Origin of the sequence: Paenibacillus sp. NPDC056722, assembly GCF_042790635.1 — a bacterium.
Lineage (GTDB): Bacteria > Bacillota > Bacilli > Paenibacillales > Paenibacillaceae > Paenibacillus_AQ > Paenibacillus_AQ agri.
Genome location: NZ_JBHTYV010000004.1, coordinates 403,148 through 460,818, shown reverse-complemented (window position 1 = coordinate 460,818; position 57,671 = coordinate 403,148). Strand labels below are relative to the sequence as shown.

The 57,671-nt window shown below is 48.1% G+C and carries 55 protein-coding genes, 1 tRNA gene and 1 pseudogene (1 of these 57 cut by a window edge); 41 read left to right on the top strand and 16 right to left on the bottom strand.

What is annotated here, in order from left to right:
• The 4 genes from ACFRAM_RS13565 to ACFRAM_RS13550 form a co-directional block, all read left to right on the top strand.
• Positions 1-68, top strand: the 3' portion of a protein-coding gene (locus tag ACFRAM_RS13565; RefSeq protein WP_379466289.1) for a sensor histidine kinase. The gene continues 751 nt to the left of window position 1, outside the view; 68 of the gene's 819 nt are visible here — the last part of the coding sequence; its start codon lies off the left edge, out of view; it ends in the stop codon at positions 66-68.
• On the top strand, positions 65-733 hold the full coding sequence (locus tag ACFRAM_RS13560; RefSeq protein ID WP_175374482.1) for a response regulator: 669 nt from the start codon (positions 65-67) through the stop codon (positions 731-733). The genes ACFRAM_RS13565 and ACFRAM_RS13560 overlap by 4 nt, the downstream gene beginning before the upstream one ends.
• A 29-nt stretch (positions 734-762) precedes the next feature.
• The gene (locus tag ACFRAM_RS13555; protein ID WP_379466288.1) at positions 763-1,383 is read left to right on the top strand and encodes a YcnI family copper-binding membrane protein; all 621 of its coding nucleotides are present in this window, start codon (positions 763-765) and stop codon (positions 1,381-1,383) included.
• A gap of 189 nt (positions 1,384-1,572) precedes the next feature.
• The gene (locus ACFRAM_RS13550) at positions 1,573-3,630 is read left to right on the top strand and encodes a methyl-accepting chemotaxis protein (protein ID WP_379466287.1); all 2,058 of its coding nucleotides are present in this window, start codon (positions 1,573-1,575) and stop codon (positions 3,628-3,630) included.
• Between the two features lie 101 nt (positions 3,631-3,731).
• Here the strand turns inward: ACFRAM_RS13550 and ACFRAM_RS13545 are convergent, their stop codons facing one another.
• Complete coding sequence (locus ACFRAM_RS13545) at positions 3,732-4,793, bottom strand: endonuclease/exonuclease/phosphatase family protein (RefSeq protein ID WP_379466286.1); 1,062 nt, start codon at positions 4,791-4,793, stop codon at positions 3,732-3,734.
• Positions 4,794-4,858: 65 nt separating this feature from the next.
• The gene (locus ACFRAM_RS13540; RefSeq protein WP_379466285.1) at positions 4,859-5,599 is read right to left on the bottom strand and encodes an SDR family NAD(P)-dependent oxidoreductase; all 741 of its coding nucleotides are present in this window, start codon (positions 5,597-5,599) and stop codon (positions 4,859-4,861) included.
• Between the two features lie 134 nt (positions 5,600-5,733).
• Here ACFRAM_RS13540 and ACFRAM_RS13535 point away from each other — a divergent pair, with 134 nt between their 5' ends.
• From ACFRAM_RS13535 to ACFRAM_RS13515, 5 genes are all read left to right on the top strand, one after another.
• Complete coding sequence (locus ACFRAM_RS13535) at positions 5,734-6,630, top strand: LysR family transcriptional regulator (RefSeq protein ID WP_379466284.1); 897 nt, start codon at positions 5,734-5,736, stop codon at positions 6,628-6,630.
• A 75-nt stretch (positions 6,631-6,705) separates the two neighbouring features.
• Positions 6,706-7,032 carry a hypothetical protein gene (locus ACFRAM_RS13530; RefSeq protein ID WP_379466283.1) on the top strand — a complete coding sequence of 109 codons (327 nt, stop codon included), beginning with the start codon at positions 6,706-6,708 and terminating at the stop codon, positions 7,030-7,032.
• A gap of 49 nt (positions 7,033-7,081) precedes the next feature.
• Positions 7,082-7,696 carry a hypothetical protein gene (locus ACFRAM_RS13525; RefSeq protein ID WP_379466282.1) on the top strand — a complete coding sequence of 205 codons (615 nt, stop codon included), beginning with the start codon at positions 7,082-7,084 and terminating at the stop codon, positions 7,694-7,696.
• An 83-nt stretch (positions 7,697-7,779) separates the two neighbouring features.
• Positions 7,780-9,975, top strand: coding sequence for an alpha-galactosidase (locus ACFRAM_RS13520; RefSeq protein ID WP_379466281.1), 2,196 nt, complete (start codon positions 7,780-7,782; stop codon positions 9,973-9,975).
• Between the two features lie 296 nt (positions 9,976-10,271).
• Positions 10,272-10,832 carry a TetR/AcrR family transcriptional regulator gene (locus tag ACFRAM_RS13515; RefSeq protein ID WP_379466280.1) on the top strand — a complete coding sequence of 187 codons (561 nt, stop codon included), beginning with the start codon at positions 10,272-10,274 and terminating at the stop codon, positions 10,830-10,832.
• A gap of 214 nt (positions 10,833-11,046) precedes the next feature.
• On the opposite strand, the gene ACFRAM_RS13510 is transcribed toward ACFRAM_RS13515, so the two are convergent.
• Complete coding sequence (locus tag ACFRAM_RS13510; RefSeq protein ID WP_379466279.1) at positions 11,047-11,664, bottom strand: nitroreductase family protein; 618 nt, start codon at positions 11,662-11,664, stop codon at positions 11,047-11,049.
• Between the two features lie 312 nt (positions 11,665-11,976).
• Here ACFRAM_RS13510 and ACFRAM_RS13505 point away from each other — a divergent pair, with 312 nt between their 5' ends.
• The 8 genes and pseudogenes from ACFRAM_RS13505 (at position 11,977) to ACFRAM_RS13470 (ending at position 17,773) form a co-directional block, all read left to right on the top strand.
• Positions 11,977-12,603 (top strand): SGNH/GDSL hydrolase family protein, encoded by a 627-nt coding sequence (locus ACFRAM_RS13505; RefSeq protein ID WP_379466278.1) that lies wholly within the window; start codon positions 11,977-11,979, stop codon positions 12,601-12,603.
• Positions 12,604-12,825: 222 nt separating this feature from the next.
• The gene (locus ACFRAM_RS13500) at positions 12,826-13,230 is read left to right on the top strand and encodes a YhfM domain-containing protein (RefSeq protein ID WP_379466277.1); all 405 of its coding nucleotides are present in this window, start codon (positions 12,826-12,828) and stop codon (positions 13,228-13,230) included.
• A gap of 228 nt (positions 13,231-13,458) precedes the next feature.
• Complete coding sequence (gene map / locus ACFRAM_RS13495; RefSeq protein WP_379466276.1) at positions 13,459-14,205, top strand: type I methionyl aminopeptidase; 747 nt, start codon at positions 13,459-13,461, stop codon at positions 14,203-14,205.
• Positions 14,206-14,317: 112 nt separating this feature from the next.
• Positions 14,318-14,740 carry an Rrf2 family transcriptional regulator gene (locus tag ACFRAM_RS13490; protein WP_066371018.1) on the top strand — a complete coding sequence of 141 codons (423 nt, stop codon included), beginning with the start codon at positions 14,318-14,320 and terminating at the stop codon, positions 14,738-14,740.
• A 135-nt stretch (positions 14,741-14,875) separates the two neighbouring features.
• A pseudogene (locus ACFRAM_RS13485) lies at positions 14,876-15,040 on the top strand (VOC family protein); the annotation flags it as partial.
• Positions 15,041-15,061: 21 nt separating this feature from the next.
• On the top strand, positions 15,062-15,919 hold the full coding sequence (locus ACFRAM_RS13480; RefSeq protein WP_379466275.1) for a GNAT family N-acetyltransferase: 858 nt from the start codon (positions 15,062-15,064) through the stop codon (positions 15,917-15,919).
• Positions 15,920-16,034: 115 nt separating this feature from the next.
• Entirely contained in the window at positions 16,035-16,565 is a 531-nt protein-coding gene (locus tag ACFRAM_RS13475) for a GNAT family N-acetyltransferase (RefSeq protein WP_379466274.1), read from the top strand.
• A 341-nt stretch (positions 16,566-16,906) separates the two neighbouring features.
• Entirely contained in the window at positions 16,907-17,773 is an 867-nt protein-coding gene (locus tag ACFRAM_RS13470; RefSeq protein ID WP_379466273.1) for a VOC family protein, read from the top strand.
• Positions 17,774-17,861: 88 nt separating this feature from the next.
• Here the strand turns inward: ACFRAM_RS13470 and ACFRAM_RS13465 are convergent, their stop codons facing one another.
• Positions 17,862-18,617, bottom strand: coding sequence for an MBL fold metallo-hydrolase (locus tag ACFRAM_RS13465; protein WP_379466272.1), 756 nt, complete (start codon positions 18,615-18,617; stop codon positions 17,862-17,864).
• A 310-nt stretch (positions 18,618-18,927) separates the two neighbouring features.
• Between ACFRAM_RS13465 and ACFRAM_RS13460 the strand changes: the two genes are divergently transcribed.
• Entirely contained in the window at positions 18,928-20,958 is a 2,031-nt protein-coding gene (locus tag ACFRAM_RS13460) for a Na+/H+ antiporter (protein ID WP_483875009.1), read from the top strand.
• A 57-nt stretch (positions 20,959-21,015) separates the two neighbouring features.
• On the opposite strand, the gene ACFRAM_RS13455 is transcribed toward ACFRAM_RS13460, so the two are convergent.
• On the bottom strand, positions 21,016-21,447 hold the full coding sequence (locus ACFRAM_RS13455) for a threonine/serine exporter family protein (RefSeq protein ID WP_379466270.1): 432 nt from the start codon (positions 21,445-21,447) through the stop codon (positions 21,016-21,018).
• Positions 21,448-21,474: 27 nt separating this feature from the next.
• Entirely contained in the window at positions 21,475-22,242 is a 768-nt protein-coding gene (locus ACFRAM_RS13450; RefSeq protein ID WP_175374500.1) for a threonine/serine exporter family protein, read from the bottom strand.
• Between the two features lie 237 nt (positions 22,243-22,479).
• Here ACFRAM_RS13450 and ACFRAM_RS13445 point away from each other — a divergent pair, with 237 nt between their 5' ends.
• Positions 22,480-23,835 carry an arsenic transporter gene (locus tag ACFRAM_RS13445; RefSeq protein WP_379466269.1) on the top strand — a complete coding sequence of 452 codons (1,356 nt, stop codon included), beginning with the start codon at positions 22,480-22,482 and terminating at the stop codon, positions 23,833-23,835.
• Between the two features lie 135 nt (positions 23,836-23,970).
• Here ACFRAM_RS13445 and ACFRAM_RS13440 read toward each other — a convergent pair whose 3' ends face one another.
• Positions 23,971-24,645: a hypothetical protein gene (locus ACFRAM_RS13440; protein WP_379466268.1), complete on the bottom strand. Its 675-nt coding sequence runs from the start codon at positions 24,643-24,645 to the stop codon at positions 23,971-23,973.
• Between the two features lie 167 nt (positions 24,646-24,812).
• On the opposite strand from ACFRAM_RS13440, the gene ACFRAM_RS13435 reads away from it, so the two are divergent.
• Entirely contained in the window at positions 24,813-25,124 is a 312-nt protein-coding gene (locus tag ACFRAM_RS13435) for a hypothetical protein (RefSeq protein ID WP_379466267.1), read from the top strand.
• A gap of 110 nt (positions 25,125-25,234) precedes the next feature.
• On the opposite strand, the gene ACFRAM_RS13430 is transcribed toward ACFRAM_RS13435, so the two are convergent.
• The 3 genes from ACFRAM_RS13430 to ACFRAM_RS13420 all read right to left on the bottom strand — a co-directional run bounded on the left by ACFRAM_RS13430 (position 25,235) and on the right by ACFRAM_RS13420 (position 27,904).
• Positions 25,235-26,497: a DNA polymerase IV gene (locus ACFRAM_RS13430; protein WP_379466266.1), complete on the bottom strand. Its 1,263-nt coding sequence runs from the start codon at positions 26,495-26,497 to the stop codon at positions 25,235-25,237.
• Positions 26,498-26,626: 129 nt separating this feature from the next.
• Complete coding sequence (locus ACFRAM_RS13425; protein WP_379466265.1) at positions 26,627-27,208, bottom strand: YitT family protein; 582 nt, start codon at positions 27,206-27,208, stop codon at positions 26,627-26,629.
• Positions 27,209-27,385: 177 nt separating this feature from the next.
• Complete coding sequence (locus ACFRAM_RS13420; RefSeq protein ID WP_175374503.1) at positions 27,386-27,904, bottom strand: DUF3231 family protein; 519 nt, start codon at positions 27,902-27,904, stop codon at positions 27,386-27,388.
• 185 nt (positions 27,905-28,089) lie between these two features.
• On the opposite strand from ACFRAM_RS13420, the gene ACFRAM_RS13415 reads away from it, so the two are divergent.
• The 6 genes from ACFRAM_RS13415 to ACFRAM_RS13390 all read left to right on the top strand — a co-directional run bounded on the left by ACFRAM_RS13415 (position 28,090) and on the right by ACFRAM_RS13390 (position 32,699).
• Positions 28,090-28,305 carry a hypothetical protein gene (locus ACFRAM_RS13415; protein WP_379466264.1) on the top strand — a complete coding sequence of 72 codons (216 nt, stop codon included), beginning with the start codon at positions 28,090-28,092 and terminating at the stop codon, positions 28,303-28,305.
• A gap of 186 nt (positions 28,306-28,491) precedes the next feature.
• Positions 28,492-29,514 (top strand): ABC transporter substrate-binding protein, encoded by a 1,023-nt coding sequence (locus ACFRAM_RS13410; RefSeq protein WP_379466263.1) that lies wholly within the window; start codon positions 28,492-28,494, stop codon positions 29,512-29,514.
• Between the two features lie 152 nt (positions 29,515-29,666).
• Positions 29,667-31,223, top strand: coding sequence for a helix-turn-helix domain-containing protein (locus tag ACFRAM_RS13405; protein ID WP_379466262.1), 1,557 nt, complete (start codon positions 29,667-29,669; stop codon positions 31,221-31,223).
• 156 nt (positions 31,224-31,379) lie between these two features.
• Positions 31,380-31,811, top strand: a complete 432-nt coding sequence (locus ACFRAM_RS13400) for a VOC family protein (RefSeq protein ID WP_379466261.1) — start codon at positions 31,380-31,382, stop codon at positions 31,809-31,811.
• 96 nt (positions 31,812-31,907) lie between these two features.
• Positions 31,908-32,495 (top strand): CDP-diacylglycerol--glycerol-3-phosphate 3-phosphatidyltransferase, encoded by a 588-nt coding sequence (pgsA, locus tag ACFRAM_RS13395; protein ID WP_379466260.1) that lies wholly within the window; start codon positions 31,908-31,910, stop codon positions 32,493-32,495.
• Positions 32,496-32,627: 132 nt separating this feature from the next.
• Positions 32,628-32,699, top strand: a tRNA-Val gene (locus tag ACFRAM_RS13390).
• A 292-nt stretch (positions 32,700-32,991) separates the two neighbouring features.
• Here ACFRAM_RS13390 and ACFRAM_RS13385 read toward each other — a convergent pair.
• The 3 genes from ACFRAM_RS13385 to ACFRAM_RS13375 form a co-directional block, all read right to left on the bottom strand.
• Positions 32,992-36,906, bottom strand: a complete 3,915-nt coding sequence (locus ACFRAM_RS13385; RefSeq protein WP_379466259.1) for an Ig-like domain-containing protein — start codon at positions 36,904-36,906, stop codon at positions 32,992-32,994.
• Positions 36,907-37,023: 117 nt separating this feature from the next.
• Entirely contained in the window at positions 37,024-38,121 is a 1,098-nt protein-coding gene (locus ACFRAM_RS13380; protein WP_379466258.1) for a HupE/UreJ family protein, read from the bottom strand.
• A gap of 426 nt (positions 38,122-38,547) precedes the next feature.
• Positions 38,548-38,739, bottom strand: a complete 192-nt coding sequence (locus ACFRAM_RS13375; protein WP_379466257.1) for a hypothetical protein — start codon at positions 38,737-38,739, stop codon at positions 38,548-38,550.
• A 245-nt stretch (positions 38,740-38,984) separates the two neighbouring features.
• On the opposite strand from ACFRAM_RS13375, the gene ACFRAM_RS13370 reads away from it, so the two are divergent.
• The 5 genes from ACFRAM_RS13370 (at position 38,985) to ACFRAM_RS13350 (ending at position 42,578) form a co-directional block, all read left to right on the top strand.
• Positions 38,985-40,061, top strand: coding sequence for a site-2 protease family protein (locus tag ACFRAM_RS13370; protein WP_379466256.1), 1,077 nt, complete (start codon positions 38,985-38,987; stop codon positions 40,059-40,061).
• 92 nt (positions 40,062-40,153) lie between these two features.
• Positions 40,154-40,795 carry a stalk domain-containing protein gene (locus ACFRAM_RS13365; RefSeq protein ID WP_379466255.1) on the top strand — a complete coding sequence of 214 codons (642 nt, stop codon included), beginning with the start codon at positions 40,154-40,156 and terminating at the stop codon, positions 40,793-40,795.
• A gap of 663 nt (positions 40,796-41,458) precedes the next feature.
• A complete protein-coding gene (locus tag ACFRAM_RS13360; RefSeq protein ID WP_379466254.1) occupies positions 41,459-41,692 on the top strand; it encodes a hypothetical protein in 234 nt (77 codons plus the stop codon).
• A 108-nt stretch (positions 41,693-41,800) separates the two neighbouring features.
• Positions 41,801-42,244, top strand: a complete 444-nt coding sequence (locus ACFRAM_RS13355) for a GNAT family N-acetyltransferase (protein ID WP_379466253.1) — start codon at positions 41,801-41,803, stop codon at positions 42,242-42,244.
• A gap of 100 nt (positions 42,245-42,344) precedes the next feature.
• Entirely contained in the window at positions 42,345-42,578 is a 234-nt protein-coding gene (locus ACFRAM_RS13350) for a DUF3892 domain-containing protein (protein ID WP_175374823.1), read from the top strand.
• A 78-nt stretch (positions 42,579-42,656) separates the two neighbouring features.
• Here ACFRAM_RS13350 and ACFRAM_RS13345 read toward each other — a convergent pair whose 3' ends face one another.
• Positions 42,657-43,394 carry an MBL fold metallo-hydrolase gene (locus ACFRAM_RS13345; protein WP_379466252.1) on the bottom strand — a complete coding sequence of 246 codons (738 nt, stop codon included), beginning with the start codon at positions 43,392-43,394 and terminating at the stop codon, positions 42,657-42,659.
• Positions 43,395-43,561: 167 nt separating this feature from the next.
• Here ACFRAM_RS13345 and ACFRAM_RS13340 point away from each other — a divergent pair, with 167 nt between their 5' ends.
• Positions 43,562-44,113 (top strand): copper amine oxidase, encoded by a 552-nt coding sequence (locus tag ACFRAM_RS13340; protein WP_175374515.1) that lies wholly within the window; start codon positions 43,562-43,564, stop codon positions 44,111-44,113.
• Between the two features lie 92 nt (positions 44,114-44,205).
• Positions 44,206-44,529 carry a DUF1292 domain-containing protein gene (locus ACFRAM_RS13335; RefSeq protein WP_175374516.1) on the top strand — a complete coding sequence of 108 codons (324 nt, stop codon included), beginning with the start codon at positions 44,206-44,208 and terminating at the stop codon, positions 44,527-44,529.
• 123 nt (positions 44,530-44,652) lie between these two features.
• Here ACFRAM_RS13335 and ACFRAM_RS13330 read toward each other — a convergent pair whose 3' ends face one another.
• Complete coding sequence (locus ACFRAM_RS13330; protein WP_175374517.1) at positions 44,653-46,128, bottom strand: aminotransferase class I/II-fold pyridoxal phosphate-dependent enzyme; 1,476 nt, start codon at positions 46,126-46,128, stop codon at positions 44,653-44,655.
• 90 nt (positions 46,129-46,218) lie between these two features.
• On the opposite strand from ACFRAM_RS13330, the gene ACFRAM_RS13325 reads away from it, so the two are divergent.
• The 4 genes from ACFRAM_RS13325 to ACFRAM_RS13310 all read left to right on the top strand — a co-directional run bounded on the left by ACFRAM_RS13325 (position 46,219) and on the right by ACFRAM_RS13310 (position 50,900).
• On the top strand, positions 46,219-47,505 hold the full coding sequence (locus ACFRAM_RS13325; protein ID WP_379466251.1) for an MFS transporter: 1,287 nt from the start codon (positions 46,219-46,221) through the stop codon (positions 47,503-47,505).
• Between the two features lie 339 nt (positions 47,506-47,844).
• A complete protein-coding gene (locus ACFRAM_RS13320) occupies positions 47,845-48,441 on the top strand; it encodes a hypothetical protein (protein WP_379466250.1) in 597 nt (198 codons plus the stop codon).
• A 347-nt stretch (positions 48,442-48,788) separates the two neighbouring features.
• Positions 48,789-50,204, top strand: a complete 1,416-nt coding sequence (gndA, locus tag ACFRAM_RS13315; protein ID WP_175374520.1) for an NADP-dependent phosphogluconate dehydrogenase — start codon at positions 48,789-48,791, stop codon at positions 50,202-50,204.
• Positions 50,205-50,393: 189 nt separating this feature from the next.
• Positions 50,394-50,900, top strand: a complete 507-nt coding sequence (locus tag ACFRAM_RS13310) for a shikimate kinase (protein WP_175374521.1) — start codon at positions 50,394-50,396, stop codon at positions 50,898-50,900.
• Between the two features lie 24 nt (positions 50,901-50,924).
• On the opposite strand, the gene ACFRAM_RS13305 is transcribed toward ACFRAM_RS13310, so the two are convergent.
• The gene (locus ACFRAM_RS13305) at positions 50,925-51,239 is read right to left on the bottom strand and encodes a rhodanese-like domain-containing protein (protein ID WP_175374522.1); all 315 of its coding nucleotides are present in this window, start codon (positions 51,237-51,239) and stop codon (positions 50,925-50,927) included.
• 111 nt (positions 51,240-51,350) lie between these two features.
• Here ACFRAM_RS13305 and aroA point away from each other — a divergent pair, with 111 nt between their 5' ends.
• The 4 genes from aroA to ptsP all read left to right on the top strand — a co-directional run bounded on the left by aroA (position 51,351) and on the right by ptsP (position 57,031).
• Entirely contained in the window at positions 51,351-52,643 is a 1,293-nt protein-coding gene (gene aroA, locus ACFRAM_RS13300) for a 3-phosphoshikimate 1-carboxyvinyltransferase (RefSeq protein ID WP_379466249.1), read from the top strand.
• An 82-nt stretch (positions 52,644-52,725) separates the two neighbouring features.
• On the top strand, positions 52,726-53,160 hold the full coding sequence (locus tag ACFRAM_RS13295; RefSeq protein WP_379466248.1) for a CoA-binding protein: 435 nt from the start codon (positions 52,726-52,728) through the stop codon (positions 53,158-53,160).
• A gap of 224 nt (positions 53,161-53,384) precedes the next feature.
• Entirely contained in the window at positions 53,385-55,271 is a 1,887-nt protein-coding gene (locus tag ACFRAM_RS13290) for a glucose PTS transporter subunit IIA (protein ID WP_175374525.1), read from the top strand.
• Entirely contained in the window at positions 55,268-57,031 is a 1,764-nt protein-coding gene (gene ptsP / locus ACFRAM_RS13285; protein WP_379466247.1) for a phosphoenolpyruvate--protein phosphotransferase, read from the top strand. Before ACFRAM_RS13290 ends, ptsP begins: the two co-directional genes overlap by 4 nt.
• Positions 57,032-57,671: the final 640 nt, after the last annotated feature.

The following is a 57,671-nucleotide window of genomic DNA, read 5'->3' as shown; positions in this document are numbered from 1 at the left end:
GACTGCGGGTAGATTCAGGAGACGAGGGAACCGTGGTGGAGATTACCAAAGGGGGCGTTCCGGTATGAAGCGATTCCGGGTTCTGATCGTAGATGACCATGCTCATGCGCGTGAAGCGATGAGTGAGATTTTATCCATGGATGACAGCTTTGAAGTCATAGGGGTGGTGGCGAGCGGGGCGGAAGCCATAGCTTTTACAGAGCAGTGGATGCCTGACCTCATTCTAATTGATATTCAGATGCCGGAGATGGACGGGCTGGAGACTACCCGGCGCATTAAACAGGGATATCCTTATGTGAAAATCGTGATTGTCACCGTCTCGGATGAAATCTCCTATCTGTTCGAAGCCTTGAAGCAGGGCGCACAGGGATATTTGCTGAAAAATCTCGCTCCGTCAACTTGGATTCAATATTTGCACTCCATTATGCATGAAGAGGTCCCGCTCAGCCGGGAGCTGGCCGTGCAGATCCTTAAGGAGTTTGCTGTTCCCTCTGTGATAGAGGAGAGAGAGGCATTAACCGCACGGGAGAAGGAGATACTAGACTGTGTATCATCCGGTTCCACGAACAGGGAGATCGGTGTCATTCTGGGCATATCGGAGCATACGGTGAAGAACCACTTGAAGAATATTTTGCAAAAGCTTCAGCTGCAGAACCGGACCCAGTTGACCAGATACGCATTAGAGCAGGGACTGGCATCACGATCCTTGCAATTTCCCAAAGAAAAATTATAAATATCACACGATTTAGAAGAGAGGCTACTATGAAAAATCTTTATCGCAAACTAATGACTTTGATCGCACCATCCGTCGCACTTGTACTGCTCTTCGCAGCTGTAGCGAGCGCGCATGTTACTGTTTCCCCATCCCAATCGGGCGTAGGCGCATGGGAAACTTACACCTTAAAGGTACCTGTGGAGAAGGATTCACCCACTGTGCAAATCGATCTGCGTATGCCGGCAGGCGTGGAATTTAAGCAATATGAGGCCACTCCAGGCTGGAAAGTAACCATTGATGGCAATAAAGTGAGCTGGATCGCTACAGGAGACGGTATTCAGTCTGGACAGTTCCAGCGCTTCACGTTTACCGCTAAAAATCCGGATCAGGCTGGAAAAGTAGTCTGGGATGCTTATCAGCATTATGCAGATGGGTCCCTTGTACAATGGTCCGGTGAAGAAGGCAGCGAGAGCCCACATTCTATTACGGAAATCTCCGGTACTGCTGCGGCAGGCGGCCATTCCCACGGTATGGACATGGATATGGGAGAGGGTACGGATACAGCTACATCGTCTTCTACTTCTCCAGTTGGTTATATTGCGCTAATCGCTTCTATTTTGGCCTTGATCCTGGCAGTCATTGGACTGTTTAGACGCCGCCAAGCATAAGCATACGCTTTTCGATAACAATCTTTGTATATCCTATAAACCCTGATGCCCGAGCTGGCGTCAGGGTTTATTTTAATTTTATTTATTAAATAAAAACTCCTCTTAAATTAAGATCAATTTCTTCCGATAAAAATGAGAGAAATAGCATAAAAATGTATGCATAATTGAACAAGAGGGAGTTTAACCAAAGTGAACCAGTTAAAAAAAGGGGTCTTCACCATCAGAAACATGTCTCTTCGGATCAAACTTCCTGCACTGATCACCGGGTTGGTCATCATCGCCATGTTCGCACTGTCGATGGCCGTGTACAGTTTGGGATCTAACTTACTGCTGAAGAAAAGCAAGGATGAAATTATTGCCAGCGCCGATCGCATCGGGGAAGGACTATGGACAGCTGCTCAATTGCAGAAGCAGGCTTCGTACCTAATCTCGACGGACAGTCTCTTAGGTGATCTTCTGAAACTCAGAGCATCGGGTACCTTGTCAGACAAGGAGTTTTTCTCTGACAAGAACACGCTATTGACTTCTGCCAATGAGAAATTGATCAAGATCCAGAAGGAAACTACGGGCAACCAGTCCTTGATTCTTTTGGATGCCAAAGGAATTATGGTCGCTGGGAACAACACGGAATTGATTGGCAGCAACTTATCAGAGCGGGAGTATTACCAGAAGGCCATTACAGGTGAGGCATTTATCAGTGATGCGATCAAGTCTAAGAGCTCGGGCCAGATCGTGATTGTCTTCTCCCAGCCGGTTAAGGGACCAGACGGGAAGGTGATTGGTGTCTATGCATCCACGGTTGCGTCCGATTTCTTCACGGAGAAGCTCGGCAAGATTCAAATCAACGGGGAAGGCCGGATTGAAATTGTTAGCCGCAGTGGTATAGAGCTATATAACTCCAAGGATGAGTCACTGGTCGGAACCAAGATCGAAGGTATTGAAGATCTGTTGAAAATCAAGCCTGAGGGCGATATCGCTACAGGTATAATTGATGACGATAATGGTGAATATGTCCGCTATAACAAAATTCCGGATTCGGATTGGATAGTAGCCGTTATCGACACGTATAAAGATATTAAGAAACCGATTGAATTGATGTTGAATCAGCTGATCATAGTAACGGCTTTTGCGATTCTACTGACTATAATTTGCGGACTTCTGATTTCCCGCGCGATCACGAAACCGATTTTCCAACTCACCAAGCTGTTCCGTCAGCTATCTTCCGGTGACTTGTCGGTAACGGCAACGGGGCGCTATGATAGTGAATTCAGAGAACTCGCGGACAGCTTCAACGAAATGGTTCGGCAGAACAAGGAATTGATCTCCAATATGAACATTTCGATAAATGTATTGAATGAAAGTACCGAGGATCTGGACAATGCCTCCAGACAGGCGGCACAATCTATTTCCGAGACGACTTCTACATCGACGGAAATTGCCAAGGCGATGGAATCGCAAGCCAATGATACCGAACTGATCGTGGATAAGTTTGTCAGCTTTGGTGACAAATTCGTCTCTATGAATGAAAAAGCTCAATCGGCTAAAGACCGGGCGGATGAAATCGTGGAAGTCTTCCATACCAGCAATCAGGTGGTAGAGGAGCTGGGCAAGATCAGTGAGAAGAATGGAACTGAAGTGCAAAAAATCTCGGTCATCACCCTGAAGCTGCAGGAAAGCTCTAATAACATCAGTAAAATTACCGGTGCGATCAATAATATCGCCAAACAGACCAATCTGCTTGCTTTGAATGCGTCCATCGAGGCTGCCAGAGCCGGAGAGTTCGGCCGAGGGTTCTCTGTCGTGGCTGCCGAGATTCGCAAGCTCGCGGAACAGAGTACCAGACAGGCAAGCGAAATTAACGAAATTATCGGACAGAACCTGGCGTTTGTAGCAGAGAATCATCAAAGTGTACAAGAAATTAAAGACATCACTGCCCTGCAAGATGATTATGTGGGTAGAACTAGAGAAGCTTTCCATACCGTGTATAAGAATGTACAAGATATCAATGCACAAATCATTGGAATGGCGGATGAAGTAACCCGTATGCAGCAGGATAAAGAAGAAATGCTGGAATCCTCGCAAAACCTGTCTGCTTCCGGTGAAGAAGTCTCTGCCTCTGTCCAGGAAGTGACAGCAACGATGCATGATCAGTCCGCGATGGTGCAGCAGCTTGCCGAAATGGTGGAGACCATTGACCTGCTGACCAAGGATCTGGCGAAGTCGTCAGCCAGGTTCAAGACGGAATAAGCAAGGGAAATGCAAGTGTGCCGTTCGGAAGAGAATTCCTGTCTAAGCGGGAACGCAAAAAAACAAAAGGACCCATTTGGGTCCTTTTGTCATACATGCACCTATTTCAGCACAAACTCCGCGGTCACCGGATTGTGGTCACTATTCGCAAAATTCAGCTCCTGGCCATGGACTGCCGTTACCTCTACGTTCGGTGAGACGAGAAAACCGTCAATGACGGCCCGGAAGTTCACGCCTTCGCTGTAAGAGACATCGAGGGTGCGGACAGAAGGGATTGCTGGATCAACCGCCCAATGAAAGCCTTCAGGAAGGAAGTCTGCTGGAAAAGGCTGAAGCCATGCCGGCCATCCCTGGGTGGTCTCGAACAGCTTTGAATCTGTGCCGGGCAAGGTATGATTCCAGTCCCCGCCGATGATAAGATAATTGCCGTGTTGGCTTTCTTTTTCGATATAAGCATTAAGATATTCCAACTGTTGCTTTCGGATGTGGCCACCCTTGTCATAAGCGGACAGATGAGCATTGAGCAGTACTAATTCTTTGCCATTGTCCACTGGGAACCTGCTCTCAATGAACGCACGATCCAGCTCAAATAGCTGATAAGGCCAGCTTTCTTTGCCAGGCAGATCATAACGGAGATGGCTGCTGGTTTTGGGCTTGGCCAAAGTTACTAACCCACTCTGTACGGAACCCATCGGATGAAGGACCGGAAGCGGAACCCACGGCGTTTTATAATTCAAAGCAAAGACATGGCTGTAATCCGGCATTTCTGAGGTAATATGGGAGACTTCGTCCACCTTGTAGCTTCTGGAAGACTTCACGTCCACTTCCTGCAGCAGGTAGATATCCGAAGTCGAAGTCTTCAGAAAAGACGTGATTTCTTCAAGATTATTCACCGTTTGGGTCTTACTGCTGGAGCGGGCCATGCTGCCGCCGTCCATAAAGAAATCCTGACCTGCGTCCAGTCCGGCGTAACCGATATTAAAGGTGGTTACCTGTAAAGGCTGCCCTTGCTGTAGCACAGCTCCATTGTTGTTGTAGACGGTGAGCGGTGTAACTTCGGCGGGCTTGTAATCGGTTACCGTAACATAGACCAGAAAACAGCCAAGCGCCAACACGAGGGCAAGGCAGAGCCCTCCTATGATTTTGAATATACTGATCCCCATTTCATCTCTCCCTTTACCTTTGAATGTAACATATAGGGAGTAGTGGGGGCTAGATGATTCTATATTTACAAGGTTTGGCCGCTGTCGACGGTGATGATCTGTCCGGTCATCGCTTCCTGCTCCAGAGCGGCGCAGATCAAGGTGGCTATATCCCCGGGTTCCGCGATACGCTGCAGGAGAAGGTTGGGAGCTAGCTTCTGCATTTGGTCTTCCCGTCCATTCCACCACCTTGTTGCGACAGCTCCCGGCACGACGCAGTTGACACGAATATGAGGGGAAAGGGCTCGGGCCAGAGACTTGGTCAGCCCATGTACGGCCGCTTTAGATACGGCATAAGGCAGAGAGGACCCCAGGCCGGTCTCACCGGCGATGCTGCCGAGATTGACGATGGCGCCCTGGCCGTTTTTCACCATATAAGTGGCCACTGCTCTGGCACAGAAGAACATGCTTTTGACATTGGTGTCGTAGAGTTCGTCCCATACCTCCTCGGTAGCGGCTTCCAGATCAGTAAATAGAATATGCCTAGTGATCCCGGCGTTATTGACGAGAAGATCAACGGTCCCGAACCGCTCCACGACATCTGCTACCATACCCCGTACTTCCTGATCACTCGCGACGTTGGCCTGTATGGCATAAGCTTGACCGCCCTGGCCGGTAATCAATTGAACAGTCTCCTCGGCTTCAGCCTTGGAGCGGCTATAATTGACGGCAATCTTTGCGCCGCGTCGTGCCAGTTCCAGACAGGTGGCCCTGCCGATCCCCGTTCCGCCTCCGGTTACAATAGCTATTTTATTTGTTAATTCCATGTTGGGTTCTCTCCTTGTTATTGTTGTAGATACATATGATTTTATAACTGAGATGAGATTATGTATAATTGAATAATATGAATAGTTCGTTCATTTTTATTGAATTTATTACAGTGGAATAGCGAGGGAGCCTGATGGATCTTAAAGCGTACAAAACCTTTCAGAAGATTGTCAGCACCGGGAGCTTCAATCGTGCAGCCGAGGAGCTGAATTATGCCCAATCGACGGTCACCATGCAAATACAGAAGCTGGAGGCGGAGCTGGGTGTACAGCTGCTTGAACGCGGCAAACAGATTGTACTGACCGAGGCGGGGCGGCTATTCCATGAACAAGGACGGCAGATTCTTAAGGATATAGAGCGGCTGGAAAGCGACTTGGCAGAACTGCATACCGGCGATGCCGGGAGCGTACGGATAGGCGTCACAGACCCGACAGCTACCTATCGGCTGCCGGGTCTGCTGAAGACTTTTCTTAACCGCTACCCCAGGGTGGAGGTAGAGGTGGAAATCGCCGGAACACAGGTGCTGAGTGAGCGACTGCTGCGAGGGGAGCTGGATTGGGCGTTGTGTTCTGCCCCGGAGCTGGGCACCGGACTTTATTTTGAGCCGCTGTTCACAGAGCGATTCTTACTGCTCCTGCCGGAGGGGCATCCTTTGGCTGCCAGTCCGCGCATTACCCCGGAAGACCTCCGGGAACACCGTATTCTGATTACTGCAACCCATTGCCCTTACCGTAAAAAGCTGGAGAGTGTCCTGCAGGAATCCGGAGGCTCCCCACTGCATACGATGGTCATCGGCAGCATGGTCGCGCTTAAAGATTATGTTGCTGCTGGTCTTGGCATCGCTCTCGTGCCGGCGGTAATGCTCAATCCGGTGCCGCCTGGCACGGTGTCCCGGCAACTTGCAGGAACCCCCATCGATATGAGCTGCGGAATTCTGTGTAAGACCGCAGAATATCCATTGATACGGTCCAGCGCCAAGCTATACCATTTTTTACGTCAAGAGCTGATGGAGCAGCCTGCATCTTCTTGATTGGTGGAAGATTGCAGCTGGTTTTTATTTACATATAGTTCCCGATGCTCTATTGTTCAGATAGGAGGGATGAATATGAACGAGTTTGATCGGCCTTACACGGGAAGAAGCACTAAAAGAGGCGGGGCGGGAAGATTTTTTTTATTCCTTATTGTGTTGTTAGTTGCTTTGTTGGCTACGAATCCTGGTAAAGAGGATTTTGTGGATTATGCCATCAAAAATATAAGCGAAGAGAGCGGCGGCAAACTGGGAGCGGGAATCGCCAATATGATCGGCAAGCCTGTGCTTAACTCGGTCACAGAACGGGAGAACTACATTTTGTTCTCTATTTTCAAGCTACCTGTCTTGGATGGCTCTAATAACTATTTGGGGATATTCAAATTAATCTTCATTAAGCTGTAACGATGCCCCTGAATATTATTAAGGAAAACGAAGAGGGGGAGCAAGAGGGATGAAGCTATTTCAACTGAAGTCAGGAGAAGTAGGGCTGCTGAAGGCCTTTTTGGAAGATCATTATGTATGCATCGGTTATTCGGGTCTTGGTGATCTGGAGGGGATCGGCCGGGATGAGCTGGATGGAAGACTAGAGCAGGCATACGGATATCAGGGGCAGGAGCTGGCGGGGCATGCTGAGGTCGTCAACCTATTTGTCCATTCGATGCAGGATGGAGATTATCTGCTTCTTGCGGACGGAGACTGGGTACATCTTGGCGATCTTGGCGACTACTTTTATGATGAACGATTTGATATAGAGGGAGATGGCAGATGCCACCGGCGCGGGGTAACCTGGCTGACCAGTATTCCATACGCAGCTTTGAATTCTGTTGTAAAAGCTCTGCTTGCTGAAGAGGCAGCAGTCTCGATGTTCCAGGAACCGATTGCCGCAGCGCGTCTGGATCTTTGGATCAGGGACACAGAGACGTCCGGCAATCTCCTGAATATAGGCGTTCGTGTGGATGAAGAGACAGTGGCTGAAGCGCTTGATATTCTGAAAAAAGCATTGAAAAGTCCTGATGCGGAGCGGCGTGAACGGGCAGCCATTGCAATATTACAATATGCCAAGTGAAATATTACTATATCGTAAATGAAGCGATTTCATAATATAATGGAGGTTGATTGATTACTAGCGCAACATCTACGGAGGGTATAATGGGAATTCAATATCTTGCAGAAGAACGTATTTTTCATCTACAGAGTAAAGAAACCAGCTATGTCATTCAACTTCTCCACACCGGAATCCCGGCGCATGTGTATTGGGGCCGCAAGATTCGTTCCGGTGCATTGTCATCTATTCTGAAGCGCACTGAGCGTTGTTCTTTCTCACCAAGTCCGTTCCCGGACGATATGACGCTTTCATATGATACGCTTGCTCAGGAATATCCGTCATACGGAGTGGGCGATTTCCGCAATCCGGCCTATCAGATTCAGGCGGAGAATGGAACTACTGCTTCTGAAGCTCTATATGATAAACACCGTATTTATAAAGGGAAGCCTGCCCTGGAAGGACTCCCGGCTACGTATACAGAACATGAAGATGAAGCTGAGACCTTGGAGCTTGAATTGGTAGACGCCGTTGCAGGACTCCGCATTATTTTATCCTACACAGTATTTGAGGAATTGAACGCGGTTACTCGTTCTGTTCGTTTTGTGAATGAAGGACAAGCATCCCTCAAGCTGCTACGCGGATATAGTATGAGCGTAGATTTCCGTTCTTCGGATTACGAACTGCTGCATTTGTCCGGAACATGGACACGTGAGCGGTATATAGAGCGCAGAGCGCTTGCTTCCGGCATGCAGGGAGTAGAGAGCCGCAGAGGATCGAGCAGTCATAACCAAAATCCATTCGTAGCCTTGCTGTCCCATGGCGCAGATGAAGACCACGGTGAAGTGTACGGTGTCAGTCTGGTATACAGTGGCAGCTTCTCCGCACAGGTAGAAGTGGACTCTTACAAGACGGCCCGCTTGTCTATGGGGATTAATTCATTTGATTTCAACTGGTTGCTGGAAGCCGGACAGTCGTTCCAGACCCCGGAAGCCGTGCTGGTATTTTCTCCAGATGGCATCGGAGCGATGTCCAGAACCTATCATAAATTGTATCGTACCCGCTTGGCCCGCGGCATTTACCGTGATCGCACCCGTCCGGTGCTGGTTAACAACTGGGAAGCAACTTATTTCGACTTCAATGCAGAGAAGATCGAGAACATCGCGCGTGCTGGCGCTGAACTGGGAATCGAGTTGTTCGTATTGGATGACGGCTGGTTTGGACACCGTGATAATGACCGCAGCTCGCTCGGCGACTGGTTCGTTGACCGGAAGAAGCTGCCGGAAGGTCTCGGAGATCTGGCAGAGCGCGTGAATAAGCTGGACATGCAATTCGGCCTCTGGTTCGAGCCGGAGATGATCTCCCCGGACAGCGAACTGTACCGTGAGCATCCAGACTGGTGCCTGCATGTGCCGGATCGTCGCCGTACCCTGGGCCGTACCCAATTGGTGCTGGACTTCTCCCGTGCGGATGTTTGCCAGGCCATTGGCGACCAGATCGTGGAAGTGCTGCGCAGCGCACCGATCACCTATGTTAAATGGGACATGAACCGCAATATGACCGAGATTGGCTCGGCATTGCTGCCACCGGAAAGACAACGTGAGACGGCGCACCGTTATATGCTGGGTCTGTACGGAATGCTGGAGCGGATTACTGCTGAATTCCCGAATATCCTGTTCGAGAGCTGCTCCGGCGGTGGCGGACGTTTTGATCCAGGGATGCTGTATTACATGCCGCAAACCTGGACAAGCGACAATACAGATGCCGTCAGCAGACTCAAAATCCAGTACGGAACTAGCATCGTCTACCCGATTAGCTCCATGGGCAGCCACGTCTCTGCGGTTCCGAACCATCAGGTGCACCGCTCTACTTCCCTGGAAATGCGCGGGCATATCGCGATGTCCGGAAACTTCGGGTATGAGCTGGATCTGACCCAGTTTACTGAAGAAGAGAAGGCTGCTGTGAAGGAACAAGTGGCGCTCTACAAAGAGCTGCGTTCCCTGGTTCAGTTCGGCGAGCAGTACAGATTGCTGAGTCCTTTCGAAGGCAATGAGACCGCCTGGATGATTGCTGCTGAGGACAAATCCGAAGCTGTAGTGGTGTATGCGCGTGTACTTGCCGAGCCGAATGATCCGCTTCATTATCTGCGCCTGAAGGGACTTGATCCTGAGGCTGATTATGAGTGGGTTGAAGGCGGAGGCGTATATGGCGGGGATCTGCTTATGTATGCCGGATTGCCACTGCCTGATCTTCAAGGAGACTTCCAAAGCGTGCTCTGGCGTTTTAAAAAAGTCCAAGGGTAATTTGATATAGCCAAACTTTATGTGAGGCCCCAAAAAGATGACTTCCGATATTTCGGAAGTCATCTTTTTATATCTGCCGGCCCTTCCCCCGTACGGTTTCCACTTGAAGATATAGGGTCTTACCCTGCTGGCGTCAGTTCAAATTAAGCTAATTCAGAATAATTAAAGTATAAATGGGCTAAAGCTGTTATTATTTTTATAAACCTTAAAGTTGTACCAGAACATTGGGCTTTAACAGCGCTCGTAAGAACTCTTCGAACCTGTAGTGGTGCAAGAAATAGAAAGGATGTTTGGGATTGGGGAAAAGAGAAGATATCACCGATGCCACGCTGGATTTGATTGATGAGCTTGGATTGCAGTCGGTTACCATTGCTCAGATCTTGAAAAAAGCGAAGGTTGGCTCGGGCACGCTATTTAATTATTTTCGAACCAAGGACGAGCTCGTTCACGAAGTATACAGGCTGGCAAGAAATAAGATGGGCTATAGTCTGCTGGAGGGCTATGACTCCACTGCCAGTCTGTATGAGCGGTTTACCAGTCTTCATCGGAATCGAATACGCTTTGGAATGAAATACCGCAAGGAATTTCTGTTCAGTGACAGCTATTCCTTTTCGCCATATATACCACCTGAACTACGTAATATGGATGAGTCGGGTGAGATCCAGGAGATCATGTCCGTCTTGTCCGAAGGGCAAAAACAAGGTCTGATCCGGGATATGGATGCCAAGTTGTGTCATCAGATTACCTATGGAATTGTAGCTTCGGTATTAAAGGGCTACTATATTCAAAAATACGATCTGGATGAAAAGAGGGAGAAGGAGACGCTGGAAGCCTGCTGGAAAGCGATTAAGCTGTAACCCGGCGTCTGAAGTCAATAAAACCCGCAGAACAGAGGACTTGGTAAGAGCCTCTCCGTCTGCGGGTCTTTTTTAATTACTACAGCTATATAGCTGAACTTAAGAATTAGGCAAGCTGACTGGAGAATGCCCTATAAAAATAAGGATATCATCAATCAGCAAGGTGCTATTCTTAAGTTCACTTTATATAATCACGTTACCTCAAGCTATCGGCTCAATAAAATTCAACAAACTCATTGACTGGCTTACGGTAGCCGCGGGGTCTGATCTTGTGCTGGTTGTCCTTACCGATAGTAATAAGCATCACTGGAACGAGGTTGTCCGGCAGATTCAGGACTTGTGCCACCGCGGCCGGATCGAATCCGATCATTGGGCAGGTATCCCAACCCTTGTCTTTGGCAATCAACATGAACTGCATGGCGGATAGGGAGGCATTACGGATTGCTTCGTCGCGCTGGAATGCGTCGTTACCGATGTAAGCTCCGTTAATGGACTCAATTTGCTCATTATATTCCTCTTCTGACATCGCACCGAGAAGCTTAAGACCGCCATAGATTTCCGGAGCCTGGAGATACGCGTGTTTATCACCGAGCACGACGATGACGGCGGATGCCGTATGGGTCTTGTACTGACCGTAGGCTGCCTCGCGAATCTCTTCTTTTATCTTTTCGCTGGCAACGACTTTGTAGTGGGTGTGTTGCAGGTTATAAGCAGATGGGGCTAGGCGGGCTAGAGAGAACATTTCCTCCAGCTCATGCTGGGGAATCTTGATGCCTTCCACAAAATTGTTAGCCGATCTGCGGGATTGAACCAAATCTGTAAATGTACTCATATTGAACGCCTCCAAAAATATATGTAGTGGTTAATAATCAACAGCTAGTTTTAAATAATGAACTTACTATTAGTTACTCACTTAAAGTATCACACCTTTTATTGTTCGTCAATGATGAAATATACTTTTTTTTCTTGAAAAATAGATCTATATAGAATGAACTAAAAACTTAACATAAGGCTCACTATGAAAGCGTATGACATTTTTGACAAGGGTCTGCTATAATAGACTTCGTTAGAGGTGATCGGCTGGCAGAAACGGACGGGTTCGGTCACGCTACGCTACAGATACAGTCAGAGGAGGATTCTATTCATGGCTTTTAAGAAAAATGACGTCATCCTGTTCCAGGGCGACAGTATTACAGATGCAGGACGCAATTATGAAGACGCTTTATCGCTTGGCACCGGCTATCCTTTGTTGATCGCTAGTCGGCTTGGACATCTCTATCCAGAGAAGAACCTTACCTTCCTTAACCGGGGCATCAGCGGCCATCGTGCCGTGGATTTGCAGGGACGTTGGGACAAGGATTGTCTCGATCTGAAACCAACCTGGGTGTCCATTTATATCGGGATTAATGACACTTGGCGTCGCTATGATTCCAATGATGCAACCTCGGCGGAGAAGTTCGAAGCTTCCTATCGTGATTTGATTGAACGCACGAAGAAGACGCTTGATGCGAAGCTTGTGCTGGTTGAGCCGTTTGTACTGCCTGTGCCGGAAGACCGGAAGGGCTGGCGCGAGGACCTGGACCCTAAAATTCATGTGGTGCGTGAGCTTGCCCGTGAATATGGAGCGCTGCTGGTGCCGCTTGATGGCCTGTTTGCTGCGGCATCCGCCACTGCTGAACCTGCATACTGGGCGCCGGATGGCGTTCACCCGTCTTCCGCGGGTCATGGACTGATTGCCGATGCCTGGTTGAAGACAGTTGGCGCGGAATAATTACTGACCAGGCGTTTTGTTGCATCCGAACTACATATGAACTCATAAACGAAAGACTGAATCCGGCCCAAGTGACCGATTCAGTCTTTTTTTGAAGCAACCGATAATGTTTTTTGTACAAAATTTCATTCATGGAGTTTATCGTTTATAATGGAGTGTACAGTTTTTTGGAGGTGATTTTCCATTCGCCGTTTCTTTCTGATCGTATCCCTTCTTGCAGTGATGGTGTTAAGCGGGTGCCAGAATGCTTTTGGATATATTAATGCAAGGTGGATTCATGAGATCAGCCTGACCTATCATCAACTGGACCAACAAACGGAGCAGCAAGCAGCGAATGTTGAGCCGAAGTCTATTTCTGACGCTGCCCTGATCAAGACGGTAGCGGAGGCGATGAACAAGAGCAGGCGGATTCAGGGAGAGCTTGATTACGCCCCTGATTTTATAATGAAGCTGGTTTACGGGGACGGATACACTGAAGAATATGCCCTCGGCCTTGGAAAAGAAAAGGGACATAACGGGCTGCTCGTTGCTAGCGTTAACAGCGGTAAAGGCTATTCCATACCGGCGAAGCATGCTGACAAACTCAGGGACATGATATACGGGGCGGCCAGTACGGATGGTGAATAGCCGGCTGCGAAATCCGTTCAAGCTACTGCTCCCATTAACGGGACGGGAGGAGTACCTGAATGGGACTGAATTTCAGCGGGTCGATCCATAACGCAGACTGTAGGATTCTTTCTCCATACATAAGGTTAAATGGAAGGGTTCGCTCAAGTAGAGGGCAAACATGGAGTATTGCCGCATATGATGAGGTAAACATAAAGAGATTTTATTGGGCGAGAGGAATGTGAACTAATGATATGTAATACAGCGAAAGACCTGGAAGGCCTGAAGGCAGCAGGGAAAGTGGTGGGCTACACCATTGCCGAGATGAAAAAGAGTGTTGTACCGGGAATGACCACGCGTGAGCTCGATGAGATTGGCGCGAAAATTCTGAAAGAGGCCGGGGCGGCGTCGGCTCCCCAAGTGACGTACAATTTTCCAGGAGCGACCTGCATCAGTATTAATGAGGAGGTAGCTCATGGTATTCCTGGCTCCAGAGTGATTCAGGCCGGGGATCTCATCAACATTGATGTGTCCGCAGAATTGAACGGGTATTACGGAGATGCCGGGGTGTCCTTCCAACTCCCGCCTTATAATGAGAAGCTTCAGCATTTGTGCCGCAGCACCGAAGAAACGATGATGAGCGTAATCAATCACCTCCGGGCCGGCATGAAGGTTAATGAGATTGGCAGAGTCATGGAGAGCGAGGCGCGCAAGCGTGGATACAGAGTGATCCGTAATCTTTGCAGCCATGGAATTGGGAAATCCCTGCATGATAAGCCGAATGAAATTTTGCCATATTATGAACCCCGTATAACCACTGTTCTAAAAGAAGGGCAAGTTCTAACTGTGGAACCGTTCCTCTCTACCGGTGCAGAGTATGTAGATCCGCAAGCGGATGGATGGACACTCAGCGTGGCGGATGACAGCCGGGTGGCGCAGTATGAACATACTATTATTGTAACTAAGGGCGAGCCGGTGATTCTGACGCGTGCTTAACAGCCATGGGCGTCTCTTCTCATAAGGTTAACAATGGAGTAGAATGTAACTATTACTGTTGCATTAAAAAGGGCGCCCTTATCTGAGAATGCTACTGTGAGGAGAGATCAACATGAACATCAGCACCCGGTTTGCGGTTGCTATTCATATTCTGACTTTGATTGACAGCAACAAGGATGGCAAAAGCACTTCGGAGTGGATTGCCAGCAGTGTTAACACGAATCCCGTGGTGATCCGCCGGATCACAGGGATGCTAAATAAAGCGGGTCTGGTGGATGTACGTCCGGGAGTGGCCGGTGCCAAGCTGGCACGCGATCCTGAGCAGATTACCCTGCTTGAGATTTATAAAGCGGTAAATGCTGTGGAGGAAGGTTCTCTTTTTGCCGTCCATGAGCATCCGAACCCTGACTGTCCGGTTGGTAAGAACATCGCCGGAGCGATTGTGCCGGTCTTTGGCCGTGCGCAAACAGCGATGGAGAGTGTGCTGCAGGGCGTCACGCTCGCCGAGATTGCCAACGAAATGCCCGTTATCTGAGCATTGGAATAGAGAAAGGTACGCGTAAGACCAGCGATATGTGGTGACACAAGCGCTGGTCTTTTTTTACGCTGGGGGATTGATGTGAGAAGCTTGCGGCCAGTGGTGAATTTTTCAGAATAGAGTAGCTAGAATCCATTTCAAGGAAATGCCTCTGTTTATTTTAACGATCCTGACGGAAACAATTTAGAATTAATGTGTTTTGTGCAAGTTCCAGATGAGTTGAAGCATATAACTCATAAGCTGTCTTTACAGGAATGGGATGACTTTATTCGCAATCATAATTCTACAACATCTTAATAAACATGGAGGGATCAACGATTGACGAGCATAGCAGATATCCGCTACGAGCCTTACAGTGAACAAGATTTCAACGCCGTCAAAGAGTTATTAAGCTGTGATGCCGAAGCAGGTGACAACATCCTTCGGGTGCTTACAGAAGAACCGGAGTTGTTTGTCACCGCGTTTATTGAGGACAAGCTTGTTGCGCTAGCCCAAGTGAATAAGCCTGTCATTCAGTCGTATTTAACTGTGTTCGTTGCTCCGGCGTTTCGCAGGCAGGGAATCGGTTCTGCAATCGTAAGATACGCGGAAAACAAATTGCGGGCGGGTGGAACCCAAAAGATTAGGAGTTCTTTTCGTTCCGGTTCCGTTCATCAATCGTCGGTTGCGTTTGCGCGCAAGCTCGGCTATGATACATACTTCTCATCGGCTTATATGCAGCGTACCGGGAATCCCTTCTCCCTGGATGAGCTTCCTGTGAGACCGTATGTGGACGGTGACTATGTAGCGAGTCAGTCGCTGTACGCCACGGCTTTTCATGAAATGCGCGTTCGTGTCGGGTCCTTTCCTGATTCTGTGATTGCCCAGCCGAGTGAAGAGGAACGAAGTGTATGGGAAAAGGATGCGAAAGATCGCTTTATCTACTTCATGAATGGGGAAATCGTCGCTTACAGCCATATCAGCGGTAATGAAATCAGCAGTGTCTCCGTTCGTACTGACTTACAGCGGCTAGGGATTGGAAGAAGGTTTGTGATGTACTTATGCAACGAAATCTATCGACGTGGTAATGCAGACGTTACCCTTTGGTGTGTCGTCGGTAATGATGCCAGAAATCTCTATGACAGCCTTGGCTTCAAGGAAAAGTATACGATGGAATTTGTTCGGAAAACGTTGTGATTTCTATTGTATTCTCATGTATAATGAAATCTAATTTCAAAGATGAAGGGACTGAACTATGCGCAGATATCAATATTTTAAACCTGGCTATTAAAATATAATGGAGGTAAAAGTATTGATTACAGTGTTAGAAACAGAACGTTTGCATTTGAGAAAAATGAAGGTATCGGATTCTTCTAGCTTGTTTAAAATTTGGTCTGATCCAGAAGTTACTAAATTTATGAATGTTAGTTGTTTTACTGATGAACATCAAGCAATCGAAATGATTAATCTTCTTGATGATCTTTCTCGAGACCTTAAGGCTATTCGTTTCTCCATAATTAACAAAGAGTCCAATGAAATTATAGGTTCTTGTGGTTATAATTCTTTGGATTTTGAAAATGAAAAAGCAGAGATAGGGTATGACATTGCTAAATCATTTTGGGGAAGAGGATATGCTTCAGAAGCTCTCTCTTCTTTGTTAGATTATGCATTCTCATCTTTGAAGCTAAATCGAATCGAAGCAAAGGTTGATCCCCAAAATGTGAATTCTATAAAGCTTTTGCAGAAGCTCAATTTTACGTTTGAAGGAACACTTAGACAATACGAAAGAGTAGACGGAAAGTTTAACGATCTCAATGTTTATTCAAAATTAATATTAGATTAATTTGAGTTTTTTCCTACTTTGGAACACGAGAGTCTATTAAAGAGTACTTTGTTCTAGGAAGGGCATTCCAAAGAGTCATGAAATGGCTGCTAGGGGATGTCCTTTTTACGTTGAGAAATCGTTGCGAAGGACTTTTGCTCGCTTGCGCTTATGCCTGACTAAGGTTAATCGTTTTTCGTGGAGGTAATTGACAAACTTATGGAATGTTACTATACTAATTATAGTTAATATGTAACTTCAGTGGTTACAAATATGTATGTGAAGCGAGCAAGCTGAGAAAACTGGAAAGAATACTTATGGAGATGGACTTCGTACCGTACCTACCTTTAGGAGGAATTGATATGACTGCTACAGCGATATTGCATCAGGATACCGAAATTGGACTTGTACAGATCAGGGTCAGCAATCTGGAGCGTTCCCTTGCCTTTTATCAAAATGTTGTCGGATTCAAGGTGCTGCGGCAGACAGCGCATGAGGCTGAATTGACGGCTGACGGGGAGACCGTATTAGTTATTCTGCGGGAGATTGAGAATGCCAAAGTACTCCGTCGTAATTCGGCAGCAGGACTGTATCACTTTGCAATTCTGGTGCCAGACCGTCCGAGCCTGGGCCTTGTTCTACGCAACCTGATTGCATCCGACATTCATGTAGGACAGGGAGATCATCTGGTCAGTGAGGCGCTATATATTCAGGATCCTGATAATAACGGCATTGAGCTGTACCGGGATCGTCCTCGCGAGACTTGGCAACGGGATCCGCAAGGGAACTATATCATGACCACCGATGCTGTTGATGTGGACGGCCTGCTGGCTGCTTCGGAAGGTCTGACCTGGAGTGGGCTTCCGTCAGGTACAGTCATTGGTCATGTGCACTTTCACGTCGGAAATCTGAATGAGGCGCGGAAGTTCTATATCGATCTGCTGGGATTCGAACAGGTGGCTCACTATGGCGATGCGGCATTGTTCATCTCGGCCGGAGGCTACCACCACCATATCGGGCTGAATATTTGGGCCGGAGAAGGCGCGCCTGCAGCGCCGGCGGATGCACCGAACATTGATTATTTCACCTTGCTGCTGCCTAGCGAAGAAGAGCGGGCCGCTGCCCTGGAACGTGTCCGTCAGGCAGGATATGCTGTGGAAGAGCAAGATGGCGTACCAGCGATCAAGGACCCATGGAATATCGGGATCAGATTGATCGTGAAGCAATAAGACGAATAGTTTTGAAAAAAAAGGCAGGGCCGGTTAATTCCGGTCCTGCCTTTTTGCTGACCCTGTAATTACTGTTGCTGATTCTGCGTTACTGTTGTCCTTCGGACAATTCAGCAATTCGCCGATTGGCGTCCCCGCGATATATCCCGCCGTGGTAGCAGATCACCGTGTCTATGGGATAGTCGGCCAGCTTGGATAAAGAAGCCACCGCTGTTGCCATGTCAGGGGTAGACGAGCTATCCGGTCCATGAAGCTCACCCTCCCGGACGATCAATGCATCCCCCGCAATAAGTGTTCGGCTGGCCTGATGGTATAGGCAAAGATGTCCGGGACTGTGCCCAGGTGTATGAATGACAGTGATTCCGCCCGCTAGAGGAAGCTGCTCACCGTCTGCAAGGGTGTCATCCACTTTCCCCTTCGGCGGGTTCTTCAGCACGGATAGAAAGGCCTGCCGCCATTCCGCGGGCACATGGGGCGGGAGCATCGCTTCGGCGGCAGCGAGCGCCTCCGGCGTATGCTTGAGTAGCATTTTTTCACCCTCGATATGGGGCTTCTCTAAGGCGTGCGCTAGAACGGTTGGTGCATTTCCGCGGCTAGTCAGAATAGCGGGCAGACTTCCGATATGATCCAGATCCTGATGGGTAATTAAGATGGTGCCAAGCTTGGACCAGGGAACGCCAGCCTTGTCGAAGGCCTCCTGGAAATTCTCCAGCAGACCCAGGTATCCGGTATCGATCAATACCGCAGTGTTCTCGTCATGGAGCAGGACAGGGTAGAGGGTATCACTTCCGCCCATAACCTGTGCCGTGATCTCCAGCATGTCTATTCCTTTGGCAATATGCATGGTATCCCTCCGTTTATGGATAAGAGTACTGCCGTGTGGCTAATGCATATCATAGCATTTTGAATATTAATTTCAATATGTAAATATTTAATCATACCACAAATAAATATTTTTGTCAATATATAATGAGTTCACTCTAAAGCTATAAATGGAAAAGTAACCATACATAGTCGAGAGGTGCCCCGTTAAGTATTTATGGAGACTCTGATCTTAAGAGGGGGAGAGCTTTCACTCTAAAACGGAACTGCTCCGTCCTGCGATTTTGCCAGAAGTTAAGTTTACGCTATAATAATGGGATTACTTGGAGGAGATGATCAACTTGGAGACTTTACTTGCTGTACTGGTGCTGCTTGGGTTAATTGCAGTATCCAATATTGTGAACCGGTTTATACCGTTCGTACCTATTCCCCTAATACAAATTGGCCTCGGGGTACTTGTTGTATTAATCCCACCGGGGATACATATGGAATTGGAACCTGAATTGTTCTTCGTATTATTCATTGCGCCGTTACTGTTCAATGACGGAAGGCGCACGCCGCGGGCCGAACTGTGGAATCTGCGGGCGCCGATATTGATGCTTGCGTTGGGCCTGGTCTTTGCAACCGTCCTTGTAGCGGGCTATGCCATCCACTGGATGATCCCGAGCATTCCACTGGCAGCGGCTTTTGCGCTGGCAGCCATTCTGTCGCCTACCGATGCGGTGGCGGTTAGTGCTATTGCCGGGCGTGTTCACCTGCCGAAGAGCATTCACAGGGTGCTTGAAGGGGAGTCGCTGATGAACGATGCTTCTGGTCTGGTTGCGTTCAAATTTGCGATTGCGGCCGCGGTGACCGGTGTCTTTTCCCTGCGTCAAGCGACATTCAGCTTCATTCTGATTGCAGTTGGCGGGTTGGTGGCGGGTGCCGTGCTGGCGTTCCTGCTTATTCGTCTGAGCGTGTTTATTCGTAAACTTGGTATGGAAGATGTAACGGTACATACATTGCTACAAATTTTGACTCCTTTTATTATTTATCTCGTGAGTGAGGAACTGGGTCTGTCTGGTATCCTTGCCGTTGTTGCGGGTGGTGTTATTTATGCAATTGAGAAAGACCGGGCGGTATCGCCGCAGTATAAGCTTCAGCTTGTGTCGGCCAGTACCTGGTCTGTCCTGCTGTTTATCCTGAACGGGATGGTATTCCTTATTCTCGGGGTGTCCATTCCAGATGTGATCAGCGTAGTCTACCGTGACAGCGCCGTAGATAACTGGATGGTCTTTGGTTATGTACTTGCCATTACTGTGTTGCTCATTGTTTTGCGGTTCCTATGGGTGTATGGATTTACGCTATGGATGCATCGCGGGGAAAAGGCTGAAAAGAGATCTCTCAAAGAGGTGTTGATCACCTCGATTTCAGGAGTGCGCGGGGCGGTTACGCTGGCGGGTGCCTTCTCGATTCCGCTGGTGCTGGGTGATGGCTCGCCGTTCCCCGAACGGAACCTGATGATTTTCCTGGCGGCAGGCTGTATTCTGATGTCGCTGCTGATCGCCAGCATCTTTTTGCCGGCTCTGGCTGGTAAAGGAGAAGAGGGTGCTGGCTCGGAAGAAGGATCAGAGCAGGCTGCGAAGTCAGTGGTCATTGATGCCGGAATGGCGATGATGCGCAGTATGATGGATGGGGATTCGCGGGATTCGGCTCAGCCTGCTTTGAACGAATTCAAAGAGAAAATTCAGAAAATGAGTCTGCCGGGGCAGGATGATGATCCTGCAGCGGAACGAATGCGTCAACTGGGCATGGAGGCACGCATTGTCGGGCTGCATGCTGAGCGCAAGGCGCTGAATACTCTGATAGAGAAGGAAGAGGTTCCGGCGGGTGTAGCGGAGAAAATGACGGAGATGCTGGATTATACGGAAGCCTTCTTCGCCAAGCATTTGAACTCGCAGATCCGGCTGTCCTTGTCTGAGGTAGGGCGGGTGTTCTCTGGCATGTTCGCAGGGCAGCGTGGTCAAGTGGAAGGCTGGCAGGCTGCCGCCGCGCAGTATAAGGAAGTCTCCTGCAAAGCCAAGCTGGTCATGTCGCAGGCTGCCGTGGCAGCGATCCGGGACCACATGAATGAGGAGAACCGTGAAGCCTCCCAGCATGTGATCGACAGATATGAGATGCTGATGGCAAGGCTCAGTGGAGACAGTGGATGGACCCCGGATGGTGTGATGGATGCCCGGAAGCTGGAAGTTAAGCTGAAGGCCATTCAGGAGCAGCGCGACAAGGTGCAGCAGATGTATCAGGAGGGCGCGATTAACCGGAAGGTTGCGGGCAGACTGCGTCATTTTGTAGACCATTTGGAAGCTTCGATATGGGAGGATTAATGTAAAACACAAAGAGCCGCCGGGACAGCCCGTGCGGCTCTTTGTGTTTGTTGCTGCCTACAGTCCTTGCTTTCTCTTTCGGCGGAACATCTGTCCCAGCACCTCGCTCAGCACAAGGCCTGTAGCAATGGCTCCCGAGAGCAGCAATACCTGCGTAGCAATTTGCACGGCATCGATGTAGTCTTTCTCCACGAATTTGCGCATCGCATCATAAGCCATGCCACCGGGCACCATCGTGATGACCCCTCCGACACTAAAGATAATGACAGGCATCTTGAAGGAGCGGGCAAAAATCTGGCTGACCACGCCGACCACGACGGTCGCAAAGAAGGTGGCAATCACCGTATCCCATTGTTTGTCCAATAATAAGTACACCAGCCAGCCCACCATACCGGAAGTTCCGCATTGCAGCAGCGCACGCCTTGGCGCATTGAACAGGATGCAGAAGGTGGCGGCGGCAATAAAGCTGGTAATCAGTTGCAAAATCATGAGTCGCTAACCTCTTTCAAAGGGTGATTATAGCATCGACAGTACAAGTCCGATGCCTGTCCCGATCGCAAACGCAGTCAAAAAGGCGTCCGCACCCTTGGACAGTCCGGAGACCAGATGGCCGGCCATAAGGTCGCGGACTGCATTGGTAATGAGCAGACCCGGAACCAGCGGCATAACAGAGCCGATAATGATCTTGTCCATTTCGCGCCCCACGCCATACTTGACCGAAAAGAAGGTCGATAAACCGATCAGGAAGGCCGCGCCGAATTCCGCGAAGAATTTGACCTGGACCAGCCGGTGCAGGTAGATTACCGCCGCATAACCGAGGCCTGAGACGAATAGTGCGGGGAGCGCGTCCCAGAGGCTGCCCTTGAACATTACAGTGAAGCTGGCGCCTGTCAGTGCCGCGGCAACGATCTGCATCCATATGGGATAGGCATGGGCAGCATTGTCTACTTCCCCAAGCCGCGCCCGGGCTTCCTCTGCCGTGATTTGCCGTTCGCAGAGGCGGCGCGAGATGTCATTGACCTCTGATACCTTCTGCAAATCGGTGGTCCGCTCGGCAATGCGGAACAGCTTGGCCGGTTCTGTCCGGCTGGTCGCGAATACAATCACGGTCGGTGTCACATAACTGTGCGCATTCGGAAATCCCAAAGCATCGGCTATGCGGATCATCGTATCCTCGACACGGTAGGTTTCTGCGCCGCTTTGCAGCATGATTTTTCCAGCTAACAGACAAAGGTCGATAATTTCATGGGTGGAACTGTTGCTGATGATGCCTGTACTTTCCAACTTTCTGTGATCCTCCCCTGGAATAATATATATCCGATTGTCGCCTCATCGCCGGAAAATATCAACCCTAATATAAAATTTTAAATTAAACAGTACCTTTTTAGATAATTTAAAAGATACATATTTGTTGAATTGGCTGTATAACCAGTCCCGTCTATCGTGCGGTGAATATAAATATAGTGATTAGAGTGTAGCGCTTGTCTTATATTTTGAAAGGCACAAAGGAGGAGTGTAATCATGACTTTCGACATCGCAATGACTTTCTTTGTCTTCACTATGACCATGCTAATTATTTTTTGGAGACCTGGCGGTATAAATGAAGCATGGCCAGCATCAATCGGAGCTGCGATTATATTACTTACTGGAATCGTATCTGGCAATGAAGTTGTAGACATCATCGATAAGATTGGGGGCGCGTCTGTTACCATTATGGCGACTATTGTCATGGCTGTCATATTGGAAAGCTTTGGTTTTTTTAATTGGGCTGCTGCACGACTAGCGATCATGTCCAAAGGTTCAGGCTATCGGTTGTACTGGTATATTCAGCTACTATGCTTTTTAATGACTCTTTTATTTAATAATGACGGAAGTATCTTGATTACAACTCCTATTTTAATATTATTACTAAAAAATCTATGGTTAAAACCCCACCAAATGATTCCTTATCTATTAAGTGGTGCTTTGATCGCAACAGCTTCCAGCGCTCCTATCGGAGTAAGTAATATTGTTAATTTAATCGCATTGAAAATTGTTCATATGAGCCTGTACATGCATACAGCAATGATGTTTGTACCTGCAACTATTGGTTTACTTTTTATGTCGTGCCTAATGTTTTTTGTATTGAAAAAAAAGTTACCGAAGGTATTGCCTGCTGCAACATATGATATAGAAGAGAGATTTTTCACTTACAACTTTCATCCATTGAAGAAAAGAATTTCTCTTGAAACCAAGAGAAAACGGACAATATTCATGCTGAAAGTATTACTGTTTGTTTTTGTAATGCGTTGTCTCCTCTTTGTTGCATCTTACTTTACGATTCCGGTTGAATGGGTCGCGGTGTTTGGTTCAAGTATTTTACTCCTATGGAGATGGTACCATCTGGGCACAAATCCTGTCGATATACTAAAGAAAGTACCGTGGCACATCTTAGTTTTCGCTTTCTCTATGTACGTTATTATATACGGACTTCATAATGCCGGACTAACAACCATGCTTGTGAGAATTTGTACCCCCATTGTAGAACAAGGATTACTGCAGGCGAGCTTTATCATGGGCGGACTAGTTTCGATTCTATCTAATGTTTTTAATAACCATCCTGCTTTAATGATCGGAACCATTACCTTAACCGAAATGGGACTTGACCCCATCACATTAAAAACGATCTATCTTGCTAATATTATAGGGAGTGATATGGGTTCCTTGCTATTCCCTATTGGAACACTTGCTTCTCTTATTTGGATGCATATCCTTAGACAAAAGAAGATTGGAATTAAATGGAGGGACTATTTACAAGTCTCCTTGATTGTAGTCCCATTAACAACTGTCGTAACTTTGTTTTTGTTATACTATTGGGTCCAACTGATTTTTGTTTAAAGACTGGAGCGAAGAGGGTGTGATCACGGGCGCTGTAGCGTTCACTTGATGAAGAGCTTCAACCGTTCTTACAGCAGCATGAACGATTGAAGCTGGACTTCTTCTCATCATCTATATATTGGTTGTTTATCGACTTTATTTTCTTGGGTAGTTCACTGTCTGAATATGGTCTAGCGGTGCAAATATACTTTCACCAGTTGGAGTGACAAGCTCAAACATTGGAGCTTGGACTTTTTTTAATAATCCGGCCTTTTGAAAAGGAGCAGCCAGATCTATTACGATGGAACTCCCCTCCATTTTTTCTAGTTGCTGAATGAAGTTGGGCTCTGTCGATACAGCAGAGAGGTCTGAATTCAGCTTATCTTGCTTCAAGGAGTAAGGAACAAATTGTGGGGGATAGGGAACCAAATATTTAAGATGTTTCATATGAACGAGTATCGTATCAAAAATAGGAGAATAGAAGAGTAAATAATCTGCCAGAACTCTTTGAATATAACCGTGAAGTGTATGGGCTCCGGCAACATGAATTTCTGTAAAACTCCCCTGGCTATTCTCCACAAGCGTTTGAAGAGAGATGGTTGTTTCTTGACTGGTAGGTAAGGATATGGGGATATCGTTCTGTTCTCCGATAGCTTCCAGATTGTTTATTAAGGATTTAACGTGGGCAATCGGGATATACAGAAATTTTACTCCACTGCTAATAACTATAACATCAGTTCCCGTATCTACCAATGTCCCTTCTAAAGGCTGGGTAACTCCTGCAACCACTGCGACAACTTGTTTGCCTAGTAGACTATTTAGCAAGTTCATATGACATCTCTCCTTAGTTTTGGGTACAGATAATGTAAATATATGTGCTCTATAGATTAAAGTTATGGTTGTTTTAACTACTTATTAAAATAATAGTTGAATAACTAGTCGCAACTTCAGTGAATCGAATACTATGTATTATCTCAACTGGAAGGGAGTCAAGCAGGATGAAACATGCAGATTTGCGTATCGATCAGAAAGCTGGGGTTGGTCAGGGTTACTTTGTAGAAGAAGTTCCTTTTGGAATTGATGCTTTGGTACAGTTGAAGAACGAGGGCCAGAGAGTGCTTCAGCTTGTGATAACTCGCTACAATGCATCTTCCATTACGACTGATGTTTCACCGCATTCCGATTTTGCAATCGAGGTTGGTAATATTCAAACGATTGGGATTTTCGTTCCGGGCAGCGAGAGTGAAAAGGAAAAAGGAAAGGGACGACTGATTATCATCCCTAATTTTAAGAATATCAATCTTGTATAACTCTTAGTTTAAAGAGTCCTAACGAAAGTATTGTACAAAAATGTCGCATCCCCTGTTATTTTTTCAGGGGAGTGCGGTGTTTTTGTGTTTTTGGTAGACGATACACAGGTTCACTTGTAATGTCCGCCGATTTTGCCTGCCCGGTCCTTGATCAGTCCGGAATCGGTGAAGGAAGCCGCCCGCCCGATAATCGTATCACCATACTTGTTCTTCAGGTTGTCAGTGGCCCGCTCCAGCTCCCGATACCGGGGGCGGGTCTCAAACAGCGTCAGCTGGTACTGGTTCTCATCGCTAAGCTCAGACAGACTGAGGTTCACCCGGCGTACAGGCTGGCCGTCCCAATGTCGCCGGAAGAGGGCCACGGCCGCCTCGTATACAAGGCTTGTGGCGTTGGTGGGATCACTCATTTTGCTTTGTCTGGAAAAGCCGGTCGGCGCTTCGAAGCTGGCGCCTTGGCAGCCAACGGATACGACGGCGCCATTCACCGCGAGGCGTCGGCAACGCCTGCATACCAGCTCTGCGAGTTCCAAGAGCACGGTCTTGATCTCAGCTAGCGTGTGATAATCGCGGGGCAGTGTCATCTGATGACCGACACTCTTGGGCGGAGCCTCGTAGGTTGCCGGATGCACGGGGCTATCGTCCAGACCACCGGCGATTCGCCAGTAGAGCTCTGCGTCAATATCGCAGTTCTTGTGGAACTTCTCACGCATGCGCCATTTCAGCTCGGCCAGGGGCATTTGGGCGAGATGGCCGATTGTTGTAAGGCCCATACTATGAAAATGGGCTGACATACGGCGGCCCACCATGAACAGGTTGCCGATGGGCTGCGGCCAGAGCAGTTCCGGGAGCTGCTGACGTGCCAGGGTGAAGAGGCCGCCCTTGATTTTTTTGGCCCACAAATCGCAGGCCATCTTGGCCGTGACCTTGGAGTAGCTGATGCCGATCCGCGCATATACGCCGGTTTCTTTGGAGATTTGGTCCTGAATAGCAGCGGCAATCTGCTGCGGACTGCCGAACAGGGAGGTGCTGCCTGTAATATCTATAAACTGTTCGTCGATGGAGTAGGGCTCCACGAGGTCGCTGAAGGTGCGCAGAATGCCAGTGATTTGGGCGGAGACATCAATGTAATGCTGCATGCGGGGCCGGACCACGATGAGTTCAGGGCATTTGGCCAAGGCTTCCTTCAGAGTTTCAGCAGTGCTTACACCCTGTTGCTTGGCGAGGGGGCAGGCGGCGAGAATAATACCGCTGCGTCTGGCCGGGTCTCCGGCAACGGCGAGGGGTTTGCCGTTGTATTGGGGATTGGCGGACTTTTCGACTGAGGCATAGAAGCTTTGGCAGTCGGACAGCATAATGATGCGTTCTTTATTCATATTCGTCACTCTCCAGGTAAAGGCAGTAGAAGCAGATACGTAGAGGCGTTATTTTGACGGGCGGGATAGTTGATTGTTATTATAATACGAACATATGATCGTGTATATGCATATTTATTTCCATTCGTTTCAGTCTTGCAGGGTGCAAAGTCCGGTAGCCACTGCGCCGGAGGCGATGGTGAAGAGGGAATGAACAAAGGTCTCCTTGGAGATCAGCAGGCCGCCAGCACCAATGATCATAGCATCCGTCACGAAGATGATGACCCCGACGTTCAGTGGCACATAGCGGGTAATAAAGTGGGCAAGCAGATCTGTGCCCCCGGTGCTGGCTTCAAAGTGCAGCATCAGCCCAAGGCCGAGTCCCATCAGAAATCCGCCGATAATTGCACTTGAGATGGGTCCAAGTTCTATGTAATAGAGGAAGTGGTACTGGAAAGGGGCCACGAGCTCAATAAGCAGAGATGAACATAACAGGCCTATCAGGCTATTGAGGAAGACATCGCGGTTCTTGAGCCAGGCCAGCAAAAACACGGGCAGGCTGCAGACCACAATGGCGATTCCGATATTGATACCATACAAATAGTTGATAATGAGAGCTATGCCGATAATTCCGCCATCCAGAACTTTATAAGGGACAAGGAAAAAGTTGGTCCCTGCGGCAATAAGCAAACTTCCCAGCAAAATGATGGCGTATTTGGACCATGACCTCATATTCAACATCTCCACATTTAGGCATGTCTTATGAATATGCTTGTCATTGGTAAAAAATTGCTTCTGAAAGAAGAAAAAGTCTTACCATGAACCTCCCATTACCATGGGGCCGCGTAAGCGGAGGATGCCTTCAATAATGGAAAAAGACCCTGCTTGCGCAGGATCAGAGAGAAGGGATTAGACCGGCACGGGTTCCGGGCGTTTAAGCTGGAGCGGGGGCGGGATGAGCCAGCCCTTCTGCTTATTGATCCGTAGGAGTGCGAGTCCAAGGGAGGCCATGGCGGCATGAATCTTCATGAAGAGGGCGCCGACATCCTCGCGGATGGACATGCCCATAATCTGGCTGCATTCGACGAGGCTCATGGCCACCCCGGCAGAGAGCGCAGCGGCAATCTCGGGATCGGAGAATCGGGCCCCTGCTGGAATGTCCGCCAGCTTGGTGGAAGGCCGATCCGGCAGTGTAGGGGTAGGGAAGACGCCGGAGGCTTTAAGGAGCTTGTCGCATTCTTTGATTTCCCCCTGAGCCTGATCCATCAGATCATCAATAATTTTCTTCAAGTCCTGATCGCCTGCATGATAATGGTAGGCCTGGAGGGCGGATAGCGTCATTTTTGCTTTGGCGGAAAATTGCCACACACCGAAGATTTCGCCGTAGTGCATGGGTTCGTCTTTAGGATTGCCACTTAGAATGCCCATTGCGTATTGCTCCTTTATAAATAGTTTATGATCGTGTAAATAGCTTGTCCGGCAACAACTGTTTTATTCCGCTATTGCTGCGGGAGGGAATTTAAGGCTTGCAGCAGTGATTAAATACAGCTATATTATTAATAGTAATTATTACTATTAAATAAGCGCTAAGGTCAAGGAGCGAATAGAAGAAAATGGATTTTACATATAGAGTGCTGGAAAGTGATATCGATCTGCTGGCCTCGGCGTTATCCGAGACTCTTGTAGCGGTGGCTGTCAAAGGCGGGGAAGCAGAGGATATTCTGGAGCTTGGCGGACGGATTTGCGAGTATACCCCTAATTGTGTTCGCATCCGTGGGTTGTCATACAGCCGGGAGCTGTATGAATTTCGTGTTCTGACAGGCGGTTGAGTCTGGCAGAAGGCGAGAATAACAGCTCAATCACAACATAAGGGACCCCGCTGTCGACAAGCGGGAGCAATCGTTTGTATAAGAAATCGGGAGAAAAAGTGCATTGAACAAAGGATCAGCTGTAGGTTACCATTGTTCTTGTCATCATATGAGAATGATAATCAATTACAGTTGAGGTGGAGAAAGATGCTTAGATGGGGTCAAAAGGCTGCATGGACAGCTTTGTTAATGGTAGCAGTACTTGGGGTGACAGCTTGCGGGGCCAATAATACGCCTAAAGAAGCAGCTGCAACGAATAATACAGAGAAGACTCAGCCAAGTACTGAGACGGCTGGCAAGACCGAGAACACAACTGAAGACAACGCTGAAGACAATGCAACACGGAAAGTAACCGATGAATTCGGAGAGGTGGAAATTCCGGTTCATCCGAAGCGCGTAGTCGGTCTATATATTGAAGATTATCTAAAAGCACTGGGAGTCACACCGGTGGTTCAATGGTATCATCCGAACTGGGGCAAACAGGATTATCTTCATTTGGATGTTCCATTGTTTGATTTTAGCGGCAACTTGGAAGCGCTGCTGGACCAGGACCCTGACCTGATCATCGTGGATGGGGGCGTGGACAAGGAGAAGTACGATCAGTATTCCAAGATAGCACCGACCTACCGGTTGAAGGAAGCAGTTCTACAGGACTCTGCCGAGACGCTGAAGGCTGTTGCAGATGTGCTGGGCATTCCTGAGAAAGCGGAGAGTGTGCTAGCCGAATACAAACAGAAGGAGGAAGACGGAAAGGCTAAGCTGCAACAGGCGGTTGGAAAAGAAACCGTGGCGGTGATCCGGCTGAATGTTGCTGATAAGACACTGGCTTTGTTTGGGATTAAGAACCGGTATACCGGGGTTATTTACAGCGAATTTGGACTTGAGCCTGTTCCTATGGCAGCCAATATGACGGATTCTCAAGCGATTATTTCAGAAGAGGTTATCCCCGAGCTAGAAGCGGATCATATTATCGTGTTCCCGGCCAACGGAACCTGGGATGACCCGGAGAATCAGGAAGCCTACAAGACATTGGAAGGTCCCCTGTGGAAAAACATCCCGGCGATCAAAAATGGCAAGGTGTACAAAATGGAGCGTTCCCACTGGCAGTCAGGCGCCATCACCGCTAACTCCATGAAATTGGACGATCTGTTGAAATACATGGTGAAGTAAGACAAATATCAGAAGAAAGCTCTCAACTTCGGTTGAACAGCTTTCTTTTTTGTTTTACACTGAATTAGTGAAAATCATTCTCAATTAAGAAGGAGCGGAAGAATGTCGTGGATCATAGGGAGCCACCAAACAAGGAGGCGTTGTTATACGCTTTGAACCAAATAGAACTGCTAAACAGACCTGCGGATTCCAAAGAGATGCCTAAATTCTTTCAGGAATGGACCCTAGTGGTGGCGGTAGAGGGACAAGGACGGCTGGTTGCAGATGGAACGGGATTTTCTCTAAAGCAAGGTACCGGATTTCTGCTTTCTCCCGGCATGACGGGGGGATTGGAATGCGGGGCACAGGGACTTCGCTATTATCAGATTGGTTTTGAAGTGATTAGGCAAAGCGAGGCGGGATATAGGCGGGTTAGCTTGGCGGAAGCTGGAGAACTGGTGGTGCCTGGACCTGTGGATTGCCAACCGTTCTCTAAGTGTCTTTTGCTGCTGGAGACGCTTCACCAAGACCAGGCCGGCAGCGGGGAGGCTGCCCGTCTTATGGGTCATATTCACTTTATGGAGCTATTGCTGCTGCTCTACCGGCAGAGGACAACGGACAAGCATGAGCATACCGTTCGAAGTGCTGTAGAGCAGTCTATTGAGTATTTAAAACAGCACTATAACGAGGTCTGGACGGTAGACCGTTTGGCAGACATAGCCAAGATCGGGCGTTCCCGCTACACCCGAATGTTCAAGGAGATCACGGGGCAATTCCCCCTGGATCACCTGAATGACCTGCGCATTGATCGTGCACAACAACTATTGTTGATGACGAATGACCGTCTTTACGACATTGCCCAGACGGTGGGCTACAGCAACGAGTATTATTTTAACCGGCGCTTTAAAGGGGCAGTAGGAGTTACGCCAGGACAATACCGCCGCACCCATCAGGACAATATTCGTGTGTTCGCTCCATTTATGGAGGATTACCTGCTGGCGCTTGGCATCATTCCCGTTGCCCAGTGTGCACACGCCCAGTGGGGTATGCAAGATTATCTCGGCCTCCACCAGGTTCCGCCGTTCGAGATTTCGTCCGGAAACTGGGAGTCACTCTCCCCGTATGAGCCAGAGCTGATCCTGCTGGATGAAGGGTACCAACGCTGGGGCCTGGAGCAATGCCGGACCGTAGCCCCAATATTCAAGGTGCCGATGATGAGCAGTGAGGACTGGCGCTCCACCCTGATGACCGTGGCCTCGGTGTTCGGAAGAACCGGCCAGGTGGACGAAATCATCAGTAGCTATGAGCACAAAGCCAGGGAAGCCAAACATCTGCTTAACCGTTCCGTTCGCAATCAGACCGTAGCCTTTCTCCGGCTTTCGGCTTGTGGGATTACGCTGTATGGCAGCGAGGATTTGGGCTACACGGCAGGGGTACTACACCATGACTTGGGCCTCCAGCCGCACCCGCTGGTACAGCAGCTAGCCCGGGGCGAGCGACGAATTAACCTCCCGCCAGACTTGTTAGCCCGGCTGGATGCCGACCACCTGTTCATTACCTTCGATAAAGGCGAAGGAGAGGGCAGAGAACTGCTCCAGACGGAGCTCTGGCAAAGCCTGCCCGCGGTCCGCAATAACCACGTGTATGAGGTGGATTTTCTCAGCTGGATGAATTACGGGGTGCTGTCGCATAGAAGGAAAATTGATGATGTGCTGCGGGTGTTGGCTTGAGGGGATTTTATGAAAGAAGAGAGTAGCTATGATAGGAAGCTAAACGGGAGTTAAAGCCGGACCCATTGGTCGGGCTTTTTTAGCTTGCAATAGGATCGTATGTTCGTTATCATTCGAAGTAAATACTTGGAATTTATGTATGGGAGATGATGTGGAGTGCAATTAGGATGTACCTATTTAGTCGTTAAGGATATGAACCGGTCTATCACCTTTTATGAGGCATTGTTGAATATGAAAGCTATATCCAAAAATCTCGAAAGATGGGCGCAATTTCATTGCGGAAATACCATTGCCCTGTGGAATCCGGAGTATGACCAGCGGCTCATCAAGGATAGTGAAGATATATCCGTTCATTTTAATGAAGCATATTTGAAATATAAACAAGATCAAGCTACCCAATATGGTAACAATGTGGTTTTAAACTTCAATGTTCCTGACTTGCAGAGAGAGTATGAGCGAATTCAGTCATTGAATATTGGGACCGTGACCGAAATTCTATATATCAATGTGGTGCAGCCGTATTACTGCTTTATGCTGAATGATCCGGATGGGAATTTGATTGAGATTACGGGGATTACCCACTCCTGAAAAGAGCAGATCACTCGCATTCCAATAATGGATAACACATATTGTCATATTAAGGAATAATGTTATAATCTCTTTGACTCATGAAGGAGGGAATACATGAATTTAGCTAATAAAATAACCATCGCAAGAATACTATTAATTCCTATCTTTATTTTGCTCTTCCCTATATATCCTGAATGGTTAATCAAGGAAAATACTATCATACATCACATAGATCTCTATGGAATTTATTATGCTGCAGCAGTTTTCTTACTTGCCTCAGTCACTGATAAATTAGACGGGTATATTGCAAGAAAGTATAATCAGATAACAAACCTAGGAAAGCTGCTAGATCCATTAGCAGATAAACTCCTAATTTCCACAGCTTTAATTTTAATGGTAAGTCAGCAGTTAATATATACTTGGGTAGCCTTTGCTATTATAGCAAGGGAAATCATAATTACCGGGATTCGAATCGTGGCAGCATCTCAAAAAATCGCGTTGCAGGCCGATCGATTCGGAAAAATAAAGATGGTATTTCAGGTTATTGCTATATCAGCGGTTCTCTTGAATAACCTCTCATTCCGTTACATCACGGAAATTCGTATCGACCAGGTACTTATGTATGCTGCATTAATTCTAACTATATATTCAGGCTATAACTATATAAAGGATAATTATCGAATGCTAAAACTTGAATTTTGATCAAGTGTGGTTAAATTAGCTAACAAGGAAGCGGATGAGAGTTTATACTATCAGAACTAGTTCGGGTAGTTTTTTCTTTTAAAAAAATAATTGCATTTATTGCCCAATCTATGGTATATTATATTTCGTTGCAGGACGGTAGCTCAGCGGGAGAGCACTATCTTGACAGGGTAGGGGTCATGGGTTCGAACCCCATCCGTCCTATACGCAGAAAGCCTTGTATATCAAGGCTTTTTTTGTTTTGTTTAGAGATAAGTTGGAACGGGAGATCCAGACTAATCTAGCTCTTCCCAGTTTTACATCTCCCAAAATACAAAAGAAGCCCAAGATTTTTAAATAACCTGGGTCTATCCACACTCTGAAGGAACCAATACATCGTATTGGTTCTTTGTGCTGATTCCGGCTTTACCATTGTTCATTCGAATAAAAGAAAGCTGCCCCAAGTCACAACCACAAGATGGTGACTTGGAACAGCCTCAAATAAATTATCTGTTATTTAATCTTGCATATCTAACATTTTCACAATAACTGTTGCCGCTTCGGCCCGGCTTACCGGCTTATCGGGGCGGAATGAACCGTCTGAGTAGCCTTGGATAATTCCTCTGCTTGCAAGAGCCTTCAACGAATCAACAGCCCATGAAGAAATGTTTGCCTTGTCTTTGAAGTTTAATGTTCCTTCATTGCCTGTTGTCATATTTAATGCCCGGGCGATAATTACCGCCATTTGCTCCCGGGTAATCTTAAGCTCTGGCGCAAAGGATGATGCGCTCACGCCTTCAATGATACCTGCTTTAGCTGCTGTTCGAACCATGGCATCAGCCCAATGTCCGTTCATATCCTGGAACGATGGACCATTATCTTCCTTGAGCTTGAGTGCCTTCACGATAAGGGCAGCAAATTCAGCACGTGTCATTTCCCGTTCCGGCTTGAAGCTTCCGTCTGGATAACCGCTGACGATATCCAACTTGCTTAATTTGTCAACCGCTTCTTTTGCCCAATGCTTGGACAAATCATTAAACGTGACAGATCCGGTTGTCGGTACATTGCCCTCGGCTGGCTTTTGCGGCGAAGGCGTTGGCTTCGGCTGCTCAACAGACGGAGTTGGAGTTGCAGTTGGTTGTGGTGTTGCTGCTGGTGTTGGCGTTGGAGCCGGAGATATACCGCCGCCGCTATTACCATTGTTGGAAGGAGGAGCGCTGACATCAATGCTGACTACAGCAATATTGGAGTCGGACACACCGTCATTCGCTTGGTAAGTAAATGTATCTGTTCCTGTAAAACCACTGTTCGGCACGTATTTAAATGATCCATAGGTTGCATCCGTGACCGTTAGCAAACCGTATTTTGGTTGGTCAATGATCCGGTAAACGAGAGCATCCGAATCCATATCACGGGCATTCATGTGCCCATCAACTGCGTTATTCACCGTCGTTTGAAGCTGAACATTGCTTGCCACTGGTGCGCTGTTCGGTTCAATATGAACAAATACATAAGCTTCATTGGTTGTTCTGGTTTCATCGCTGATTTGGAAAGTGAACACGTCTATGCCGCTCTTTCCGGCATCCGGCTTGTACTCAAAAGCTCCGTTGCTTCCCTCTGTCACTGTCACGTGCCCTTTTTCAGGGAGTTTTAACAATTTAACATGTTTGATTTTATCATGATCTTCCTTGTACACGGCGTCGGAAACGGTAGCAGTTAATGTTTGGCCTTGCCGTACCGAGTATTCAAGATTCGAAGCCTTCCAGTCTCCTGAACCCACTGCAGAATCTTCAATCTGTACAATGACGGCAGCTTCCGCGGATTCATTTTTACCATCTGTTGCGTTATAAATGAAATAATCTGGACCCGTTTGTCCATTGTCCGGTACATATTGGAAAGCACCCGTGGACGGATCAATGAACTGAATCGTTCCTTTGCTTGGCTGTTTCAGTAATTTAAATGTAAGCATATCGCCATCTGCATCATCGGCTTTTAACATCCCGTTCAATGGTTTGCCAGGAGCGGTAGCTAGGCTAATATCTTGTGCGACAGGGGGATTATTCTTGATAACCGTTATGCTAACACGGGCAATGTTAGAATACGCTTTGCCGTCATAAGCACGGTAAGTAAATTGGTCAGATCCGTTATAATCGCGGTTAGGAATATAAACGAATTTCCCCGTTTGCTTATCAACCGTTACCGAACCATTCGCTGGTTTATCCATAATTTCATACGATAACGGGTTCATGTCTGTATCAGTAGCGGATAGTATTCCATTGTATTCTTTGTTCTGATTTGTTTCTACGGTCATATCGTTACTGACGGGTATTTCATTCTCATTCATGAGGAACTCCGAATGATCCAATGCATGATCCGTAATGCGGATTTCATTAATCCCGCCATTGAATCCTTTTTCGAACACATTATCGTAAGCATATGCGCCGACGATCCACGGTACATATTTTCCATTTCTCATAGCTGTAGCTAATCCTAGAGGCTCCCCGGATTCACCTTCATCGTTGCGAAGCACTGGAGATCCGTTAATGTACATCTTTGTCGAATGGGTATCGTTAACGATGGCTACGTGAACCCAGTCGAAGAACGTTTCACCCGACCAGTTTGTCTTAAGGCCGTTAAGATTTGTCGGGTAGGCTGCCCATTGCACCTCTTTAAGCGTAGAGATAGACAGTGTTGCAATAGGCTCTTCCTTGTCCCCGTCTGTTTTACCGGCTTCTGCTCCCGTACCTCCGCGCCCCAAGATACCCATCCAGCCGTTCTTCGACGCGTCGAAGTTTTTGGCTATCCGGAAATATGCTTCGATCGTATAACCATTTTGAAAGGTCATTTTATTCAACATTGCATCGTCACTTGTGCGAAGATAGGATAATTCCTCGGGCTTTTTACCGTAAGAGGAAATCTCAAGACTCCCGTTGCTTTTGGAAAAAGGAGACTTGTCATCGGACCACTTCATATCGATATCCGGAACATCTCTCGTCATAAGGTCTACTCGGTACAGATCATTGCCGTTGCCGGAAATATCCTTAACATTGAAGGAGCCGTCAGCCGGCTTTTCGAATCTCCAGTGAGCTACCTCTCCATTGCCGGCAGATGCATCGCGAATATTAATTGTTGCTGTTCCGACGTTGGAATCAACGAAGCCATCGTTGACTTTAAATGTGAATGCATCTGTACCCGTCATGCCCGCTGCCGGTGTATACAGGAAAGATCCGGTAGCAGCGTCGGTCAGCTTCACAGTACCTTTTGTCGGAGGAGAGACGATTGAATAAGTTAATGCGTCCGCATCCTTATCCGTTGCCTTAAGCTTGGCGCTCAATGTTTTCCCATCGGCTGTGTTATAGAAGACGTCTGTCGCCTGCGGTGCGTTATTTTGTTCATCCCAAATTCCTTTGAACCGCTCTTTAAAGTCCATGTTCACAGTAAACTTGTTGTTGGGATCGGTTAACTCTTCAATGTCATAGGTTGCGTCACGCTGATCCGCAGGTAGATTCATAACCCACGGGGAGAACGTCTTGGCGGAAATTGTGCCGGCATCAAGATTGAACTCTAATGTTCGCATAATTCCGTTACCGCCCATGTAGTATCCCTGGTAATCAATAACCGACATAAGTACATCATGTCCACTATCATTTTTTTTGACCATTTGAGCACTTCCATGATGATGGCCATTGAGCGTCAGAAAGATTTGATCATTACCTTTTATCAATTGATCCCACAAAAATTGGCCGTTATCGGTCATCACGGCTGTTTTTCCATCGCTATCAATATTCAAAAGTTGGTGTGTTACTAAAATGGTTGGGTAATTCGGGTGGTCATGCAGAACTTGATTGGCCCACTTTAGGGTGTCTGAACCAGCTCTCCAGTCAATGAATAGTACGAGGAATGTCTTTCCGGCTCCTTGAAATGTATAGTAAGAGCTGTAGCCTTTAGGTGAGGTGGCGCCAAATCCAGGGTTGCTGCCCATGCGGGAAGCAGGCTTGAAGTATTGATTAAAAAATTGATTATATCTGTCATTATCGTCACGGCTATCGTCATCCAGCCAATCGGCAATATCGTGATTTCCTGTCGTATAGCCATAAGGAATCTTCGCATCATCCAATGTCTTCATTGATTTGTCTGCATTTTTCCACTCATATTCCTGTGTGCTTCGATCGACAATGTCACCCAAATGAGTGGTGAATACGATATTTTCGCTATACTGGAATTTTTTGACCCAGTCTGTTTGGGCATCAAATATTTCTGGTTTATATCTCGAATACATTTGGGTATCAGGCAATACAGCAATTTTGAACGTTCTCTCGGTAGCTGCTTGAGCCTTCTGAACAGTTGATCCCGCTAATGGGGATAATGTGATGGGCAGCAAAATTGCAAGAGAGCATAAAACCATGGATGCTTTTTTTAACAGTGACATCATGATGTCTATTCCCACCTTTTTGGTTTTGTATTCGATTTGAGTCCTTCAGAGGTATTTATGGAGTTCTCTACATGGTGCGTCACCTCCTTAACGAATGGATTAAACCTGCAGCATCACTTAGAGAAACAACCGCTCGATCGACCAGAAAGCACCGATCAATGCTATGATGGTTGAAGCAATGATGACACCTTGCCTTTGATAACGCGTGCGTTGGCTCCAAGTAAGCAAAGGAAGAAGCAGAGCTACTAGCGTAAGCTGTATGACCTCAATGCCGGCATTAAAGCTGACTAAGGAAACAGCCAAGTGAGATTTTGGAATATCCATCTCGCTTAAAATACCTGCGAAACCTAAACCATGAATAAGTCCGAATAAAAAAGTAATGATCGTCCGGTGTGATATTTTTTTAAGAAAGAGATTTTCAATCGCAACATAACATATGCTGAGCGCAATTGTGGCTTCCACAAAGCGTGAAGGTACGCTTACGATTCCTGTTACAGCGAGGGTGAGGGTGATGCTATGCGCAATGGTGAATGCAGTAATGATTGACGCATATTGTTTCAGGGTCTGTTTTCTAAGCAGCAGTGCTAATAAAAATAAAAGGTGATCATATCCCGTTAGAATATGCTCGGCTCCCAGTAGCAAAAAATCAATCCAACCGCCGGGTAGGGTAGAATGGTGTGACCCCTCCTGAACTTCTCCCAAGACGGCTTGCCAATGCCTTTCGCCCCCTTTCAGTACAGTTTCAGTAACGGAATCTCCCTCTTTAAAAACAAGAAGATTCGTATAGTTAGAGCTATTCCCCATATACATGGCATCGTCCAGACTTATGGTTTGTCCGTTCTTGGCGTTCGGAAAGTTATAAACGACTCGTACCAAAGTCAGTCCTAACTCCCGTTTATCTTCGAGCTCCATTGATTTTAATTGTCCTGCCTGTGCAACATTGTCGATTTTTACAGAGAGCATTTTCCGTATCCATTTGTCGATTGTTTCATGTGATTCCTGCAGTTTCTTTTTATCGATCAACCCCACATTTGTAGATTCGGTAACGGATAAAAGATCTATGGAGTATACAAACTCAACACCATTTCCGGTATTCGTTACGGTACTGTAACTCACACTTAACGGGTGAGCTGACACGGAAAACGGAGGTACAATGCATAAGGATAGTAAAAATAACAAACAACCGATTGTAATGCCCTTAAAAAATCGTTTCATTGATTTCCCATCGCCCCTCTGAGTTGTCCAATCTACAAATAGAGATTAATCGGCTAATGTGAATTTTGTTCTATATGATTTAAAAAATAATGTAAACGAAGCCGGATGGATGTAATACTTATGAAAAAAGAATTGTTTACGACATCGTTGTCAAAGGAGATGGACAGGATTATTTAGAAAAGATGGCATGCGTGGAGGAGATATGCCTACTGAGATTTCAGCGAATTTAAGAGGGGTTTTAAAAATGCAGATTTATTTTGAGGCTGCAGAGGCAAATTATAATAAGACAAATAGATTTAGTAGCAGATGCTAAGGTGTTTTGAAAAATAATTAATAATTTCTTATATAAAAATCGAAAGAAGGCTGGCCCCTATTCATGGTTTAATAGGGTCAGCCTTCTTGTATTTACGAACTATTAAAATTAGATCAGTATTTTACTTCATCTTCATACCGATCACTAGGGAAATCACCGTTAACACTCTTCAGATATCCTGCAATGGTGAAGGAAGCGATGAGTCCGCCGATAACCCCCATGATGACTATGAAGAGGGAGAAGCCGTAGATACCGCCCAGCGCAAGAACAGATAATACGGTGATGATTAAGCTAACCCATTTCATAGGACATTCTCCTTTAGGTTTTTTTATAATTATAGTATTAAAATGGAAATTGAACAATCATTTAGTTCTTATAACAACTTAACTGATTGTAAAAATTCGCGCGTTTAGGATGTGATGAAACTCTTTCACCATTTTCCCCGTATTACCCGGTACGAATATCCCCCCCTTATATAGAAGGAATTTTTCTAATAGGTATGGTAAAATACGTAAATCTAATAACAAAACAATGAAGGAGCTCGAGACTGTTGCCGCAAAATGTGCCGAATAAAAAAACTTCCACTCCGCTGAAATGGCTGGGCGGCGGGGCAGCAATGCTCCTGTTGAAGGGAAAGGCGATTCTGTCGCTATTGAAAATAAGCAAGATCGCAGGTCCGTTAATTTCGATGATGGTGTCCATTTGGGCGTATGCATTCATTTATCCATGGGGCTTCGCGATTGGCATCGTCCTGCTATTGCTCGTCCATGAGCTGGGTCACGTATTCGCGGCCAAGCGAATGGGGCTCCCTGTCAGTGCACCGCTATTTATTCCGTTTATGGGTGCTCTGATCGCGTTGAAACGGCAGCCGCTGGATGCCAAAAGTGAAGCGTACATTGCTTTCGGTGGTCCTATACTGGGTAGCATCGGGGCGACAGCCGTGTTTGGGGCCGCGTATTACTTGGACAGCCCTTTGCTGTACTCCTTGGCTTACGTGGGATTTTTGCTGAATCTGATTAATTTGCTGCCGATTCATCCGCTGGATGGCGGGCGAATTGTCACGGCGGTTACACGCTGGTTATGGCTGGTTGGACTTGTGGGTGGATTGGCGGTCATTATTTATCTGAAATCCATTTTGTTTTTGATTATCTGGGGTTTGTTCGCCTACGATTTGTATACCAAATACGTTAAACGGCGCAAGCAGAGCAAGAGACAGTTCGTAACTCGTAGCTTCATGATTCCTGTGGAGCGTCTTATCCAGGAAGGGTATATGATCCCGGGGCCGGAGCATAAGCGAGAGCTGCCTTTTACAACGTATAGCGATTTGAACCACCAGCAATACATCGGGGTGAAGTGGGATAGTCTGGATTATTATGGTACAGCTATGCTGCCGCAGCAGGTCATCCTGGAGAAAGTGAAGGTCACTCAGCTGGAGCGAATCGAACTGGAGAATGGACTGCATCTGAAGATGAGCTGTGAGATTGAGTGTACTCCTTTTGAGAATGACAAATATTATGATGTGCCTGCCGCCACTCGCTGGAAGTATGGAATAGCTTATTTTGCGCTAGCGGGCTTCCTGGGCGGCATGATGTATATGGTGCATCTGGTGGGGAATGTGAATATTTAATGGAGCAGTAAGGGAAGTCCAAAGGTTTGAAAATCTCCAGAGTGGTTAATAGATTATATTCGACAATGATTAACGTCTGGAGATGATTTTTGTTGAAAAAGACATGGGGTATCGCTTCCGCCGTTGTTGGCATGCTCGCTACAGGTTCGGCAGGCGTATATGCTGGCAGCAATCTGCAGCAGATTAAAGCCTTCCTTAATTATGGCATCGCGATTCAGGTCAATGGAGCCGCTTATGCACCAGTAGATGGCAGCGGCAAGAAGCTCACGCCAATTACGTATGACGGTTTGACCTATCTGCCAACGCGTGCTATTGCCGGAGCGCTTGGGGTTCCCGTGTCTTATGATGCAGTAGCCAACAAGGTGATCATCGGCAGTGACCCGGGGAGTACAGGCGGTTCCCCAACAAGTAGCGTCAAAAAATCGAAGAATTTACCTGCAGATTTTCCGGTAGCCGGGGATGCCATCATTACGGATTTGACCGACAGTGTGGTGGACGGGAAGAAAAAGGTTGTACTAGTTTATTTGACGAAGGACAGCATTGAGACTATGGGGAAAAAGTATACCGATTATGTCGATGGAAAGAACATCACTCAAGCCTCGAAGGTTATAGACAAAAGTTCGATGGTGATTACCGGTAAGCTGGGCGGGAAAAGCCCGGTATCTATCATCGGGGGATTATCTGCATCCAAAGCAGGATACACTGAAATCACGATTACATGGTCAGAAGGATAGACGAAATCCAACTGCAGATATACTTATATACATAAGAATTGCAATAAGAGCTGAACCCCATTTTCCGATTCCAAGCGGAGAGTGGGGTTTTGTTTTAGACTGGATCATAACGTTGATTTGTCTTTGTTTTTCCCTATCGAGAAATTATAGCGCGTTCTACTGATACCGCATACTTGAACCTGTTGATCAATTCTATAGAGCGAGCTGTACTAAGGATCCAGAGGTGCAATTAACGGCATTTTTGTACTCTAAATACTCTGCAGCTAAGGGTTCATGGGAATTAAGTGCAATATTGGATGTTAAATTCGCAGTAATCCCCCTTTTGGCGCGATTTTTAGAAAATAAGATACAATAATGCTCTTATTATCCTTTTTATCCATTATTGAAGAAATATAAGGTACGAAAATGCTCTTAGTTGGGAAAGTGGACCATTTTCACTGCTAAGAAGATGGGTACAGGAGATTAGGTACAACAGCAACCGGAAGTCTAAACATGCACAGTAGTGTAGGAGTGACGACCAACCCTTGAGTGAGAATCTTAAGAGCGTCTTATATGATCTTCTGCTTGATTTTTAATGTCCCTTCATAGAGCCTTGTTATAAAAAACTCTCAATCGTCAAAACTGTAGAGAAAGAGCTACAGAAAGGGCGAAAGGAGAATACGAATGAATATACAACCTTATCGACGTAGGGGATTATCAGCATGGTGCTTGGGTCTATGCGCTGCTGCGCTAATCGGATTAACCGGGTGCAGTACGGATGCGCCGGCTTCGAGATACCAAGAGGTCAACAAGCTATCTACGCTGGATGGAGAGCTAGAGCACTCCCCGGAACCTTCGCCAGTGCTGATAGATGTCTACGACCGCTCGATCCCGCAGGAGGTTTATTCGGGGGATTAACCTATATCGCTGCCAATGCTGCCAGCTAGGCCTTAACTATACAGAAAAACGAATATTCTGTATAATAGACCGACTATTGTCTTTTACATAGAGAGGAGTTTTAAGGTCATGGCGGCAGAAATCGTACGTGTAACGAATGAGGAACAGCTCCGGCAGGGGTTTGATATTCGCAAGAAAGTGTTCGTGGAAGAACAGAAGGTACCGGAGGAAGAAGAGATCGATGAGTATGATGTGATCAGTCCGGATGTGCACCATATCCTATTGATAGATGACGGGATTCCGGTGGCGACAGGCCGATTGATCTATTATAAAGCAGCCACGGCCAAAATGCAGCGGATCGCTGTGATGAAAGATTACCGCTCCAAGGGGTATGGACGGGTGCTTCTCTTGGCGCTGGAAGAGCTTGCGCGTGAGCTGGGACTCCAATACTCCATTCTGGACGGACAATGCCAGGCGGAGAATTTCTATCGCAAGCTGGGATATGAAGTGATCTCGACAGAGCCTTTCTATGATGCAGGGATTCTGCATGTGCGGATGCAAAAAACGCTCTAGTCGCTGCCTAGTCAAGCGCATATTTCAATGATGCTGCGGACATGCTAAAGGTTGCCTGATGATGGCAAATCCATGTCCAAGGAGTTGATCTTGCGTGACGATCAGCGATGAACGCGAACGTTTTATAGCGACCCAGAAGAATGGGGATGGGGATCTGACGAGCTTTCAGACCTCTTCCGGAAGGGTGCTTGATTACGAGCAGGCCCTGCAGGAAGTACAGGCTGGCAAAATTGCCGGAGTCAATGTGTTCAAAGGCAAGGATGGTGCACTGCATATCCGCGGAGATGCGGACGGTGACCCGACCAACAATCTGGATCAGCTTCCGTTATTTTAGCGGTGATATCGATGGCCGGACAGGCGTCTTCTCGAAAGACGTTACTGTTCGGCCTTTTTATATACATAGGACTATGACTTATAAGGTGTACATCACATGCTGCTCCAGAAACTCCATCTCTCCGGTATGTCCTACATAATCCGGCTTCTCATCGCCATAGTGCATAAGGTAGATCAACTTCCGGACATCTTCCGGTAAAGATAGCAATTCTTCCAGCGTTGTATGAACATGTCCAGTTCCGGTGAGCTGACAGTCGTGCAGAATCCGGCGGATGCCCTGTTCCCGTACCAGATCGATCAGCAGATCGGGTTGAAATACGATATCTGCACTATAGAAAATATCACCATTCACAATCAGGGAATAGCTGTCTTTGCCCGGTACATGTGGGGTTTGTAGCAACTCCAGCACAAGATCTTCGGACAGACGGTGGGGGACACCGGGAGATAGCGGTCTAACCTCGAAGATATCCTCCAATGAGGACACAACACCTTGTTGATACATACCGCCCATCAGCGTATGGTCCCACAAGGGCTCCACCAGAGCTTCCGGTAAAAGCAGGGTCATCTTGCGATTATATTTATGCTTAAGTGTAAGGGCCTGTTCTTCCAGGCCTCCGACATGGTCGGCGTGGATATGGGTAATCAGGGTGGCGTTGACATCCCGGAAGGATCTGTTCAGCTCGTGCATCGCCAGCGGGGCCGTAACACCGCAGTCAATCATTAAGGTATAATTCTTGTCCAGGAGAAGCCCGTTGTTGTTGAAATAATTTTTGGCTAAGGCGTTGCCGGTACCAAGCATCTGCAGGCTTATACTCATCGGAAGAACCTCCAATAGTAAGGGATAGACATACTATATCATGGGTTTGTTTGCGTGATGTTATCAAGATGAGGGACAGGAATGAAACTTTTTCCTGCCACAAGCGCAACTTGCAGGACAGAAGCTAGTATACATTAACAGTATGAATTACTTGGGGGTTTCTAGCGATGAGATGGAAAAAAATAGCTTTATGTGTGCTCGTCTTTTCCCTGATGGGCGGCTCGTTACTATTCGCTGATTCGGTGAGCCAGAAGATTAAGGTCTGGAGCAACGGAAAAGAAATTACGGACGGCGGATATCTGATTGACGGGAAGACGTACATTCCTGCACGGGAGGCAGGCGGAGTTGTAATCTGGGATGGCTCCGGTAAAGTAACCATTCTCAAACCGAATGTGCATATTGTCCTCTTCAAGGGAGACACAGTGTTCGGCAATGTGAATTTGGGCAAGCTAAAGTTTAAGGTACTCTCGCAGGTAGATAGTCTGACAGACGAGATTTCTTCGGTCAAGGTGACGATCACGGATCCTTCGGGAAACAGCAAAGATATCGACTCGCGCAACATGGAAGGAACGAAGAAAGAGGATTTCTGGTTCTCCAGCTCCGAGATTACGTATGATTTCAAGGAAGCAGGAAAATACCGGGTAGGCTTCTATATCAGACCAACCAAGAATGGAGACTATGTTCTTGTGTCGGAGAAAGTCATAACTGCGCTAAATTAGTAAGGTTTGACCACTCCCAAAATTGACCTGAAGTTGTTCTACGTGTTACGATACGATTTGTAGGCTAATACAATTCAAAGTGAGGTATTTCAATGAGCGATCACAAACATGAGCATGGCCATGAACATGGGGAAGCATGCGGTTGCGGACATGATCACGACCATGAGCACGAGGAGTTTGTGCTGACCTTGACGAACGAGCAGGGCGAAGATGTAGAGATGGTACTGGTAGAAACGTTTGACGTAGGCGAGAAGTTGTACGCGCTGCTGTTGGAACGCGAAAACCCTGAGGCGGATGGTATTATTCTGCGTCTAGAAGAAGAGAATGAAGAAATGGTGCTTTACAATATCGAAGATGAAGCTGAATGGAAAGCTGTTGAAGAAGCATACAACGAGCTGCTCGCCCAGCAAGAATAGATTTTCGGTGATAGAAAAGGACTGGTCCAGGATTTTCCTGGCAGTTGACTTCATAAGCAAAAACCCGATACTTTGCAGTATCGGGTTTTTGTATGGTTGGCGACGGTGTGAAGAGAAAGCCGATCAGGAGATCGGCTCGGCCTCTACAACTACCTTCACATTGGTGATGGTGCGGTCCTCAGGTCCTTTTACCGGCAACCCGATTTCTACATGGTCGATGATATAATCGATATTATCTTGGGTAATAACTTCACCAGGGAGGAGAATCGGAATACCCGGCGGGTATACATAGATGAATTCCGCGATAATATAACCGGCTGATTCCCGGAACGGAACGAGCTGAGTATCTGCGTAGAACGCATCTCTTGGGATCAGGGCAAGCTGCGGAATCTCAGGCACCTGAACCTTGAGCTCGTATATTTCTCCCTTGCTGTAATGAATGGCAGACAATACCCGCAAGGCAGCAATTAACTTGTCCACTGATTCTTGGGTATCACCAGGGGTAATAAGGCAAAGAATATTATACATGTCGCTAAGCTCGACTTCGATGTTGTACTTGTCACGCAGCCAGTTCTCCGCTTCGTAGCCGGTAATACCGAGATGGCGGACATGAATGTTCAATTTGGTTGGGTCATGGTCAAAGGTAGCTTCTGTCCCGAGAATTTCTTTGCCAAAGCTGTAAAGGCCTTCAATGCTGTTGACAGCATCGCGGGCATAGTTGGACAGGCGAATCGCTTCCGCAGCAATCTCATGACCGTTTAGGGCGAGATTGCGTCTGGATGTGTCCAGTGAAGCAAGTAAAATGTAGGAAGTTGACGTCGTAGTCAGCATGCTGAGAATGGTCTGTACCCGCTGCGGGTTGATGAGGCCAGTCTTCGCATTGAGATTCAATACCGAGCTTTGGGTCATGGAGCCGCCCAGCTTATGTACACTGGTAGCTGCCATATCCGCGCCGGCCTGCATGGCCGATGTCGGCAGATCTTCATGAAAATGAATCAGTACTCCATGCGCCTCGTCCACAAGTACGGGGATACCATGACTGTGGGCCAGATTCACAATGGAACGCAGGTCGGCACATACGCCGAAATACGTCGGATTGATGACCAGAACGGCTTTGGCGTCCGAGTGACGCTTCAAGGCCCGCTCCAGGGCGCTGGTGGTTATGCCGTGATCTATCCCTAGATTCTCATCCTGAACAGGAGAGACGAACACAGGCTTGGCTCCGGAAAAAATAATGGCCGACATAACAGACTTATGAATGTTACGCGGTACAATGATTTTATCACCGGGCGAGCAAACAGAGAGGATCATCGTCATGATAGCGCTGCTCGTGCCTTGTACACTGAAATACGTGTAATCAGCGCCGAAAGCTTTTGCAGCCAGCTTCTGAGCTTCCTCTATCACGCCTTTGGGCTGATGAAGATCATCAAGCGGCGCGATATTGATCAGGTCTATGGATAGAGCATTATCGCCGATAAACTCACGGAATTCGGCATCGGTTCCTTGCCCCTTCTTATGCCCCGGAATATGGAATTGAACGGGATTGCCGGCGGCATGCTTTTTTAGAGCGCTGAAGAGGGGAGTACGGTGTTGATTCATTTAATGCTGTCACAACCTTTCGTGAAGAGTAATTTTTCAAGCAGACATCAGTATAACAAATCAATGACCATAATACTAGGATGTGATAGAATGTCCGGCAAAGCACAGCGGATGCATATTAATTTGACTTCGCCGTTTATCGTGAAAATGTGGGTTATCATCTTTTTAGTGGAGTTTGTAAAAGGATCTCTGTTAGTTGCCTTGCTCCCTGTCTATATGGAGCATATTCTTGGATTGTCGGTTACTGTCGTCGGATTTTCCTTCGCGCTGCAGTATTTGGGTGATAACTTGTTCCGCAGTCCTTCAGGCTGGGTGATGGAGCGGATCGGGTACCGCTGGACGATGACCGGCGCACTGCTCTTGATTCTGCTTGCTTTAACTTTGATTATCGTTGCTAAAAATGCGGCGTTGCTGTCGCTGGCCTGCCTCATTCTGGGGATCGGGACTTCCCCGCTCTGGCCCTGCGTCATGACTGGCGTAACGGAGCTGGCCGGCTCTACGCAAAGCGGTAGCAGCGGCGCAGCTATGGGCGCAGTGGAGATGGCCTCCCTGGCCGGGACCGGGATCGGACCCATTACCGTGAACTTTCTCATGGATCATGGCGGATACAGCTATCGAACAACCTTTTTTGTCCTGCTGGCCTGTGCAGTGGCTGTCGTTGTAGTAGCTCTTCTGCTGCCTAAGCGGATCGATCCGGATCATCCGGCACCTCTCAAGGTTGCCAATGCGGTGGATGGCGCAGGATCATCATCCAAAAAGGTCAACCCGCTACAGAGCCTGAAACGAACGCTCACGCAGCTCAAAACCACGCTCAAGGTGAGCAGGCTGCTCTACCCGGCGCTCTTTCTGCAGGCGTTCGCCATCGGACTGATGACACCGGTAGTCACACTGTTCGCACGCACAGAGCTACATGTCTCGCCAAATCAGTTCAGTCTTCTGCTTATTGCCGGAGGCGGGATCACGGTACTGACGCTTATTCCGGCAGGACGCCTTGTGGACCGTATCGGTACTACGTTGTTTCTCAACATCGGCTTCTTGCTGGCTGCGTTCTCTATGACGCTGTTCTCGATGGTGCGATGGCTGCCCTTTGTGTTCGGCGCCGTGGCTCTGGTCGGTATCAGCTATGCGCTGATCCTCCCCGCCTGGAACGCTTTTCTGGCTAAGCAGGTGCCTAAGGGGGAACGCGGGACGGTATGGGGGTTGTTCTTGACTCTCCAGGGTTCCGGAATGGTCGCAGGGCCGGTGCTGTCAGGCAAGCTTTGGGATTCGGTAGGCCACGGGGTGCCTTTCCTGGTCAGCGCTTTTGTGATGCTTCTGCTGTTCGGCTTACATCTGCTTATCGTCCGTAGAACGGGCAGAAAGGTTCAGGCGCTCTAACAAGCTGCTGGATCAAGCAAGTTATAGAACATAAATAAGCCGCTTGTTGCACGGATAAATTCCGTATAACAGGCGGCTTTTTATACAAATTAAAGGGGAAGAAGTTGAATGGACTTCTAAATTGTACGGAAAAACGTTTGGAGCAGGACCGTTGCGGGTAAAAATAGTCAATAAACCAAGTTACCGCTACATAAACTGAAGTATAAAATAAGAGTAAGAGTAACGCAAAACGCATTTTGTCGCCAGTGGAGGTTCTGCGGTCATTGTTGCTTCCGCATCAACGTAGCTTAGGCTTGTGAAGCTGGCTTTGCCGGAGCAAAGCAGTTAGGGGGGAGTGCCATGAACAAGAATGACGAGGTGGAATATTGCAATCTGGAGCTGAGGTTTGAGAGAGAGCATATCCAGGACCTGATTAAGGATTTGATTCAAGAAGGCTATTCCCTGTATTGGAGTGAGAACGAGAACGTCTTTGTTATATCCGTACGTACGGGACGCAAGCTGGTGAAGCTGCGCTTTCAGCGGATTAAGGAGGGCTACAAGCTGGTCGGAGACTATATGATCCGCGATGCCCGCCTGTCCGAGTGGATGGAGAAGCTGATCGGTGACAAGAGGGGCCACGCCATCGTCAAGCGGTTCCGCGACCGGCAGATTATAATTGAGAATATTTTATTCGGTGAAGTGATACGGCTTGTAGAAATCTCCGGCTATCAGCAGCGTGTGCTATTCCAGAAGGGGCCACTGTTGACCGATCAGGAGCTGACAAAGCTGTTCTACTCGGTGGAAGGGGAGGAACGAATTCGTTCTTGCCGGATTGAGGTTGACGAGCAGCTGGACCTGCTGAATGAGGCGCTGGCTACCGGGAATGCCGAACAGGCTGCTCAGTGCAAAGAAAAGCTTGCCTTACTGACCAAGGAATTGAACATGCTGGAATGGTGAATGCGGACAGCAAGAGCAGACCCTGAGGCACCCTGTGGTTGGGGTGTCTTCTGTTTGTGCTGAATTTATACGTTCAGGGGGTTCACTTCTGTGCGTAAAAACGTTAAAATAGTCATTGTGAATCTATTCCTGCCGAGAGCAAGAGAATAAAACGCTTTTCTATTTCGCCATGTGCTTTGCAGTCTCTGGCAAAGGGTGGTATTCTTACATATAGGCAAGTCAAGCTTGTCTATATTTCGACAGGAACGGACAGGCAGTACCTACAATGGGAGACAATGCCGTTTCTTCTCGATTCTGCGAGAAAATGGATTTCACAAAAATATAGGGTGCAAAGGGTGGAGGACCAGATGGCAAAACAACAAATCGGCGTTATTGGCTTGGCGGTAATGGGTAAGAACTTGGCTCTAAACATCGAGAGCAAAGGCTTTTCCGTATCGGTATTCAACCGTTCGCCTGAGAAGACTCATGAGCTTCTGAAAGAGGCAGAAGGCAAGAATTTGACAGGTGCCTTCTCCGTTGAGGAGTTTGTAGCTTCCTTAGAAACGCCGCGCAAAATTTTGATCATGGTACAAGCTGGTAAAGCAACTGACGCGACAATTGAGTCCTTGCTGCCACATCTTGACCAAGGCGATATCATCATCGACGGAGGTAATGCTTACTTCCCTGATACTGTTCGTCGCAGCAAAGATTTGGAAGAAAAAGGTTTCCGCTTCATCGGCGCAGGGGTATCCGGTGGCGAAGAAGGCGCACTTAAAGGACCTTCCATTATGCCAGGCGGACAAGAGAGCGCTTATAAGCTCGTAGAACCAATCTTGACAGCTATTTCCGCCAAAGTGGACGGAGAGGCTTGCTCTACATATATCGGACCGGACGGTGCTGGTCACTATGTGAAAATGGTGCACAACGGTATCGAGTACGGCGACATGCAGCTGATCTGTGAAGCATACCAACTGCTTAAAGATGTACTTGGTCTGGATGCAAAAGAACTGCACAGCATCTTCAAGGACTGGAACAGCGGCGAGCTGGACAGCTACCTGATCGAGATCACTACCGACATCTTCGCACAATATGACGCAGAAACCGGTAAGCCAATGGTGGATGTTATTCTTGACTCCGCTGGCCAAAAGGGTACTGGTAAATGGACAAGCCAAAGCTCGCTGGATCTCGGCGTGCCATTGTCCATGATCACTGAATCGGTATTCTCCCGCTTCTTGTCTGCTATGAAGGATGAGCGTGTTGAAGCCAGCAAAGTGCTGAGCGGTCCTGAGACCACTCCATTCCAAGGCGACAAAGCTGAGTTCATCGAGAACGTGCGTAAAGCATTGTTCGCAAGTAAAATCGTATCCTACGCACAAGGTTTTGCTCAATTGCGCGTAGCTTCCGATGAATACGGTTGGGATCTGAAATACGGCGAGCTGGCTAAAATCTGGCGCGGCGGTTGCATCATCCGTTCCCGTTTCCTTCAGAACATCACCGATGCTTACCAAAACAATGCGGATCTGAAGAACCTGTTGCTTGATCCGTTCTTCAAGGACATCATGAGCTCTTACCAGGATGCTTGGCGTAAAGTTATCGCATCTGCGGTTACTCTTGGCGTTCCAGTTCCTGGTTTCTCCAGCGCGCTGGCTTACTATGACAGCTACCGCACTGAGCGTCTGCCTGCGAACCTGCTTCAAGCACAACGCGATTACTTCGGCGCTCACACCTTCAAACGTGTGGACAAAGAAGGCGTGTTCCACCACAACTGGTTGTCTGCTGAGTAAGACAATTAGCATAGCCGTAACGGGCGGCCCGGAAGGCCCTGCAACAAGGGGAGCCTTCCGGGCTTTTTTTAAAACTATATATTTTATCCCACATAATATCCCGCTTGGCGACAGGCCAAGGAAAGCCGATTGTCTAATCTTTTAACCCTGTGTTATGATATGACAAATGTCGCGGCTTGGAGGAACGCAATGACTTCAAATAACATTATTCTAGTAGGCATGATGGCCACAGGAAAGTCTACGGTTGGAGCTATTTTAGCAGAGGAACTGGGCTATGAACTGGTCGACCTCGACCATGTCATTGCCGAGAGCGAAGACCGGAGTATCCCAGAGATATTCGCAGAAGAAGGCGAAGGCTACTTCAGAAGACTTGAATCAGAAACGCTGGAGCGTATGCTGCAAGGGGAGAAACGAGTGATTTCCACAGGCGGAGGCGCTGTACTGGCTGCTGGAAATGCCGAACTAATGCTGGCTAACGGCTTGGTAGTGGCACTTACTGCCGATGAGGAAGAGATTCTGGCGCGGGTCAGTGAAAATCTGGATCGTCCGCTGCTCGCCGGCAACGCGAAGGAACGGATCGCACGCATCATGGAAGAACGCCGGGATGCTTACCGTTTTGCGCATTGCACGGTCGATACAACGGGTCTAACTGCTGTAGAAGTGTCTCAGCATATTTTAATGCATCAACGCGGTTGAGCTTTTAAGTGCATTGGTGAGACTTTAGTCTTCCGCGGTTTCATTCCAATCAATCATGCCACCGCTCAGGTTGGCAACGGAGTTATAACCGAACTGCTGCTGCAGGTATTCGCAGACACGTTGACTGCGGGCGCCGGAACGGCAAATGAAGACGACTTCGGCATCGGCGGGAATTTCCTCTGTCCGCTGCGGAATTTCGCCCATCGGGATATGTTGTGCACCGGAAATCATGCCGAAGGCAACCTCATCATCTTCACGCACGTCGATAAGGACAAGCTCTTCGCCTGTGGCTAGACGCTGCCGCAATTCCTGTGCTGTAATTTGGGGTATAGGATTCATGGATGTGACCTCTTTTCGTCAGAAGAATGGTTTAATGATAACACAAGCATGGAATACCGTGTCAAACGGAGCCATACATAACTTATTATAAAAAAAGGAGCGCTAATTACTATGGACGTTATTGTCAGACCCACGCCAAACCTGCAAGGTGAAATCGGAGCCCTCTCTTCTAAAAACTACACTACCCGTTACCTGCTGGTTGCTGCCCTTTCCGAAGGAGTCAGCACGATCTATCATCCGGCTCACAGTGAGGACAGCGATGCTATCCGCCGCTGTATCGCCGATCTCGGCGCAGTGCTGACAGAAGATGATGAGAAGATTGTAGTGCAGGGCTTCGGTGCACGCCCGAGTAACGTTAAGGAACTGAATGTAGGCAATGCCGGAGCGGTGCTGCGTTTCCTGATGGCTGTCGCTGCGCTTAGCCCTGAAGTGACATTCGTGAACACGTATCCAGACTCGCTGGGCAAGCGTCCGCACGATGATCTCATTACTGCTCTTGGCCAGATTGGCGTAGAGGTAGAGCATAACGAAGGCAAACTGCCAATCACCATCCGTGGCGGCAAGCCAAAAGGTGGGAAAATCACCGTTTCCGGTGCAGTCAGCTCCCAATATCTTAGCGCTCTTCTCTTCCTGACACCTTTACTGGAAGAGGACAGCGAGATTATCGTGCTGGATGACCTGAAATCGAAGGTGGTTGTAGGTCAGACGCTGGAAGTTCTGGAACAGGCGGGAATCGTGGTACATGCTGCGGACGACTACATGTCGTTCAAGGTACCAGGCGGTCAGAAATATGCTGCCAAGACTTACACGGTGCAAGGAGACTATCCAGGTTCTGCTGCTGTTCTTGCTGCTGCCGCAGTAACGAAATCCGATGTGACGATTCAGCGTCTTGCGGAGAAGAGCAAGCAGGGAGAAAGAGCCATTGTTGATGTATTACGGATGATGGAAGTTCCTCTTACCCATGAGAATGATGTTGTACATGTACAAGGTAACGGCATCCTGAAAGCCGTGGAATTCGACGGAGATGCGGCGACGGATGCTGTACTGGCTATGGTAGCTGCTGCGGTATTTGCAGAGGGGACTTCACGTTTCTACAATGTGGAGAACCTGCGTTACAAGGAATGCGACCGGATCACCGACTATCTGGCAGAGCTGACCCGCGCTGGAGCAAAGGTTGAGGAGCGCCGTGACGAGATTATTGTACACGGACAGCCGGACGGGGTTGAAGGTGGAGTGACGATCAACGCTCACTACGATCACCGGGTAATCATGGCATTGACCGTTGTAGGCTTGCGGGCACGCCAGCCGCTGCTAATCAAGGATGCGCATCATGTGGCCAAGTCGTACCCGCAATATTTTGACCATCTGAAGGCGCTTGGTGCTGATGTGGAATGGGTAAAGTAACTAGATAGGGAGCTGTAATTCCCAAGATTTGATGATGCGCCATAGGATGAGATCAACCTTACTTAGAAAAGGGGATATGAACATGGGCTTTGAGAATCCTTCCCGGGAGCAGATCGGAGATATTCTAGCCTCCGCCGGGAACATTGCAGTGGTAGGGCTGTCGGATAAAACTGATCGCACCTCTTATATGGTGGCAGGGGCGATGCAGAGCAGAGGATACCGGATTATCCCGGTAAATCCTACGGTAGATGGAGAAATCCTCGGCGAGAAGTGTTACCACACGCTGGCGGAGATTCCTGAACCGGTAGATATCGTCAATGTCTTCCGCCGCAGTGAGTATTGTGCAGAGGTCGCGCAGGAAGCGGCTGACATCGGCGCACGTGTGCTCTGGCTGCAGCAAGGCATCATCAACCAGGAAGCGGCCGATATCGCGGCAGCAAGCGGTATGACGGCCATTATGGATCGTTGTATCAAGGTGGAGGAAGCTATCACGATGCACGGGCGCAGCCGCGCGTAAGCACTGGATCAAGTTCAATGGAATCTGAGTAGGCCTGAAAACGTCCTTCTACCGCAAGCGAATTGTGGTGAAGGACGTTTTTTGATAAATAAACGCTGCACAAACAGGTGGACATTCAGTATAATAGATGTCTGTGAGCAATCTAGGAAATGCTAAATGTATTCTTTTGACAAAACCTGCCACAGCGCGTACCATTTATTATAGTAAGAAAGGAGAGGGTCACCTTGAATTGGCTCGGATCACTGCAGCAATTGGGCAGAGCCATAATGCTTCCTACCATGGTGCTTCCGGCAGCAGCCATTTTGCTGAGTCTGGGCAGCCTGCCATGGTCTGCATGGGGACTTTCTTCAGTATCCGAAGTGGCTACATATGCTGGGCAAGGGGTATTCTACTTTATGCCCTATCTGTTCGCAGTAGGCGTGGCTTGGGGACTATCTAACCAGGCTGGACCAGCAGGGCTGGCCGCTCTTGCAGGCATGTTCACCTACGACCGGATTGTATCGGGGATGGGAGAAGGGCATGTTCAGCCCGCAACACTTATCGGAATTCTGCTCGGGATTGTCGCCGGGGTAGCACATAACCGGTTCAAAAATATTAAGCTTCCAGAAGCGATTCAGTTTTTTGGCGGGTCGCGCTTTGTTTTGCTGTTCATGGGGTTGTTCTCGGCCCTGTTCGCTTGGGTGATGCTCGGTATTGCTCCGCTGCTCCAAAGCGGGCTGGATCATCTATTTCAGGGAATTCTAAGGACCGGCGGCTATGGCGTATTCCTGTATGGGGTACTATATAGGGTGCTGACAGCCTTTGGGCTACATCATATCCTGAACAATGTGTTCTGGTTCCAGATGGGCACGTATACGACGCCTGACGGAAGTGCTGTTGTACAGGGCGATCTGCCGCGTTTCTTCGCAGGTGACCCTACAGCGGGAATTTTTATGGCGGGGCTATTCCCGATCATGATGTTCGCGCTCCCGGCCATTGCATTTGCAATCATTCAAGAAGCTCGTGAGGACTTGAAGCCGAAGATTAAGAAGACTTTTTTGCGTGCCGCACTGGTGTGCTTTCTGACCGGGGTGTCGGAGCAGATCGAATTTGCTTTTCTGTTCGCTTCGCCGTATCTGTTTGCCGTACATACCGTAATGTCTGGTCTGGCAATGGTGCTGACTTATTCACTTGGTATTCATCACGGATTCTCATATTCTGCCGGGGCCATAGATTTCTTCCTTAACCTGCACCTATCCCAGCGGGCGTGGCTGTTGATTCCGATAGGAATCGGCTATGGCATTGTGTATTATAATTTGTTCCGCTGGGCGATCCGCCGCTTTCAGATCCCGACACCAGGACGCGAGGAAGGCTCGGAGCTTGGCGATTGGGCAGGTAATATACCCTATCAGGCTCCTCTCATTCTGGAGGCGCTTGGAGGCAAGGAGAACATCGTACAAGTGCAGGCTTGCATCACCCGGTTGCGTCTGACCGTCCATAATGACCGTTATGTAGATGCCGGGGCGCTCAAAGGCCTTGGGTCTGCCGGGATTATCAAGCTTGGTGGCGGCAACGTGCAGGTGGTATTCGGTACCTACTCAGAGCTGATCCGCGAGGAGATCAACAAGCTGCTGCTGCGCGATCTGCCGCAGGTACTGTTCAGTGCCCCGATGCAGGGCCGGATGCTGCCAATCGAGGAAGTGCCGGATCATATTTTTGCGGCCAAACTGGTTGGCGACGGGGTGGCTTTTTTCCCGGAAAAGGGCGAGCTGGTCTCTCCGGTCTTCGGGAAGGTCATGCACGTATACCCAACCATGCATGCCGTGGGCATCTCGACACCGGAAGGGCTGGAGGTGCTTATGCACATCGGTATAGATACCTCGCAGCTAAAAGGTCCGTTCGAGGCGGTTGTGCAAGAGGGAGACAGCGTGGAGCCGGGTCAGCTGCTGGTCAAATTTGACCTCGGCTATTTGCGGGAGCATGCAGCTTCACTCGCTACACCGATGGTAATCACGAACCCTGACCGTGTTAAATCCTGGAGCTATGCTCCATTCAAAAATGTGAAAAAGGGGCAAACTTCTGTAATGTCCGTTGTATTACACGAAAGTAATGTTGGAGGGATTGAAGCATGATACAAGGCATAGGCGCCGCAGCAGGTGTTGCCATCGGGAAGGCTTTTGTCCTGCCCAATTGGGAATGGAGTCTGCCGGACACGCAGGTCAATCCGGTGGATCTCGCTAAAGAATTTGAGCGTTTATACGAAGGTATCCGCACCTCCAAGGATGAAATTGAGTTTATCAAGAGAGAATTCAGGGAAGTCGTCGGACCGGAAGAATCCAGTATCTTCGACGCCCACCTGGCCATCCTCGATGATCCGGTGTTCATGAGTGAGATCCGGGGGATTATTGAACGTCAGTACAAGGCAGCGGAAGTGGCGGTTAAGGAAGCCATTGACCATTTTGTAGCCATGTTCGACCTGCTTGACGATGAATATATGAAGGAGCGGGCGGTGGACATCAAGGATGTCGGCAATCGTCTTCTGAAGCATTTACTGGGTGCACCAGAGGTTACCCTCCCGTCCGACACCCAGCCGTATATTCTCGTCGCCAAGGAGTTGTCTCCATCTCAGCTGGCTCATTTGAATCCTACCTATGTCCTTGGCATTGTGACGATGATGGGCGGCAAGACGTCGCATTCCTCGATCATGGCCCGGGCCTTGGGGATTCCGCTAGTTGCGGGGCTCGAGAACAAACTTTCAAACCCAATTCAAACGGGAGACATGCTGGTCATTGACGGAGATAACGGATCGATACAACTGCATCCAGACGAGGCTATGGTGATCGATTACACTTCTATCCGGGATAAACAGCATAAAAAGCGGGAGCAGCTAGAACTGCTGGCGACGGTGGAAGCCGTGACAAGAGACGGGGTGAACCTGAGTCTTGCTGGAAATATCAGCTCGGTGAAAGAACTGAATCTGGCGCTGAAATACGGCGCGGAGGGTGTTGGGTTATTCCGCACAGAATTCCTCTACATGGACCGCGATTCCTTTCCGAGTGAAGAAGAGCAGTTCGAGGTGTACAAACTGGTAGCGGAGAAGGTGGGGAATCATCCGGTGGTGATCCGCACCCTTGATATTGGGGGCGACAAGCATCTGGATTACTTCCAGCTGCCGGAGGAGCAGAATCCGTTCTTGGGGTACCGCGCGATCCGCATCAGTTTGGACCGGAAGGACATGTTCAAGACCCAGTTGACCGCGATTTTGCGAGCCAGCGTCTATGGGAAGGTCAAGATGATGTTCCCCATGATTTCTTCCCTGGAAGAGGTGCAGGCAGCCAAAGCTGTGCTGGCCGAAGTCATGGAGGAGCTGGAACAGCGGGGCGTGCCGTTTGACCGGAATATTCCGGTCGGGATTATGGTTGAAGTACCGGCGGCGGTCATGATCGTGGATATCTTGGCCGAGGAAGTAGATTTCTTCAGTATCGGCACGAATGATCTGGTGCAGTATGTACTGGCCGTAGATCGTATGAACGAGCAGATTGCCCATATGTACCACCCCTACCATCCCGCCGTTCTCCGCTTAATCCGTATGACGGTAGAAGCGGCGAAGCATGCCGGGATTGAGGTTAGCGTATGCGGGGAGATGGCTGCGGACGAGCGTTCGCTGCCGCTGTGGCTGGAGCTTGGCATTAACAATCTCAGCATGTCCCCACAGGCGCTGCTGAAGGTGAAGCACCGCACGCTGAACACCGTTGCCGCTGAGGCCCGGGAGGTAGCGAAGGCTTGCTTCCGGATGCGTACAAGCTCGGAGACGGAAGCGAAGCTCAGCGCATATGCCAAGGTTAGCGGCATTGCATTAGGCAGTTCGGAAGCGAAGGAGAAGACCTCCTGAGGCTTCCGAATCCCCTTTGCAGCATCAGCAGCAAATAGAGAGAATTGATTAAAAGGACTCTCATATAGCAGGTTTTTTCCTTGATGAGAAGCCCATTTGCTTAAAAATAATGCGGAAAATAGAACATGGCGGTGTTCAGGAGAGTTCCTGAACCCGCCATGTTCTATTTGTGTTCGACGACCACCTTCTGGAGCTGGGGATAGGCAAACCAAAGCCAAAGCCAAAGCCAAAGCCACTCGGTCATCAGGTGTGCAGATCCGGTAAAATAAAAGTAAACGCCATGCAGCGCTTAGACAACTGGAAATACTCCCGTTAATCTATAGGATCTCCTTCGATTCTCTTATAAAGAGGAAGAACAACTGGAGAATTTCCCTTTAGTCCGGGCAAAACCTTTGAAAGTGGAGAATTAACGGTACATTTTCCTGTTAAATCAGAGCCAAGCTTCCAAGCTAGAGCGTGAGGTCCTGAACCGGGCTCTGATCAAGTCCATCATGCTGCGCGACATGCCGACATACACACTGCGTTACAAGGTCTCGTTTTATTCGCAATTTCTGAGCCTCAGGTCCTGCGCTTTTTTGATGTCTTGCTTGAAGGGAGTGTTCGCTTTTGGAACAATCTCTGTTTATCTTGATTAGAGGTT

Coding starts and splice junctions, on each gene's coding strand:
- ACFRAM_RS13380 (WP_379466258.1), bottom strand. CDS start 38,121: ATGAAACGATTTTTTAAGGGCATTACAATCGGTTGTTTGTTATTTTTA.
- ACFRAM_RS13325 (WP_379466251.1), top strand. CDS start 46,219: ATGTCCGGCAAAGCACAGCGGATGCATATTAATTTGACTTCGCCGTTT.
- ACFRAM_RS13360 (WP_379466254.1), top strand. CDS start 41,459: ATGAATATACAACCTTATCGACGTAGGGGATTATCAGCATGGTGCTTG.
- ACFRAM_RS13445 (WP_379466269.1), top strand. CDS start 22,480: ATGACTTTCGACATCGCAATGACTTTCTTTGTCTTCACTATGACCATG.
- ACFRAM_RS13530 (WP_379466283.1), top strand. CDS start 6,706: ATGAACGAGTTTGATCGGCCTTACACGGGAAGAAGCACTAAAAGAGGC.
- ACFRAM_RS13430 (WP_379466266.1), bottom strand. CDS start 26,497: ATGAATAAAGAACGCATCATTATGCTGTCCGACTGCCAAAGCTTCTAT.
- map (WP_379466276.1), top strand. CDS start 13,459: ATGATATGTAATACAGCGAAAGACCTGGAAGGCCTGAAGGCAGCAGGG.
- ACFRAM_RS13520 (WP_379466281.1), top strand. CDS start 7,780: ATGGGAATTCAATATCTTGCAGAAGAACGTATTTTTCATCTACAGAGT.
- ACFRAM_RS13420 (WP_175374503.1), bottom strand. CDS start 27,904: ATGGGCATTCTAAGTGGCAATCCTAAAGACGAACCCATGCACTACGGC.
- aroA (WP_379466249.1), top strand. CDS start 51,351: ATGGACGTTATTGTCAGACCCACGCCAAACCTGCAAGGTGAAATCGGA.
- ACFRAM_RS13375 (WP_379466257.1), bottom strand. CDS start 38,739: ATGAAATGGGTTAGCTTAATCATCACCGTATTATCTGTTCTTGCGCTG.
- pgsA (WP_379466260.1), top strand. CDS start 31,908: ATGAATTTAGCTAATAAAATAACCATCGCAAGAATACTATTAATTCCT.
- ACFRAM_RS13470 (WP_379466273.1), top strand. CDS start 16,907: ATGACTGCTACAGCGATATTGCATCAGGATACCGAAATTGGACTTGTA.
- ACFRAM_RS13295 (WP_379466248.1), top strand. CDS start 52,726: ATGGGCTTTGAGAATCCTTCCCGGGAGCAGATCGGAGATATTCTAGCC.
- ACFRAM_RS13310 (WP_175374521.1), top strand. CDS start 50,394: ATGACTTCAAATAACATTATTCTAGTAGGCATGATGGCCACAGGAAAG.
- ACFRAM_RS13500 (WP_379466277.1), top strand. CDS start 12,826: ATGGTGTTAAGCGGGTGCCAGAATGCTTTTGGATATATTAATGCAAGG.
- ACFRAM_RS13425 (WP_379466265.1), bottom strand. CDS start 27,208: ATGAGGTCATGGTCCAAATACGCCATCATTTTGCTGGGAAGTTTGCTT.
- ACFRAM_RS13320 (WP_379466250.1), top strand. CDS start 47,845: ATGAACAAGAATGACGAGGTGGAATATTGCAATCTGGAGCTGAGGTTT.
- ACFRAM_RS13440 (WP_379466268.1), bottom strand. CDS start 24,645: ATGAACTTGCTAAATAGTCTACTAGGCAAACAAGTTGTCGCAGTGGTT.
- ptsP (WP_379466247.1), top strand. CDS start 55,268: ATGATACAAGGCATAGGCGCCGCAGCAGGTGTTGCCATCGGGAAGGCT.
- ACFRAM_RS13345 (WP_379466252.1), bottom strand. CDS start 43,394: ATGAGTATAAGCCTGCAGATGCTTGGTACCGGCAACGCCTTAGCCAAA.
- ACFRAM_RS13540 (WP_379466285.1), bottom strand. CDS start 5,599: ATGGAATTAACAAATAAAATAGCTATTGTAACCGGAGGCGGAACGGGG.
- ACFRAM_RS13490 (WP_066371018.1), top strand. CDS start 14,318: ATGAACATCAGCACCCGGTTTGCGGTTGCTATTCATATTCTGACTTTG.
- ACFRAM_RS13335 (WP_175374516.1), top strand. CDS start 44,206: ATGAGCGATCACAAACATGAGCATGGCCATGAACATGGGGAAGCATGC.
- ACFRAM_RS13535 (WP_379466284.1), top strand. CDS start 5,734: ATGGATCTTAAAGCGTACAAAACCTTTCAGAAGATTGTCAGCACCGGG.
- ACFRAM_RS13305 (WP_175374522.1), bottom strand. CDS start 51,239: ATGAATCCTATACCCCAAATTACAGCACAGGAATTGCGGCAGCGTCTA.
- ACFRAM_RS13455 (WP_379466270.1), bottom strand. CDS start 21,447: ATGATTTTGCAACTGATTACCAGCTTTATTGCCGCCGCCACCTTCTGC.
- ACFRAM_RS13555 (WP_379466288.1), top strand. CDS start 763: ATGAAAAATCTTTATCGCAAACTAATGACTTTGATCGCACCATCCGTC.
- ACFRAM_RS13340 (WP_175374515.1), top strand. CDS start 43,562: ATGAGATGGAAAAAAATAGCTTTATGTGTGCTCGTCTTTTCCCTGATG.
- ACFRAM_RS13510 (WP_379466279.1), bottom strand. CDS start 11,664: ATGAGTACATTTACAGATTTGGTTCAATCCCGCAGATCGGCTAACAAT.
- gndA (WP_175374520.1), top strand. CDS start 48,789: ATGGCAAAACAACAAATCGGCGTTATTGGCTTGGCGGTAATGGGTAAG.
- ACFRAM_RS13525 (WP_379466282.1), top strand. CDS start 7,082: ATGAAGCTATTTCAACTGAAGTCAGGAGAAGTAGGGCTGCTGAAGGCC.
- ACFRAM_RS13560 (WP_175374482.1), top strand. CDS start 65: ATGAAGCGATTCCGGGTTCTGATCGTAGATGACCATGCTCATGCGCGT.
- ACFRAM_RS13330 (WP_175374517.1), bottom strand. CDS start 46,128: ATGAATCAACACCGTACTCCCCTCTTCAGCGCTCTAAAAAAGCATGCC.
- ACFRAM_RS13505 (WP_379466278.1), top strand. CDS start 11,977: ATGGCTTTTAAGAAAAATGACGTCATCCTGTTCCAGGGCGACAGTATT.
- ACFRAM_RS13460 (WP_483875009.1), top strand. CDS start 18,928: ATGATCAACTTGGAGACTTTACTTGCTGTACTGGTGCTGCTTGGGTTA.
- ACFRAM_RS13355 (WP_379466253.1), top strand. CDS start 41,801: ATGGCGGCAGAAATCGTACGTGTAACGAATGAGGAACAGCTCCGGCAG.
- ACFRAM_RS13435 (WP_379466267.1), top strand. CDS start 24,813: ATGAAACATGCAGATTTGCGTATCGATCAGAAAGCTGGGGTTGGTCAG.
- ACFRAM_RS13410 (WP_379466263.1), top strand. CDS start 28,492: ATGCTTAGATGGGGTCAAAAGGCTGCATGGACAGCTTTGTTAATGGTA.
- ACFRAM_RS13385 (WP_379466259.1), bottom strand. CDS start 36,906: ATGATGTCACTGTTAAAAAAAGCATCCATGGTTTTATGCTCTCTTGCA.
- ACFRAM_RS13545 (WP_379466286.1), bottom strand. CDS start 4,793: ATGGGGATCAGTATATTCAAAATCATAGGAGGGCTCTGCCTTGCCCTC.
- ACFRAM_RS13415 (WP_379466264.1), top strand. CDS start 28,090: ATGGATTTTACATATAGAGTGCTGGAAAGTGATATCGATCTGCTGGCC.
- ACFRAM_RS13465 (WP_379466272.1), bottom strand. CDS start 18,617: ATGCATATTGCCAAAGGAATAGACATGCTGGAGATCACGGCACAGGTT.